Source organism: Nocardioides korecus, assembly GCF_054778395.1.
Genome location: NZ_BAAGZO010000010.1, coordinates 57193 through 114863, shown reverse-complemented (window position 1 = coordinate 114863; position 57671 = coordinate 57193). Strand labels below are relative to the sequence as shown.

The 57671-nt window shown below is 72.6% G+C and carries 51 protein-coding genes and 3 riboswitches (2 of these 54 only partly in view); of the genes, 31 read left to right on the top strand and 20 right to left on the bottom strand.

Translation table 11 applies throughout. The annotated features are described in order from the left end of the window. The 4 genes from ACYVDA_RS18465 to ACYVDA_RS18450 all read left to right on the top strand — a co-directional run. Positions 1 to 400: the 3' portion of a hypothetical protein gene (locus tag ACYVDA_RS18465; RefSeq protein WP_460819980.1), read on the top strand. The gene continues 272 nt to the left of window position 1, outside the view; 400 of the gene's 672 nt are visible here — the last part of the coding sequence; its start codon lies beyond the left edge, outside the window; its stop codon occupies positions 398 to 400. After that, positions 355 to 960, top strand: a complete 606-nt coding sequence (locus tag ACYVDA_RS18460) for an RNA polymerase sigma factor (RefSeq protein ID WP_460819952.1) — start codon at positions 355 to 357, stop codon at positions 958 to 960. The genes ACYVDA_RS18465 and ACYVDA_RS18460 overlap by 46 nt, the downstream gene beginning before the upstream one ends. Before the next feature lie 181 nt (positions 961 to 1141). Beyond that, positions 1142 to 1504: a ClpX C4-type zinc finger protein gene (locus ACYVDA_RS18455; protein WP_460819951.1), complete on the top strand. Its 363-nt coding sequence runs from the start codon at positions 1142 to 1144 to the stop codon at positions 1502 to 1504. A 123-nt stretch (positions 1505 to 1627) separates the two neighbouring features. Further along, positions 1628 to 1876: a hypothetical protein gene (locus ACYVDA_RS18450; protein WP_460819950.1), complete on the top strand. Its 249-nt coding sequence runs from the start codon at positions 1628 to 1630 to the stop codon at positions 1874 to 1876. Between the two features lie 88 nt (positions 1877 to 1964). Here the strand turns inward: ACYVDA_RS18450 and ACYVDA_RS18445 are convergent, their stop codons facing one another. Together ACYVDA_RS18445 and ACYVDA_RS18440 are read right to left on the bottom strand one after the other, a co-directional pair. Then, on the bottom strand, positions 1965 to 2876 hold the full coding sequence (locus tag ACYVDA_RS18445; RefSeq protein WP_460819949.1) for a diacylglycerol/lipid kinase family protein: 912 nt from the start codon (positions 2874 to 2876) through the stop codon (positions 1965 to 1967). After that, the gene (locus ACYVDA_RS18440) at positions 2873 to 4435 is read right to left on the bottom strand and encodes an FAD-binding oxidoreductase (protein WP_460819947.1); all 1563 of its coding nucleotides are present in this window, start codon (positions 4433 to 4435) and stop codon (positions 2873 to 2875) included. The genes ACYVDA_RS18445 and ACYVDA_RS18440 overlap by 4 nt, the downstream gene beginning before the upstream one ends. A gap of 17 nt (positions 4436 to 4452) precedes the next feature. On the opposite strand from ACYVDA_RS18440, the gene ACYVDA_RS18435 reads away from it, so the two are divergent. From ACYVDA_RS18435 to ACYVDA_RS18425, 3 genes are all read left to right on the top strand, one after another. Next, a complete protein-coding gene (locus ACYVDA_RS18435; protein ID WP_460819946.1) occupies positions 4453 to 5034 on the top strand; it encodes a TetR/AcrR family transcriptional regulator in 582 nt (193 codons plus the stop codon). Then, positions 5031 to 6542, top strand: coding sequence for a glycerol-3-phosphate dehydrogenase/oxidase (locus ACYVDA_RS18430; RefSeq protein ID WP_460819945.1), 1512 nt, complete (start codon positions 5031 to 5033; stop codon positions 6540 to 6542). Before ACYVDA_RS18435 ends, ACYVDA_RS18430 begins: the two co-directional genes overlap by 4 nt. A 152-nt stretch (positions 6543 to 6694) precedes the next feature. After that, entirely contained in the window at positions 6695 to 7399 is a 705-nt protein-coding gene (locus ACYVDA_RS18425) for a hypothetical protein (RefSeq protein WP_460819944.1), read from the top strand. Positions 7400 to 7657: 258 nt separating this feature from the next. Here ACYVDA_RS18425 and ACYVDA_RS18420 read toward each other — a convergent pair whose 3' ends face one another. After that, a complete protein-coding gene (locus tag ACYVDA_RS18420) occupies positions 7658 to 8275 on the bottom strand; it encodes a TetR/AcrR family transcriptional regulator (protein WP_460819943.1) in 618 nt (205 codons plus the stop codon). A 166-nt stretch (positions 8276 to 8441) separates the two neighbouring features. Between ACYVDA_RS18420 and ACYVDA_RS18415 the strand changes: the two genes are divergently transcribed. From ACYVDA_RS18415 to ACYVDA_RS18405, 3 genes are all read left to right on the top strand, one after another. Continuing rightward, positions 8442 to 9044, top strand: a complete 603-nt coding sequence (locus ACYVDA_RS18415; RefSeq protein WP_460819942.1) for an SDR family oxidoreductase — start codon at positions 8442 to 8444, stop codon at positions 9042 to 9044. 356 nt (positions 9045 to 9400) lie between these two features. Next, a complete protein-coding gene (locus tag ACYVDA_RS18410; protein WP_460819940.1) occupies positions 9401 to 10354 on the top strand; it encodes an NAD(P)H-binding protein in 954 nt (317 codons plus the stop codon). A 240-nt stretch (positions 10355 to 10594) separates the two neighbouring features. Further along, the gene (locus tag ACYVDA_RS18405; RefSeq protein ID WP_460819938.1) at positions 10595 to 11269 is read left to right on the top strand and encodes a TetR/AcrR family transcriptional regulator; all 675 of its coding nucleotides are present in this window, start codon (positions 10595 to 10597) and stop codon (positions 11267 to 11269) included. Between the two features lie 333 nt (positions 11270 to 11602). Here ACYVDA_RS18405 and bluB read toward each other — a convergent pair whose 3' ends face one another. Beyond that, positions 11603 to 13315, bottom strand: a complete 1713-nt coding sequence (gene bluB, locus ACYVDA_RS18400) for a 5,6-dimethylbenzimidazole synthase (RefSeq protein WP_460819937.1) — start codon at positions 13313 to 13315, stop codon at positions 11603 to 11605. A gap of 102 nt (positions 13316 to 13417) precedes the next feature. Beyond that, a riboswitch (cobalamin riboswitch) is annotated at positions 13418 to 13575 on the top strand. 75 nt (positions 13576 to 13650) lie between these two features. Here bluB and ACYVDA_RS18395 point away from each other — a divergent pair. From ACYVDA_RS18395 to ACYVDA_RS18385, 3 genes are read left to right on the top strand one after another with little or no spacing between them, the layout of a single operon-like run. Continuing rightward, positions 13651 to 14484 carry a nitrite reductase gene (locus ACYVDA_RS18395; RefSeq protein WP_460819936.1) on the top strand — a complete coding sequence of 278 codons (834 nt, stop codon included), beginning with the start codon at positions 13651 to 13653 and terminating at the stop codon, positions 14482 to 14484. Further along, entirely contained in the window at positions 14481 to 15146 is a 666-nt protein-coding gene (locus ACYVDA_RS18390; protein ID WP_460819935.1) for a precorrin-8X methylmutase, read from the top strand. The genes ACYVDA_RS18395 and ACYVDA_RS18390 overlap by 4 nt, the downstream gene beginning before the upstream one ends. Next, positions 15143 to 16723, top strand: coding sequence for a precorrin-2 C(20)-methyltransferase (locus ACYVDA_RS18385; protein ID WP_460819933.1), 1581 nt, complete (start codon positions 15143 to 15145; stop codon positions 16721 to 16723). The genes ACYVDA_RS18390 and ACYVDA_RS18385 overlap by 4 nt, the downstream gene beginning before the upstream one ends. Here the strand turns inward: ACYVDA_RS18385 and cobM are convergent. Beyond that, positions 16720 to 17472: a precorrin-4 C(11)-methyltransferase gene (gene cobM, locus ACYVDA_RS18380; protein ID WP_460819931.1), complete on the bottom strand. Its 753-nt coding sequence runs from the start codon at positions 17470 to 17472 to the stop codon at positions 16720 to 16722. The two genes, ACYVDA_RS18385 and cobM, sit on opposite strands and share 4 nt — an antisense overlap. Continuing rightward, a complete protein-coding gene (gene cbiE / locus ACYVDA_RS18375) occupies positions 17469 to 18710 on the bottom strand; it encodes a precorrin-6y C5,15-methyltransferase (decarboxylating) subunit CbiE (RefSeq protein WP_460819930.1) in 1242 nt (413 codons plus the stop codon). The genes cobM and cbiE overlap by 4 nt, the downstream gene beginning before the upstream one ends. A 47-nt stretch (positions 18711 to 18757) precedes the next feature. Further along, a riboswitch (cobalamin riboswitch) is annotated at positions 18758 to 18908 on the top strand. A gap of 23 nt (positions 18909 to 18931) precedes the next feature. On the opposite strand from cbiE, the gene ACYVDA_RS18370 reads away from it, so the two are divergent. From ACYVDA_RS18370 to ACYVDA_RS18340, 7 genes are all read left to right on the top strand, one after another. Then, a complete protein-coding gene (locus ACYVDA_RS18370) occupies positions 18932 to 21100 on the top strand; it encodes a VWA domain-containing protein (protein WP_460819929.1) in 2169 nt (722 codons plus the stop codon). Beyond that, on the top strand, positions 21100 to 21714 hold the full coding sequence (cobO, locus tag ACYVDA_RS18365) for a cob(I)yrinic acid a,c-diamide adenosyltransferase (RefSeq protein ID WP_460819928.1): 615 nt from the start codon (positions 21100 to 21102) through the stop codon (positions 21712 to 21714). The genes ACYVDA_RS18370 and cobO overlap by 1 nt, the downstream gene beginning before the upstream one ends. Beyond that, on the top strand, positions 21711 to 24176 hold the full coding sequence (locus ACYVDA_RS18360) for a cobyrinate a,c-diamide synthase (protein WP_460819927.1): 2466 nt from the start codon (positions 21711 to 21713) through the stop codon (positions 24174 to 24176). Before cobO ends, ACYVDA_RS18360 begins: the two co-directional genes overlap by 4 nt. Positions 24177 to 24321: 145 nt before the next feature. Beyond that, positions 24322 to 24537 (top strand): CbtB domain-containing protein, encoded by a 216-nt coding sequence (locus ACYVDA_RS18355; protein ID WP_460819926.1) that lies wholly within the window; start codon positions 24322 to 24324, stop codon positions 24535 to 24537. A 153-nt stretch (positions 24538 to 24690) separates the two neighbouring features. Continuing rightward, on the top strand, positions 24691 to 25473 hold the full coding sequence (locus ACYVDA_RS18350) for a CbtA family protein (RefSeq protein ID WP_460819925.1): 783 nt from the start codon (positions 24691 to 24693) through the stop codon (positions 25471 to 25473). A 36-nt stretch (positions 25474 to 25509) separates the two neighbouring features. Further along, the gene (locus tag ACYVDA_RS18345) at positions 25510 to 26292 is read left to right on the top strand and encodes an adenosylcobinamide-GDP ribazoletransferase (protein WP_460819924.1); all 783 of its coding nucleotides are present in this window, start codon (positions 25510 to 25512) and stop codon (positions 26290 to 26292) included. Continuing rightward, complete coding sequence (locus tag ACYVDA_RS18340; RefSeq protein ID WP_460819923.1) at positions 26289 to 27329, top strand: cobalamin biosynthesis protein; 1041 nt, start codon at positions 26289 to 26291, stop codon at positions 27327 to 27329. Before ACYVDA_RS18345 ends, ACYVDA_RS18340 begins: the two co-directional genes overlap by 4 nt. Here the strand turns inward: ACYVDA_RS18340 and ACYVDA_RS18335 are convergent. From ACYVDA_RS18335 to ACYVDA_RS18295, 9 genes are all read right to left on the bottom strand, one after another. Continuing rightward, positions 27259 to 27786, bottom strand: a complete 528-nt coding sequence (locus ACYVDA_RS18335; protein WP_460819922.1) for a bifunctional adenosylcobinamide kinase/adenosylcobinamide-phosphate guanylyltransferase — start codon at positions 27784 to 27786, stop codon at positions 27259 to 27261. The two genes, ACYVDA_RS18340 and ACYVDA_RS18335, sit on opposite strands and share 71 nt — an antisense overlap. Further along, positions 27783 to 28541 (bottom strand): cobalt-precorrin-6A reductase, encoded by a 759-nt coding sequence (locus tag ACYVDA_RS18330; RefSeq protein WP_460819921.1) that lies wholly within the window; start codon positions 28539 to 28541, stop codon positions 27783 to 27785. The genes ACYVDA_RS18335 and ACYVDA_RS18330 overlap by 4 nt, the downstream gene beginning before the upstream one ends. Further along, positions 28538 to 30040 (bottom strand): cobyric acid synthase, encoded by a 1503-nt coding sequence (locus tag ACYVDA_RS18325; protein WP_460819920.1) that lies wholly within the window; start codon positions 30038 to 30040, stop codon positions 28538 to 28540. Before ACYVDA_RS18325 ends, ACYVDA_RS18330 begins: the two co-directional genes overlap by 4 nt. Further along, the gene (locus ACYVDA_RS18320; RefSeq protein WP_460819919.1) at positions 30040 to 30381 is read right to left on the bottom strand and encodes a hypothetical protein; all 342 of its coding nucleotides are present in this window, start codon (positions 30379 to 30381) and stop codon (positions 30040 to 30042) included. Before ACYVDA_RS18320 ends, ACYVDA_RS18325 begins: the two co-directional genes overlap by 1 nt. Beyond that, a complete protein-coding gene (gene cobF / locus ACYVDA_RS18315; protein WP_460819918.1) occupies positions 30378 to 31178 on the bottom strand; it encodes a precorrin-6A synthase (deacetylating) in 801 nt (266 codons plus the stop codon). Before cobF ends, ACYVDA_RS18320 begins: the two co-directional genes overlap by 4 nt. Next, on the bottom strand, positions 31175 to 34774 hold the full coding sequence (gene cobN, locus ACYVDA_RS18310) for a cobaltochelatase subunit CobN (RefSeq protein WP_460819917.1): 3600 nt from the start codon (positions 34772 to 34774) through the stop codon (positions 31175 to 31177). The genes cobF and cobN overlap by 4 nt, the downstream gene beginning before the upstream one ends. Positions 34775 to 34924: 150 nt before the next feature. After that, on the bottom strand, positions 34925 to 35749 hold the full coding sequence (gene cobA, locus ACYVDA_RS18305; protein ID WP_460819979.1) for a uroporphyrinogen-III C-methyltransferase: 825 nt from the start codon (positions 35747 to 35749) through the stop codon (positions 34925 to 34927). 316 nt (positions 35750 to 36065) lie between these two features. Then, a riboswitch (cobalamin riboswitch) is annotated at positions 36066 to 36201 on the bottom strand. A gap of 25 nt (positions 36202 to 36226) precedes the next feature. Continuing rightward, the gene (locus ACYVDA_RS18300; RefSeq protein WP_460819916.1) at positions 36227 to 36820 is read right to left on the bottom strand and encodes a histidine phosphatase family protein; all 594 of its coding nucleotides are present in this window, start codon (positions 36818 to 36820) and stop codon (positions 36227 to 36229) included. Between the two features lie 98 nt (positions 36821 to 36918). Continuing rightward, positions 36919 to 37209, bottom strand: a complete 291-nt coding sequence (locus tag ACYVDA_RS18295) for a response regulator transcription factor (protein WP_460819915.1) — start codon at positions 37207 to 37209, stop codon at positions 36919 to 36921. Positions 37210 to 37886: 677 nt separating this feature from the next. Between ACYVDA_RS18295 and ACYVDA_RS18290 the strand changes: the two genes are divergently transcribed. Continuing rightward, complete coding sequence (locus ACYVDA_RS18290; protein ID WP_460819914.1) at positions 37887 to 38798, top strand: AraC-like ligand-binding domain-containing protein; 912 nt, start codon at positions 37887 to 37889, stop codon at positions 38796 to 38798. A gap of 954 nt (positions 38799 to 39752) precedes the next feature. Here ACYVDA_RS18290 and ACYVDA_RS18285 read toward each other — a convergent pair. Together ACYVDA_RS18285 and ACYVDA_RS18280 are read right to left on the bottom strand one after the other, a co-directional pair. Further along, complete coding sequence (locus ACYVDA_RS18285) at positions 39753 to 39899, bottom strand: hypothetical protein (RefSeq protein WP_460819913.1); 147 nt, start codon at positions 39897 to 39899, stop codon at positions 39753 to 39755. Between the two features lie 412 nt (positions 39900 to 40311). Continuing rightward, positions 40312 to 41742: a PAS domain-containing sensor histidine kinase gene (locus tag ACYVDA_RS18280; protein ID WP_460819912.1), complete on the bottom strand. Its 1431-nt coding sequence runs from the start codon at positions 41740 to 41742 to the stop codon at positions 40312 to 40314. A gap of 493 nt (positions 41743 to 42235) precedes the next feature. Between ACYVDA_RS18280 and ACYVDA_RS18275 the strand changes: the two genes are divergently transcribed. Next, complete coding sequence (locus ACYVDA_RS18275; RefSeq protein ID WP_460819911.1) at positions 42236 to 43741, top strand: sensor histidine kinase; 1506 nt, start codon at positions 42236 to 42238, stop codon at positions 43739 to 43741. A 569-nt stretch (positions 43742 to 44310) separates the two neighbouring features. Here ACYVDA_RS18275 and ACYVDA_RS18270 read toward each other — a convergent pair. Further along, positions 44311 to 44730 carry an Hsp20/alpha crystallin family protein gene (locus ACYVDA_RS18270; protein WP_460819910.1) on the bottom strand — a complete coding sequence of 140 codons (420 nt, stop codon included), beginning with the start codon at positions 44728 to 44730 and terminating at the stop codon, positions 44311 to 44313. Between the two features lie 158 nt (positions 44731 to 44888). On the opposite strand from ACYVDA_RS18270, the gene ACYVDA_RS18265 reads away from it, so the two are divergent. Together ACYVDA_RS18265 and ACYVDA_RS18260 are read left to right on the top strand one after the other, a co-directional pair. After that, the gene (locus tag ACYVDA_RS18265; protein ID WP_460819909.1) at positions 44889 to 45308 is read left to right on the top strand and encodes a DnaJ domain-containing protein; all 420 of its coding nucleotides are present in this window, start codon (positions 44889 to 44891) and stop codon (positions 45306 to 45308) included. Beyond that, positions 45301 to 45636 carry a MerR family transcriptional regulator gene (locus ACYVDA_RS18260; RefSeq protein WP_460819908.1) on the top strand — a complete coding sequence of 112 codons (336 nt, stop codon included), beginning with the start codon at positions 45301 to 45303 and terminating at the stop codon, positions 45634 to 45636. Before ACYVDA_RS18265 ends, ACYVDA_RS18260 begins: the two co-directional genes overlap by 8 nt. 174 nt (positions 45637 to 45810) lie before the next feature. Here the strand turns inward: ACYVDA_RS18260 and ACYVDA_RS18255 are convergent, their stop codons facing one another. Then, a complete protein-coding gene (locus ACYVDA_RS18255; protein WP_460819907.1) occupies positions 45811 to 46314 on the bottom strand; it encodes a hypothetical protein in 504 nt (167 codons plus the stop codon). 533 nt (positions 46315 to 46847) lie between these two features. On the opposite strand from ACYVDA_RS18255, the gene ACYVDA_RS18250 reads away from it, so the two are divergent. The 5 genes from ACYVDA_RS18250 to ACYVDA_RS18230 all read left to right on the top strand — a co-directional run bounded on the left by ACYVDA_RS18250 (position 46848) and on the right by ACYVDA_RS18230 (position 54456). Further along, positions 46848 to 47579 (top strand): sigma-70 family RNA polymerase sigma factor, encoded by a 732-nt coding sequence (locus ACYVDA_RS18250; protein WP_460819906.1) that lies wholly within the window; start codon positions 46848 to 46850, stop codon positions 47577 to 47579. Then, a complete protein-coding gene (locus ACYVDA_RS18245; RefSeq protein ID WP_460819905.1) occupies positions 47576 to 47890 on the top strand; it encodes a hypothetical protein in 315 nt (104 codons plus the stop codon). Before ACYVDA_RS18250 ends, ACYVDA_RS18245 begins: the two co-directional genes overlap by 4 nt. Before the next feature lie 724 nt (positions 47891 to 48614). Further along, positions 48615 to 49532: a sigma-70 family RNA polymerase sigma factor gene (locus ACYVDA_RS18240; RefSeq protein WP_460819904.1), complete on the top strand. Its 918-nt coding sequence runs from the start codon at positions 48615 to 48617 to the stop codon at positions 49530 to 49532. 857 nt (positions 49533 to 50389) lie between these two features. Beyond that, complete coding sequence (locus ACYVDA_RS18235) at positions 50390 to 53206, top strand: hypothetical protein (RefSeq protein ID WP_460819902.1); 2817 nt, start codon at positions 50390 to 50392, stop codon at positions 53204 to 53206. Between the two features lie 32 nt (positions 53207 to 53238). After that, positions 53239 to 54456 (top strand): hypothetical protein, encoded by a 1218-nt coding sequence (locus ACYVDA_RS18230; RefSeq protein WP_460819901.1) that lies wholly within the window; start codon positions 53239 to 53241, stop codon positions 54454 to 54456. 748 nt (positions 54457 to 55204) lie between these two features. Here ACYVDA_RS18230 and ACYVDA_RS18225 read toward each other — a convergent pair. Further along, positions 55205 to 55510: a hypothetical protein gene (locus ACYVDA_RS18225; RefSeq protein ID WP_460819900.1), complete on the bottom strand. Its 306-nt coding sequence runs from the start codon at positions 55508 to 55510 to the stop codon at positions 55205 to 55207. 313 nt (positions 55511 to 55823) lie between these two features. On the opposite strand from ACYVDA_RS18225, the gene ACYVDA_RS18220 reads away from it, so the two are divergent. Together ACYVDA_RS18220 and icmF are read left to right on the top strand one after the other, a co-directional pair. Then, complete coding sequence (locus tag ACYVDA_RS18220; protein WP_460819899.1) at positions 55824 to 56342, top strand: MarR family winged helix-turn-helix transcriptional regulator; 519 nt, start codon at positions 55824 to 55826, stop codon at positions 56340 to 56342. A gap of 59 nt (positions 56343 to 56401) precedes the next feature. Then, on the top strand, positions 56402 to 57671 hold the start of the coding sequence (gene icmF, locus ACYVDA_RS18215) for a fused isobutyryl-CoA mutase/GTPase IcmF (RefSeq protein WP_460819898.1). It continues 1958 nt past the right edge of the window; the window shows 1270 of its 3228 coding nt (coding positions 1–1270); the start codon lies at positions 56402 to 56404; its stop codon lies off the right edge, out of view.

Sequence of the window (57671 nt, the reverse complement as noted above, 5' to 3'; positions counted from 1 at the left end):
CATCAGGTTCCCCACCCGCCAGTCCCATGCTCGTGCTCTGGCGTGGGAGACCGACGACCTGTCCTCGGACCCTGAGCCCGCGGTGGTGTCGACCGGGGCACTTCGCCTGTGGACCGCGGGGCACGCGCTGTGCGCGTGGAGCAACACCTGGGCCGTGGCCCTGCGCAGCGACGACGACCAGGGCGCATCGCGTGCGGCCGCCGTCATCCTCGGCGCCCGGACGTGGTCCTCGATCCGCGACACCGACCCGGAGCTCTCCGACCAGTCGGAGTTCGCGTGGCTGCCCCGCCTCGAACGAGCCGTGCGCGCCAGCGACCCGGCGGCCGCGAGAGCCGCCCTGATCGGCAATGGCTCGTGCCTGCCGGGCCTCGCCCCAGAGCTCGGCCTGGGGCCCTCGTGACGGAGCCCGCGACCCGCTCGGACGTCGAACTGCTGTACCGGCAGCACGCAGGCGAGCTGCGCGGGTACCTGCAACGCAGAGGCGGCCCAGCCGGCGCCGACCTGCTTGGCGACGTGTTCGTCGTCGCTCTCCAGCGTCTCGACGACCTCCCCGAACCCACCCTGCGACGAGCCTGGCTGTTCGGCACCGCCCGGCGGCTGCTCCTGGCCTCGCAGCGCACGAGCAGGCGACGCGGCGACGCGGAGACCGAACGGGCCAGAGCCGAGATGTCCCACGCACCGACGACCCCGGACGAGCGGACAGATGGGCACGCTGCCGTCCGTCAGGCCTTGGAGTCGCTGCGTGAACCCGACAGGGAGCTCATCCGACTCACCGAGTGGGAACAGCTCACCATCCACGAGGCCGCCCTCGTGCTCGGGATGCGACCCGGCACAGCACGGGTCCGGCTCCACCGTGCACGCCGCACCCTCGCTGCACACCCCGCCCTGCAGTCGCTGGTGGCGCACCCCGCAGACGCCCCCCGGTCGATCACTGCCGACGTGCCGGGCGTCGACGTCTGACCCCGGGCAGGTAGGACCGCGGATGGGCCCGCAACGTGGTCGGGTCGTGCCACGAACAGGTCGCACTGCCCCCGCCAGGTCTTGCTCGCTCTGCCCGTGCCTGCGTGCGCCGTCCTCATGGGGGCCTCCTGTGTGTCGCGACCGACTTGACGCGTCAGGCTCCACCTGACATCGTCAGGTCATGCCTGACATCGAGAAGACGTCGTGCTCCTTCTGCCTCAAGCCGGTGAACGAGGTGTCCAAGCTGATCGAGGGCCCCGGCACCCACATCTGTGACGAGTGCGTTGCCGTGTGCGTCGAGATCCTCAGCAACGCACCCGAGAGCAGCGACGGGCCAGACCTGCCTTCGTGGACCACGCTGGACGACGACCAGTTGCTGGCGCGCCTACCCCGCATGGGGGTTGCTGCCAGGCAGGTCGAGGGCGCCCTCCACCAGTGGGTCGCCGAGGGGCGGCGCCGCGGTCTGTCCTGGGAACGAATCGGGACCGCACTCGACATGACACGTCAATCGGCCTGGGAGCGGTTCTCCCACAGTCGAGGTTGAGGACCGGAGGTCAACGTCGTCCTCGATGAGCACGCGCTCGTCCCGCACCCGCACGCAGCACCCGTCCAGGACATCTGCCCCGCCGACCCGTACGAGCACAACCTCCTGGGGACGCTCGACCCCGTGGCCTACGCCTTGGTGATGGACGCCATCACCCGCCGGGGACCGGCCGATCCGGCCCGGGTCGACCGGAGCGTGTGCGCACGTCAGTACATGCCGTACGTCGACCCCGCCGCGCTGGACCACGTGCCCGCCATCTACGGCGCCGGCAACATCCCCAGCGTGCTCACGCCTCTCGTCAACACCGCGGGTGCTCCGACGTACCTCCGCGAGCCACGGGTGCGTTGCTACGCCTTCGCCGCCGGGTGCTGAACCGGCACCGGCGGGGTTGACGGGGGCGTCACCGCAGGGTGGTCGTCGAGCTTGTCGGCCGGGAAGGCGGCGACCCGGTCCCCGTCGGTCATCGGGTGCCGGCTGCCAGCACCTGCAGGCCCGCGGGCACCACCTCGATCCGCGCCGGGTGCGCGGAGGAGGTCGGCAGACGCCCCAGGGGCTCGCCGTCGCCGCCGACCGGCGGTCCGGGGACGGCGCTCAGCTCGACCGTGGTGCCCTGGAGCACCGTCACCTGCTCCAGACCGGTGTGGGTGCCGCGGTAGACCCGCGGGAGGGCGCGGAGCATCTCGCGGCGCGACGCCGCCCCCACGACGACCACGTCCAGCAGCCCGTCGCAGACCGAGGCCCCGGGCGCGACGTGCATCCCCTTGCCGTAGTAGCCGGAGTTGGCGACCACCACCGTCGCCGCGTCGAAGGCGTGGTGTCGACCGTCGACCACCACCTCGAACGACGCCGGCACGTACCTCGAGAGCGCCGACACCGCGGCGTACGGGTACTGCACCCGAGACGGCAGCCACCGGACCCCGTCCACGATCTCGGCAGCGTGCGCGTCGACGCCGGCGTACACCGAGCCGACCACGAGGCGGGGGGCCGCGCCCGGGGTCGTGAACGAGATCAGGTCGACCGGTGTCGGCGCTCCGTGCAGCAGGAGATCGGCGAGCTCGACCGGGTCGGCAGGCAGGCCCAAGGTGCGGGCGAAGTCGTTGCCCCGGCCGGCCGGCAGCAGGCCGAGCACCCCGCCGAGTCCGGCGACCTCGCCGGTGACCGAGGAGAGCATCCCGTCACCGCCGACCGACACCACGACGTCTGCGCGACCCGCGGCCGTGCGCGCCAGGCCGGCGGTGTGCTCGAGTCCGGTGGAGTAGGCGACCTCGACCTCGGCGCCCGAGTCGCGCAACAGCCGCGCGACCGGCACCGCGACCTCGGGTCCAGCGCCTCCGCCCGAGGCCGGGTTGACCAGGAACTGGAAGGACCTCACGGGACCAGGACGCCCGGGTTGAGGATGCCGGCCGGGTCCAGGGCCGCCTTGACCGCGCGGAGCACGGTCACGCCGACCGGCCCGACCTGGCGCGCGAACCAGTCTCGGTGGTCGGTGCCCACGGCGTGGTGGTGGGTGATCGTCGCACCCGCGCCGAGGATCGCCTCGTTCGCCGCCGCCTTGGCCTGCAGCCACTGGGTGACCGGGTCGTCACCCTGGGGAGCGGCGACGGTGAAGTACAGCGAGCACCCGGTCTCGTAGACGTGCGAGACGTGGCACAGCACCAGCGCGGACTCACCCAGGCTCTCGGTGAGCGCCGCGCTCACGTCGGTGTGCAGCCGTTGCACGTTGCTCCAGAACGTGGCCGTCTCGAGCGTCTCGACGAGCACCCCGGCGTCCAGCATGGAGTCACGCAGGTACGGCGCCGCGAAGCGCCCCTCGAACCAGTGCCGGCCACGATCCTCCCCGAGCGGCGTCCCCCCGAGGGCGGTGAGCGCCCCCGAGACCTGGTCCCGGCGGACCTGCACCGCGTCGCCCTCGAACCCGACGATCATGAGCACCCCGGAGGTGGTCTCGCCACCGACGTCGGACTGGCTGGCCAGGTTCACGGCCGTCTCGTTCTCGTCGGAGAGCCGGAGGATCGTGGGCAACAGCTGACGCTGGGCCAGGTCGCGCATGGCGTCGCGTCCCGCCGCGAAGCTCTCGAACTGCCACGCCTCGTGGACCTGCTCGGCCGGCGCCCGGCGCACGCGCACCGTCACCTCGGTGATCACGCCGAAGGCCCCCTCGGAGCCCAGGAGCAGCTGACGGAGGTCGGGGCCCGCGGCATCGGCGGGGGCCGCACCCGTGACGATCTCGCCGACCGGGGTCGCGGCGCGCAACCCGACCACCATCTGGTCGAACCGTCCGAACCCGGCGCTGTTCTGCCCGCTGCTCCGGGTCGCGGCGAAGCCGCCGATGCTGGCGAACTCGAAGGACTGCGGGAAGTGACCCAAGGTGAACCCGTGCTCGACCAGGGCCGCCTCCGCCTCCGGTCCCCGCATCCCCGGCTGCAGGGTGGCGGTCATCGACGTGGCGTCCACCGCGAGCAGTCCGTTCATCCGGGCCAGGTCCAGGCTGACCACCCCGGCGTACCCCTCCCGGGCCGCGACCAGCCCACCGGTGACCGCCGTGCCGCCACCGAAGGGGACCACGGCGACGCCGTGCTCCTGGGCCCACGCCAGGACCGCCACGACCTCGTCGTGGGACCCGGGGCGCACCACGGCGTCCGGGGCGTCCCGCAGGTCACCGGACCGTGCTCGCAAGAGGTCGGGCGTGGACTTGCCCCGCGTGCGCAGCCGTCGCGTGGCGTCGTCGGTGCGCACGTGCTCCTCCCCCACCGTCCGCCGCAGGGAGACCAGCACCTCCTCGGGCAGGGCCGAGTCCGGCAGGACCACGTCCTCGACGGCCGGGCGTGGGGTCGGCGTGAAGGCCGCGTCCACCAGGGCCTGGGTCGAGTCGGGCAGGGGCCCGGCGGCACGAGGGTCGCCCCATCGCTGCGGATGCATCTCGCGAGTCATGCGGTACAGTGTGACATATGCCGTCAGATCGTAACAACGACCGTCTGCTCGACGCAGCACGCGAGGTCATCCTCACCGTCGGGCTCAGGCGCGCCACCCTGACCGATGTCGCCCGCAGCGCCGGGGTGTCTCGGATGACGGTCTACCGCGCCTTCCCCGACATGCAGACCATCCTGGCCGAGCTGATGACGCGCGAGTGGATCGCCCAGATCCACCCGGCGGCCGACCGGGCGGAGGAGGGCGCCGAGGGCGAAGCGGACCTGCTGGCCCGGCGCTTCGCCGCGGCCGTGGCCGCGCTGCGTGCGAACCCGCTCTTCCGGCGCATCGTGGACGTCGACCCCGAGCGGCTCCTCCCCTACCTCATCGACCGGCGCGGCCGCACGCAGGACTTCGTCCTGGGCCTGCTCGCCGAGCGCATCGCCACCGCCCAGGCCACCGGGGAGATCCGCGCCGGAGACCCGGTGCTCCTGGCCCGCTCGATGCTGCTCGCCGCCCACGGATTCGCACTGTCCGCCCACACCATGACCACCGACGGCCTCGACCAGTCCGCGCTGGACGCCGAGCTCGTCCACCTGCTCCGGAGGTACCTCGCCCCATGACCCGCATCTCCCCCGGCCTGACCGGCGTGACCCCCACCGTCGACGTGCTCGTGATCGGCCTCGGCGTCACCGGTGCCGGTGTCGCCCTCGACGCCGCCACCCGTGGTCTCAGCGTCCTGGCCGTCGACGCGCACGACCTCGCCTTCGGCACCTCGCGGTGGTCCAGCAAGCTGGTGCACGGAGGCCTGCGCTACCTCGCCCACGGACAGGTCGGCGTGGCCCGGGAGAGCGCCGTCGAGCGGGGCGTGCTCATGGAGACCACCGCGCCACACCTCACCCGGGCACTGCCCATGATGCTGCCGTTGACGGCCGGCGTCACCCGGGCCCATGCGGCTCTCGCTGCCGCCGGGCTGCACGCCGGCGACGTCCTGCGCATCACCGCGGGCACCAGCGTCGACACGCTGCCCCGCACCCGGCGACTCGACCGCGACGAGGCCCTGTCCCGCGCGCCGGGACTGCGACGGGCCGGCCTGCGCGGCGCGCTCCTGAGCTGGGACGGCCAGCTCGAGGACGACGCCCGTCTGGTCACCTGCCTGACCCGCACCGCCGCGCACCACGGCGCCCAGGTGCGCACGCGGTCCCGCGTCGTGTCGGCGCACGGGAACGGCGCCACCATCCGCGACGAGCTCACCGGTGCCACCCACGAGATCCGTGCCCGCGCCGTGGTCAACGCCGCCGGGGTGTGGGCGGGCACCATCAGCCCGGACGTCGAGCTCAAGCCCTCGCGCGGCACCCACCTGGTGATCCGGTCCTCGGCGATCCCCGGGCTGAGCACGGCACTGACGATCCCCGTTCCCGGCAGCACGAGCCGTTTCGTGCTCGCGCTCCCGCAACCGGACGGCACCACCTTCGTCGGCCTCACCGACGAGGAGACCGACGGGGAGATCCCCGACGTGCCACGAGGGACCGAGGGCGAGATCGGGTTCCTGCTCGACGTGCTCAACACGACCCTCGAGACCGGCGTACGCCGCGTGGACGTCGTCGGCTCCTACGCCGGGCTCCGTCCCCTGCTCCAGGCGGGCGGTGAGACCGCCGACCTGTCCCGCCAGCACGCCGTGCTCACCTCACCCGACGGCCTCGTCACGGTGGTCGGCGGCAAGCTCACCACCTACCGGCGGATGGCCCAGGACGCCGTCGACGCCATCGGCCTCACCGACGAGCCGTGCCGGACCCGGACGCTGCCCCTTCTCGGCGCCGCTCCCCGTGAGCAGCTCGCCCGGCTCGAGGCACCCGCACGACTGGTGCGCCGGTTCGGCACCGAGGCAGCCATGGTCCTGGACCGCGCGACCGAGGTGACCGGCCTGCCCCAGAGCGAGCTGCTCGCCCCCGGTCCGCAGGGGGTGACCTTGGCCGAGCTCGTGTTCGGGATCACCGACGAGGGGGCGATCAGCGTCGAGGACCTGCTCGACCGGCGTACACGCGTCGGGCTCGTGCCGGCAGACCGCTCCGCAGCCGAACCGATGGCTCGGCGCGCGCTCGACCTGGCCTCGAGCCCGACAGCACCCTGACTCGCGTCCGTGTGCGGTGCGGACCAGGACCCGACGACCGCCCTAAGCCGACCTGTGGGCCAGGTCTCACCCCGACTCGCAATCCCCCGGGACCCGCCGTGGCGAAGCACTCCTGTCCACACAGAGACACCCTCAACGTTTAGGAGCTCGACATGAGCAACATCTTCCCCACCCGCGGTCGCAAGGCCTTCGCCTCGGTCGCCATCGTCGTCGCCGGCCTCTCCATGGCCGCCTGCGGCTCCACCGACTCCACGAGCACCAAGGCCTCCTCCAGCTCCTCCACCGCGACCCAGCAGAAGGCCCCCAAGCCGGTCGCCTCCATCGACTCCCTCACCGGCAAGAACACCCAGGTCGCCCTGGACGCCGGCTTCGTCGCCGCGCTCAAGCAGCTCAAGCTCACTCCCGGCACGACCGGCACCGCCAAGCTCGTCGGTGGCGGCGGCACGCTGCAGTTCCCGATCTCCGGCGGCAACGTCACCGTCTTCAAGCCCGGCACGGTCTCGCCGTACGTCATCGGCCAGGTCCAGCACGAGGGCTCCGGCCTGTCGCTGACCGCCGGCGGCACCAAGGTCGAGATCAACAACCTCAACGTCGACCCCGGCGTCTCGCGGGTCTACGGCGACGTGCTGGTCAACGGCAAGGTCGCCGCCTCCAGCGCCTACGTCTTCTCCCTGGACGGCCGCACCCTCAAGCCCCTGACCACCGGTAACGGCACCGCCACCCTGCAGGGCACCAAGGTCGAGATCTCCCCGGTCGCGGCCGGCCTGCTGAACCAGACCTTCAAGACCTCGGCCGTGAAGCCCGGTCTGCTGGTCGGCATCGCCAAGATCACCGTGAGCACCACGCCCGGCAAGTGACCTCCCTCCGGGGACCTCACCCCTGGCGCTGACCCAGTCACACCACAGGACCTCCCAGACCGCTGCGGTCTGGGAGGTCCTGCCGTCACCTCACGATCCACAGCGTCCCGGCGCCTGCAGCTGGGCGCAGCGTCCGCCTCTGCCACCGTCACCGCACTGATCTTGAGGTGTGGCTGGTTCGGCCCCCGGATCGTCGGGTCCCCCGTCGTGGCGAGACGACGCTGACGGCTCACGCGAGACCCGCTGGAGCCGGCCCACTCACCCCGCGCTGTTGCCGGTGGCGTCTCCACCTACGTCGTCCCCGCTGCCGTCGCCACCGACCCCGCCGAGCGCCGCCACGAGCCAGGGCTGGATCACTGACTCCACGTGCTCGGGAGCAAGGTCGACCAACGCGTCCAACCGCAGGAAGTGCCGGCCGACCAGGAGACCGAGGATGAGCGACACCGCGAGGGCAGCACCCACCTGTTCCCCGCCCTCGTCGTCGCCCGCCCCGTCACACGCCCGCACGAGGTTGCGCACCCGGTCGTCCAGGAAGGCCTTCATGATCGCCGTCGCGTCAGGGTCGGTGAGCATGGAGCGCACCAGCGCCCGGGTCTGGGGCGTCGGCTCCTCCAGCCTGGCCCGGAGCACCCGGTCGAAGTGCTCGCCGAGATCGCCGTCCGGCACCTCGGTGCCGAGATCGATCGCGGCGAGGAACAGCTCACGCTTCGAACCGAAGTACTGCATGACCAACGATGCGTCGACGCCCGCGCGTGCAGCCACCTGCCGCACGGTGACGTCCTGCACCCCACGGTCACCGAACTCGGTACGAGCCGCCTCGAGGATCCGCTGCGCCGTGGCCTCACGACGGAGCGCACGGGACGAAGGAGTGACCACGCAGTCACTCTACGCTTGTTGAGCAAAGTAGTACTTTTGGATCAACAAGCGTTGAGCGAAAGGAAACCGTCATGGTCTCTGCCCCCCAGAACGTCGTGGTCATCGGCGCCTCCCGGGGCCTCGGCCTCGCGATCGCGCACGAGTACGTCCGCCGCGGGGGGCGAACGTGGTCGCCACGGCCCGGTCGGCTCGGCCCGACCCCCACGAGACAGACCACGATCACCTGCGCGTCGAGCAGGTGGACATCGACGTCGATGCTTCCGTGGACCTGCTGCGGGCCCGGCTCACGCCCGACCTCGAGGGCCGTGTCGACCTGTTGTTCGTCGTCGCGGGCGTCACCAACGGACCCGACGAGACTCCAGCGGACGTCGACCGCGACACCTTCACGCGGCTGATGCACACCAACGCCCTGAGCCCGATGCGCACGGTCGAGGCGCTGGAAGGTCTCGTCTCGCCCGACGGGACCATCGCCGTGATGTCATCGGGCCAGGGCAGCGTGACGAACAACGAGCGGGGCGGCTTCGAGATCTACCGGGCCAGCAAGTCGGCCCTCAACCAGCTCATGCGCAGCTACGCCGCCCGCCACCGTGACGACGGTCGAACCCTGCTGCTCACGGCGCCCGGCTGGGTCCGCACGGGACTCGGCGGCCCGCACGCCCCCCTCACGGCCGAGGAGACCGTGCCGCGACTCGTCGACGTCATCGAGGATCGACGCGGACGAGGCGGCCTGCAGTTCGTCGACTACCAGGGCCGGACCGTGGCCTGGTGATCGGCGAGGGCAGGACCACGCTCCGTCCGCACCGGCCGACGCCTGCTGGAGGGCAACCCGGTGGTCGCCCACGTCGACCCACGCGTCGTGGCACGCCGGGCCGGCCCTCCACGCACGTGGTTTGACGCAGAGGACCTCGGCCGCACAGCGGCACCCCTCCAGTTCCCGATGGCGCCAGCAGCATCCGTTCCCCACGGGCAGACGTCAGGGTTCCGGCGGACTCGGCGGGGCTCAGCGTCCCGGCGCGGGTGGCGACCACGGCGCCGGGACTCCACAGCCCATCCGACTCGCCCGTTCGCTCCGAGGGCCCAGCCCCCGGCCGAAGGCCGCCGCGGGCCACCGCCTACGTTCGTCGGATGCGAGTACTCGTCACCGGTGCCACCGGCTACATCGGATCCCGGCTCGTCCCTGAGCTCGTGGGCCGGGGGCACGAGGTGCACGCCGCCGTACGCCGGGAAGGCGGTACCGCCGACTTCGCCTGGTCCGGCGAGGTCACCGAGCGACTCTTCGACCTCGACGAGCCCGACCTGATCCGCTCCTCGGTCGAGGGCATCGACGCCGTCCTCTACCTCGTGCACTCCATGGACTCCACCGACTTCGTCCGCAAGGACCGCGCCGCGGCGGAGGCCGTGGCCGCGGCGTGCGAAGCCGCGGGAGTCGGTCGGATCGCCTACCTCTCGGGCCTGGTCCCCCACGCCGACCTGTCCGACCACCTGCGCTCACGGCTGGAGGTCGAGCAGGTGTTCCTCGGGTCCCCGGTGCCCGCCACGGTGCTGCGCGCCGCCATGGTGATCGGCTCAGGATCCACCTCGTTCGAGATCCTGCGCCGGCTCACCCGACGGGCCCCCGTGGCACCGATCCCCAGGTGGATGCGCAGCCGCCTCCAGCCAGTCGCCGTCGAAGACGTCGTGACGCTCCTGAGCGGCGCGTTGGACGGCACAGCGCGGGACCGCCACTACGACGTCGGTGGCGCCACGGTGGTGACCTACCCCGAGCTGCTCACGATGATCGCCGAGGTCATGGGGGTACGGCGCCCCCAGGTCGTGCTGCCCTGGGCTCCCCGGCGCCTCGTGGGCCCGCTCGTCGCCGCCCTGACCGGCATGGACCGACCCACCGTCACCGCGCTGGTCGAGAGCCTGTGCCACGACATGGTCTGCGAGGAGGACGACGCCTCCCGCGACCTGGCCCCACCCGGCTTCGCCTACCTCCCGCTGGTCGAGGCGTTCCGGCGCTCCCTGGACGACCAGGGTCAGGACGGCACGCGATCCGGTGACGACCGCCAAGCAGGGGCACCGACCGACCAGGCCTGAGCCCGCCTCGGCCAGCCGTGCACACCGCGCCCGGGTGCGAGTGTCGAGCTCATTCGCTCACCCGCTCAGCGGGTCCTCCGGTCGTCCGATGGCGAAGACTGCCCACCGAACAGGTGGGCCGCCCGAGCCCCACGATGGTCAGCAGCGCGCGTCTGAACCCCGATCCATCGACGCTCCCCTCGAGTGATCCCCGCCCGCGTCCGCCAACATATCGTGCACCGGCGCGGGATACTGGCCCGCATGGACCGCAACACGGGCTCGACCGGCACCGGTCGCACCTACGACAGCAGCGGTCGCCGCCGAGCAGCCGAGCAGCGGCGTCAGCACGTCGCGACGGTCGCCGCCGAGCTGTTCGCCACCCACGGCTGGATCGGCACCACGATCGCCGGCGTCGCCGCGGGCGCAGGGGTCTCACCCGAGCTGGTGCAACGGACCTTCGGCGGCAAGGCCGGACTCCTGATGACCGCGTTCCGCCAAGCGAGCTTCGACCGGGACGTCAACACCCGCGAGCTGCTCGCCGACCTGCACCTCGACGACGAGCCAGACCGCCAAGTGCGCCTGGAGGCCATCATCGAGCTGTCCTGCCGCGCTTTGGCACCGACAGCGCCGCTGGTGCCCGTGCTCCTCCACGCCGCCGCCCAGGACGACACCGTCAGGGCGCTCTACCAGCAAGCCCGACACCACCACCGGCAGGCCGCCCACGACATCGTCGAACTGCTGGCACCCGGCCCCGTCCCAGCCGATGCGGTCGACGAGGTCACCGTCATGATCCTGCCGCAGACCTACCTGGTCTTCACCCAGGACCTCGGCTGGACCACCGACCGCTATGCAGCCTGGCTGCATCGCGGGTTGCAGCGAGCGGTCGCGCCTGTTCCGCCGGGGGCCCGAGCCGAGTCGCGGTCGCGCACCTCGTGACCGGCTGGAGCCAGGCGGGACCCCTTGGACTCACCCGCCGCTCCATCGCGGGCGCCCCATCCCTCTCCTGGCTCATTGACAGGCCACGCCCCACCCCCATCACGCTCACGCGGGTAGGGCAAGAGCGGCCCTGGGGCCGGTCGTCCGGTCAGTCGCAGACGAGGGCACCTAGCTGGACTAGTTGGCCATCCGAGGCTTGGGCCAATTCGTTGCCTGTCGCGCCGGAGCCGGGGTAGCCCTGCCGGGCTCTGGCTGCCCTGCCCTGCGCCCGCGCAGCACCGCGTGCGCAGCGCCTGAGGGCGCGTGGCGAAGGAGGTGACCCGCGGGAGGGACTCAGGCGCCTCTCGCCGGTGCTGTCCGGCCGATCCCCCGACGCAGGTTCACCCCGGTGACCAGCAGCCCGCAGGCGAGAGTTGCCCCGACACCCTCCCCGGCGCGCAGCCGCAGGTCCAGCAACGGCTCCAACCCCAGGTGCTCGAGCACCCGCGCGTGGCCGCGCTCGCGACTGCGCTGCCCGGCGACCAGGTAGGCGGCCGCCGCGGGCTCCACCGCGACGGCGACGAGGGCGGCCACGCTCGTGCAGAGGCCGTCGAGGACGCTCACCGTGCCTTCGGAGGCGGCACCCAGGACGGCCCCGGCGAGCACGCACAGCTCGGGCCCCCCGACGGCCGCCAACGCGTCGACCGGCGACAGCGGTGCCGGGCCCCGCTCGGCCCGCACGCGGGCGAGCGCGGCATCGACGACGCCGGCCTTGCGCGCCACCATGGCGGTGTCGGCACCGGCTCCGAGCCCCACCACCTCGCTCGCGGGAAGGTCGAGCAGGAGCGCGGCCAGAGCGGCGGCGACGGTCGTGTTGCCGATGCCGACCTCCCCCAGCGCGAGCAGCGCGTGACGGGAGCCGATCCTCGCGCCCGTGCTCCGACCGAGCTCGACCAGCTCCGTGGCCCGGTCCGGGGAGAGCGCGTCGGAGAGCACCAGGTCGCCGGTCGCCGAGCCGGCGTCCACGACCTCGATCCCGAGACCCGTCGCGGCCGCCGCTGCAGCCCCCGCCGACTCCCCGGCCCGGGTGGCTGCCAGGACGTCGTCGGTGACCGAGTCCGCAAAGGCCGAGACGTCGTGGCGGGTGACCAGGTGGCGTCCCCCCGCGAGGAGCAGCTGCCCGCTCAGCCCCACCCGTCCACGTCCCCGTCCCACGGCCTCGACCCGGTCGATGCACCGGTCCAGCAGCCCCAGGGACCCCGGGGTGGTCAGCAGCTCGTCCGCGGCGTCGCGGGCTGCGACCACGGCATCGTTGCGGGGAGACCGCAGGTGCGACGTCGGTGCGACGCTGGAGTCGTCCCACCGCTCGTGCAGGATCACGTCCTCGACCGGCTGACGGCGCGACCACCCGGCCCGCTCCAAGCCGGGCTCGGGCGGACGCTCGTCGGGCCACCCCAGGCAGAGCCACCCGAGCGTGACGACCCCCTCCGGCACCCCGACCAGGGCCTCGAGCTCGGCGGGGTCGAAGAGGGTGACCCAGCCGACGCCCAGGCCCTCGGCCCGGGCGGCGAGCCAGAGGTTCTGGATCGCGCAGGCGCACGACCACAGGTCGGCGTCGGGGAAGGTGGCCCGCCCCAGGACCCCGCCGGCGGGGGTCCTGCGGTCGCACGCGACCACGACCCCCACGGGAGCCTCGCGGATCCCCTCCAGCTGCAGGTCCAGGAGCCGACGTGCCGAGTCGCCCTCCAGCTCGCGGGCCTGGCGCAGGCGCTGCTCGTCGGCCATCCGGGCTGCCCGGTCGCGGGTCGTCGGCTCGGAGACCACGATGAAGCGCCAGGGCTGGCTGTGGCCCACGGACGGGGCCTGGTGGGCCGCGCCGAGCACTCGGCGGACCAGCTCGGGGTCCAGCGCGTCCGGGCGGTAGCGGCGGATGTCGCGCCGGGCGCCGACGACGTCGTAGAGAGCGCGTCGCGACTCCGACGGGAAGGCCCACGCCTCGACCTCCGCAGCGCGCTCGGCCGCCGAGGTGGGGTCTCCGACCAGGGGTACGGGCCGGTTCCAGGTCATGGGGCGCGAGTCTAGAGGCGGCCCGAGCGGCGCGGTCGGAGGTCCGGCCCGCCGGTGTCGCTCCCGTCCTGGTCTTGGTAGCGTGCCGATCGCCAGTCAACCTCTCGTGGTCCGCCACGGGGGCGCAGGGAACCCGGTGAGAACCCGGGACTGACGCGCAGCGGTGAAGGTGACGGGCGGGGCCCTGTCTCACGACAGCCACTGGACCTCACGGTCCGGGAAGGCGTCCCGCACCGGGTGATCCTGAGTCCGAAGACCTGCTGGCCCTTGCGGCGACCGTCGCGAGGTCACCCGCGGGTCCCGCGTCCGGGCCCCTGACCTCCTAGGACCCCCCGGTGCCGCTCTCCCCCCCGCGGATCCGCCGTGACCGCTGCCCGAGCGTGCTGCGTCCTTGGGCCGCCGACGACGGGGCGCTGGTCCGGGTGCGCCTGCCGGGCGGCCGCCTCCCGGCCCGCTCCCTCGCGGCCCTGGCCCAGGTCGCCCGGGTCCACGGCGACGGCGAGGTGCACCTGACCGGCCGCGCCAACCTGCAGCTCAGGGCGCTCCCGTGGGACGGGGACCACCTGCGCGACGACGTCGTCGAGGCCGTGGCCGCCACGGGCCTCCTCCCCTCGCGCACCCACGAGCTGGCCCGCAACATCATGTGCTCACCCCTGACCGGGGTCAGCGGCGGCCGGAGCGACCTGCGCGACACCACCCGCCAGCTCGACGCACGGCTGCAGGCCTCCCCGGCGCTGGCCGACCTGCCGGGGCGGTTCCTGTTCCTGCTCGACGACGGTCGCGGCGACCTGGTCGACCGCGAGGCCGACGTCGCGGCCGTGGCGCTCGACCCGGGCACGGTCCAGCTCAGGGTGGGTGACGCGTGGGGCCCGGTGGTGGCCGCGCGCGACGTCTCCGCCCGGATGGTCGAGCTGGCCGAGCGCTTCCTGCAGCACCGGGGCGACGACGAGACGGCTGCGTGGCACGTGGTCGAGCTCGAGACCCGGCTCGAACCACCGGGCCCGGCCGACCCCCGTCTCCCCGCAGCCTCCGGCCACCCGGCGTACGACGGAGTGGACCACGCCGAGGTCCCCGGTGGCGTGCTGACCGCCGAGCTCGTCGAGGAGCTGGTCGCCCCTGGGCGCGACCTCGTGGTCACGCCCTGGCACGGGATCGTGGTCACCCCGTGACGCACCCCACCCGACCGCCCGTCCGCTACGACTACGAGGACCGGGGAGCGGCCATCTACGTCGACTCCTTCGCCACCATCCGCCGCGAGACCCGGCTCGACGCCGTGCCCCGCGACGCCGAGTCCGTGGCGGTGCGGATGGTGCACGGGACCGGGCAGGTGGACCTCGTCGACGACCTGGTCGTCCACCCCCACCTGGTCCGAGCCGCGCGCGGGGCCCTCGAGGCGGGCGCGCCGATCCTGACCGACGCCCACATGGTCGCCTCCGGGATCACCCGCGCCCGGCTCCCGGCCGACAACGACGTCGTCTGCCTGCTGCGCGACGACCGCGTCCCCGACCTGGCCCGCACCTGGGGCACCACCCGCTCCGCGGCCGCCGTCTCGCTGTGGGAGCCCCTCCTGGAGGGCGCGGTGGTGGCGATCGGCAACGCTCCGACCGCGCTGTTCCACCTGCTGGAGATGCTGCTCGACGGGGCTCCGCGACCGGCGGCCGTGGTGGGCTGCCCCGTCGGGTTCATCGGGGCCGCCGAGTCCAAGCAGGCGCTGGAGTCCCTGGCGCAGGACCACGGCCTCGACGTCCCGTTCCTCACGGTCCGCGGACGGCGCGGCGGGTCCGCCATGACCGTCTCCGCGATCAACGCGCTGGCCCAGGAGCAGGAGTGACCACGCCCGCCTCCGGCCGCTTCTACGGCGTCGGCCTCGGCCCCGGGGACCCCGAGCTGGTGACCCTCAAGGCCGCCCGCCTGATCGCCTCGGCCGACGTCGTGGCCTACCACGCCGGCGTCGGCAAGCAGTCGAACGCCCGCCGCATCGCGGCCGACCTGATCCCTCCGACCGCGATCGAGGAGGAGCTGCGCTACCCGGTCACGACGGGGCCCACCGCCCACCCGGGCGGCTACGCGGGAGCCATGGCCGAGTTCTACGAGGAGTCGGCCGCGCGCCTCGCCGTGCACCTCGAGCAGGGACGCACCGTGGTCCTCCTGGCCGAGGGCGACCCGCTGTTCTACGGCTCGTACATGTACATGCACGACCGGCTCTCCGACCGCTTCCCCACCGAGGTCGTGCCCGGCGTCCCGGCCTTCGCCGCCGCGACCGCCGCGGTGGCCTCGCCGCTGGTGCGCCAGACCGACGTGCTCACCATCCTCCCCGGCACCCTGCCCGCGCCGGAGCTGGCCCGTCGGCTCGCCGACACCGACGGCGCCATCATCATGAAGCTCGGGCGCACCTTCCCGGCGGTCCGCGCGGCGCTGCACGAGGCGGGGCGGCTGGACCACGCGCTCTACGTCGAGCGGGCCTCGATGCCCACCGAGCGGTGGCTCCCGGTGCGCGACGTCGACCCCGCCACCGTGCCCTACTTCTCGCTCATCGTGGTCACCGGCGACAGTCGCCACGACCAGCCGACCGGGCGACGTGCCCCGGTCACCACCCCCGCCACGACCGCCGCCACCGGGCGCGCCGCCGACCCCGTCGCGACCGGCGAGGTGCTGGTCGTGGGGCTGGGGCCCGGCCCGGACGCCTGGGTCACCCCCGAGGTCACGCAGGCGCTGGCGGACGTCGACCACGTCGTCGGCTACGCCCCCTACGTCGACCGCGTGCCCCAGCGGGTCGGCCTGACCCGGCACGCCTCGGGCAACACCGTCGAGCTGGACCGGTCGCGACTGGCCCTGGACCTGGCCCTGCGCGGGGAGCGTGTCGCCGTCGTCTCCGGCGGTGACGCCGGGGTCTTCGGCATGGCCACCGCGGTCCTCGAGGCGGCCGAGGACCCGGCGTACGCCGAGGTGGCGGTGCGGGTCCTCCCGGGCGTCAGCGCCGTCCAGGCCGTCGCCGCCCGGGCCGGCGCCCCGATCGGCGCGGACTTCGCGGTGATGAGCCTCTCGGACCGGCTCAAGCCGTGGGCGCTGATCGAGCAGCGCCTGCGTGCGGTCGCGCAGGCGGACCTGGTGCTCAGCATCTACAACCCGGCCTCGCGCACGCGCACCGAGCAGGTCGGCGAGGCGCGGCGGGTGCTGCTGGAGCACCGCTCGCCCGACACCGTGGTGGTGGTGGGTCGCGACGTCGGTCGCGCCGAGGAGTCGCTGTCGGTCACGACCCTGGGCGACCTCGACCCCGCGACCATCGACATGAAGTGCCTGCTGATCATCGGGTCCTCCGGCACCCGGGTCGCGGCGTCGGGTGCCGTGTGGACCCCGCGGTCCACCCCGGGCGGGACGAGGAGCGGCGTGGCGGAGGGCCGGCCCTAGCGCTTCGCGGTCCGGTCGCGGGCGGCGTCGTACAGGAACGACTCCCCGCCCCCGCGCGGGTCCAGCGCGCGCCCGACCAGGATCACGGCCGCCTGCCGCAGGCCGGCCGCCTCGACCCGGTCGGCGATGTCGGCCACGGTGCCCCGCAGCACGAGCTCCTCGGGCTGGCTCGCCCGGTGCACCACCACGACGGGGCAGTCGGCGCCGTACTCCCCCACCAGATCGGCCATCGCCTCCCGCGTCCGGGTGATCGCCAGGTGCAGCGCCAGGGTGGCGCGCGTGGCGGCGAAGCGGCGCAGGTCCTCGGTCGCGGGCATCGCGGTGGACCGGGCCTGGGCCCGGGTCAGGACCACCGACTGGGTGACGAGCGGGACGGTGAGCTCGCGGCCCACGGCCGCGGCAGCGGCGGCGTACGCCGGGACACCGGGCGTGACGTCCCAGGGCACCCCGGCCGCGTCGAGACGCCGGGTCTGCTCGGCCACCGCGGAGTAGAGCGAGGGGTCGCCCGAGACCAGCCGCACCACGTCGAGACCGTCCTGGTGGGCCTCCACGAGGACCCCGACGATCTGGTCCAGGTCCAGGTGCTGGGTGTCCACGAGGCGGGCGTCGTCGCGGCAGTGCCCCAGCACGCCGTCCTCGAGGTAGGTGCCCGGGAACAGCACGACCTCGGCCGCCTGCAGCATGCCGACGGCCCTCAGGGTGACCAGGTCCGCGGCTCCCGGCCCGGCCCCGACGAAGTGCACGGTCATCTCTTCTCCCAGCTCCACTGCGTGACGGCTCGGGCGGGCGTCCACCCGGTGAACGTGCCCACGGGCTCGGCGTGCTCGACCAGGATCCGGGTCAGGTCGCCGCCGTCGCGGGCGTGGGCGTCGACGAGCAGCCGCTCGGTCTCCAGGGTCACCGCGTGGACCACGAGCCGCCCGCCGGGCCGCAGCGCCGCCCGGCACGCCTCGAGCACGCCGGGCCTGCTCGCCCCCCCGCCCACGAACACGGCGTCGGGGGGTGCGAGGTCCTCCAGCGCCGCCGGAGCCCGCCCCTGGACCACCCGGAGGTGGGGCACCCCGAGCGCCGCGGCGTTGCGGCCGATCCGCTCGGCCCGCTCGGCGTGCGACTCCACGGCGACCGCCCGGCAGGCCGGGTGGGCCCGCAGCCACTCGATGCCGACCGAGCCCGCCCCGGCGCCCACGTCCCACAGCAGCTGACCGGGGGCGGGGGCCAGCCGAGCCAGGGCCGAGGCGCGGACGTCGCGCTTGGTGAGCTGCCCGTCGTGCTCGTACGCCGCGTCCGGCAGGCCCGGCGCCCAGGAGACGACCGCCGGGGCCGGCGCAGCCACGTCGTCGCGGACCACCTCGACGGCCACGACGTTGAGGCGAGGAGCGGGTCCGGACCGTCCCGCGACCCAGTCCTGCGCCGACCCGTGGACGCGGGACTCCGCACCCCCGAGGTCGCCCAGGACGGTCACGGCCGAGTCGGCACACCCGCTGCCCACGAGCAGGCCGGCCACGGTGGCCGGGGTCGTCTCGTCGGAGGAGAGCACCAGCACGCGTCGACCCGGGGCCAGGAACCGCACGAGCGCGTGCGGGTCGCGCCCGACCAGGCTGACCACGTCGTGCTCCTCGGCCGGCCAGCCCATCCGGGCCCGGGCCAGGGCCACCGAGGAGACCCCTGGCTCGACCCGGACCGCGTCGGCCCCCAGCAGCCCGATCAGCGTCGATCCGATGCCCGACACCAGCGGGTCGCCGGAGGCCAGCGCGACGACCGGGCGGTCGGCGTACCTCTCCAGGAGGGGCGGGAGTCCGCTGCGCAACGGCGACGGCCACGGCTCGCGCGCCTGGCCCTCCACCGCGGGGACGAGGTCGAGGTGGCGCCGTCCGCCGAGCAGGACCGGGGCCGAGGAGACCACCTCGCGCAGGCGGTCGGGCAGACCCGCCCAGCCCTCGGCGCCGAGGCCCACGACGGTGACGCGGGGACGGGCGGTCGGGGACATGTGCGCAGACGCTATCGTGTCGCCCGACAGGCACGAGGTGCCCCGACGGCCAGCACGCGACACGTGGCCCGACGGGAGAATCTGGGAAGCCCGGTGAGAATCCGGCACAGGCCCGCTGCGGTGATCCGGACGGCGTCGATCAGGGGATCGGCACCGATCAGGACGAGTCCGAGGACCGGCCCCGCGCCACTTGTTCGCTGGCTGACGAGCGGGAGCCTCCCATGCCACTGCACTTCCCCTTCAGCGCCGTCGTCGGTTCCGACGACATGGCGCTGGCCCTCGTGCTGACCACCATCTCCCCCGACGTCGGCGGCGTGCTGGTGCGTGGGGAGAAGGGCACCGCCAAGTCGACCATCGTGCGCGCCCTCGCGGCGGTGCTGCCCCCGATCGAGGTGGTCGCCGGCGACCGCTTCTCCACCGACCCCCGGGACCGCTCGGCGCTCTCCCCCGACGGGCCCTACCCGGTCGACGTGCCGACGCAGACCAGGCCGGTGCGGCTGGTGGAGCTCCCCGTCGGCGCGACCGAGGACCGGGTGCTGGGCTCGCTGCACCTGGAGCGGGCGCTCTCGGAGGGCAAGGCCGAGTACGAGCCCGGGCTCCTGGCGCGCGCCCACCGCGGCATCCTCTACGTCGACGAGGTCAACCTGCTCCACGACCACCTCGTCGACCTGCTCCTGGACGCGGCCGCGATGGGCCGGTCCACCGTCGAGCGCGACGGCGTCTCGATGGAGCACGCCGCCCGCTTCGTCCTGGTCGGGACCATGAACCCCGAGGAGGGCGAGCTGCGGCCCCAGCTCCTCGACCGGTTCGGCCTCACCGTCTCCGTGGCGGCCCCCCGTGACCCGGCGTCCCGGGTCGAGGTGGTGCGGCGCCGGATGGCCTTCGACGCCGACCCCGAGGCGTTCGTCACGGCGTACGCCGACGCCGAGTCCGCCCTGACCACGCGCATCCAGGCGGCCCAGGAGCTGGTGCCCGTCGTTGCGCTCGACGACGACGCCCTGCTGACCATCGCCACGGTCTGCGCGGCCTTCGAGGTCGACGGGATGCGGGCCGACATCGTGACCGCGCGCACCGCCGTGGCGCACGCCGCCTGGCACGGGCGCCGCTCGGTGACCACGGCCGACATCCGGGCCGCCGCCCGGCTGGCCCTGCCCCACCGCCGCCGACGCAACCCCTTCGACGCCCCGGGCCTCGACGAGGAGCTGCTCGACCGCTTGCTGGGTCCTGACGAGCCCGACCCGGAGCCCCCGCGGGACGACCCGGACGGCTCCGAGACGACCGACGCGACCGGGGCCGGCGAGGACGGCGCGGGTCTGGACGCCACCGACGAGACCGGCCCGGGCACACCCGACGACGGTCCTGCCGACCCCGGGCCCGACGGTGCGAGCGACGGGACCGACCCGGCCGCCTCGCAGGGGCCGACCGTCGAGCCCTCGGGCGAGGCTGCGCCCGAGACCGCCGACGAGCCGTCCCGGCCGCCCGGGACCGCACCGACCGGCGAGGGCGCCGGCACCGTCGTCGGGGCGCAGGACGCCTACCGCACCAGGCTGTTCACCGTGGCCGGCACCGGCGCCGGCGAGGGCGGACGCCGCAGCCGGGCCGTCACCGAGTCGGGCCGTCGGACGGGCTCCCGTCCCAGCACGGCCGGTGCCGGCGGGCCGGTCCACCTCACCGAGACCATCCGTGCCTCCGCCCCCCACCAGCACGCCCGCGGTCGCGTCGGCGGCCGCCTGCTGCTGCGGCCCGAGGACCTGCGCGTGGCCACCCGGGAGGGACAGGAGTCCAACCTGGTCCTGTTCTGCGTCGACGCGTCGGGCTCGATGGCCGCGCGCCGCCGGATGGAGCAGGTCAAGACCGCCATCCTGTCGCTGCTGCTCGACGCGTACCGCCGGCGTGACAAGGTCGGGCTGGTCACCTTCCGCGGGCACGAGGCCGACCTGGCCCTGCCGCCCACCCGGTCGGTCGACATCGCGGCCGCCCGGCTCGAGGGTCTCCCCGCCGGAGGCCGGACCCCGCTGGCCGAGGGCCTGCTCGAGGCCGGCCGCGTGGTGCGCCTCGAGCGGGTCCGCGAGCCGCGTCGCCGCGCGCTGCTGGTCGTGGTGACCGACGGGCGCGCCACCGCGGGTCCCGACGCGGTGGCCCGCTCCCGTCGGGCCGCCGCCCAGCTCGCCGAGGACGGCGTCGCCGCCGTCGTGGTCGACTGCGAGAGCGGCGCCCTGCGGCTCGGCCTGGCCGAGGGCCTCGCCGCGGCCCTGCGGGCCGAGCACGTCCCTGTCGCCGAGGTCAGTGCCGCCGGCCTGACCTCGCTGGTCGAGGACCGGGTCGGTCCCGACGCCGCCCCGCGGCACCCCGGCACCGTCCGTCACCCCACCGATCGAGGAGCAGCCTGATGCCCCAGGGCAAGCCCGTCACCGTCCCCGACGACGGTCTCAGCACCCGCGAGCGCCGCGAGCAGCCCCTGCTGATGGTGCACACCGGCGACGGCAAGGGGAAGTCGACCGCCGCGTTCGGCCTGGCCATCCGCGCCTGGAACCAGGGCTGGGACATCGGCGTGTTCCAGTTCGTGAAGTCGGCCAAGTGGCGCATCGGCGAGCAGAGCGTCCTGGAGCGGCTCGGCGAGCTGCACCGCGAGACCGGCGAGGGCGGCCCGGTGGAGTGGCACAAGATGGGCGCCGGTTGGTCGTGGTCCCGCAAGGCCGGCGACGAGACCGACCACGCCGCCGAAGCAGCCGAGGGCTGGGCCGAGGTCAAGCGCCGGCTCGCCGAGGAGACCCACGACCTGCTGGTCCTCGACGAGTTCACCTACCCGATGCAGTGGGGCTGGGTCGACGTCGAGGACGTCGTCGAGACCCTCGCGAACCGGCCGGGCCGACAGTTCGTGGTCGTCACCGGGCGGCGCGCGGACCCCCGCCTGGTCGAGGTGGCCGACCTGGTCACCGAGATGACCAAGGTCAAGCACCAGATGGACCGCGGGCAGAAGGGCCAGCGGGGCATCGAGTGGTGACCGCCGCCGGTCGCCTCCCCCGGATCGTCGTCGCGGCGCCGGCCACGGGGCAGGGCAAGACCACCGTCGCCATCGGGCTGATGGCCGCCCTGACCCGGGCCGGCCACGTGGTCAGCGGGCACAAGGTGGGGCCCGACTACATCGACCCCGGCTACCACGCCCTGGCCTGCGGACGTCCGGGGCGCAACCTGGACCCGCACCTGGTCGGCGAGCACCGGGTCGCGCCCCTGCTGCTGCACGGCGCCGCGGGGGCCGACGTCGCCGTCGTCGAGGGCGTGATGGGACTGCACGACGGGCGCATCGGCGGCGACGGCTTCTCCTCCACCGCCCACGTCGCCACCCTGACGCGCAGCCCCGTCGTCCTGGTCGTCGACATCTCGCGCTCCTCGCGCAGCATCGGCGCCGTCGTGCACGGTCTCGCGACCTACGACCCGCGCACCGAGGTGGTCGGGGTGATCCTGAACAAGGCCGGCTCGCCGCGCCACGCCCGCGAGGTGGCCGACTCCGTCCGGCTGCCGGTGCTGGGCACGGTCGGGCGCGACGACGCGTTCTCCGCCCCGTCGCGGCACCTGGGGCTGGTCCCCGCGGCCGAGCGCGACGAGGCCCGGCACGCCCTCGACCGCCTCGCGGACCACCTCGCCGACGTCGTCGACCTCGAGCGCGTGCTCGAGGTCGCTGCGACCGCCCCCGACCTCGAGGTCGCCCCCTGGGACCCGCGAGCCGAGGTCACCGCCTCCGGCACCGGGCGGCCCGTGGTGGCCGTGGCGGGCGGTCGGGCCTTCACCTTCCGCTACGCCGAGACCGAGGAGCTGCTGCGGGCCGCGGGGTGCGACGTGGTGCCCTTCGACCCCATGGTCGACCCCGAGCTCCCGCAGGGGACCCGGGGCGTCTACCTCGGGGGCGGCTTCCCCGAGGTGCACGCGGCGGCGCTGACCGCCAACGTCCCGCTCCGCGCCGCCCTGCGGGCAGCCGTCGAGGCCGGCGTCCCCACCGTCGCCGAGTGCGCCGGGCTGCTCTACCTGTGCGCGTCGGTCGACGGCCAGCCGATGGTCGGCGCGCTGCCGGCGGCCGCGGAGATGACGCCACGGCTCACGCTGCGCTACCCCACCGTGGTCGCCACCTCGGACTCCCTGCTGACCCGCGCCGGGGAGTCGGTGACCGGCCACGAGTTCCACCGCACCCACACCGAGCCCAGCGCCGGACCGGCCCCCGCCTGGACCGTGGACGGGCACGACGTCGGCTTCACCTCCGACACCCTGCACGCCTCCTACCTGCACACCCACTGGGCCGGGCACCCCCACCTGGCCCAGCGCTTCGCCGACGCCGTCCACGCCTGCACCGCCGAGGTCCGCCCGACCCCCTGGTCCCCCGTCGAGCCCGTCGAACCGGCGTACGCCGAGGCGACCAGCACCTCGGCATCCCCACCCGCAGCCCCCGCGGACCCGCTCCTGCACCACGGGGACGCCGAGGTGGCCGACGGGCTGCTCGACCTCGCGGTCAACGTCTTCCCGGGACCGCGACCGCGATGGCTCGACGACGCCCTGCGAGCGAGCCTGGAGCACCTCGAGCACTACCCCGACCCCACCGAGGCGCGGGCCGCCCTGGCCGAGCGCCACCAGCGACCGGCTGAGGAGGTGCTGGCCACCGCGGGTGCCGCCGAGGCGTTCACGCTGCTGGCCCGGGCGCGCCCCTGGAAGCTGCCTGTGGTGGTCCACCCCCAGTTCACCGAACCCCACGCCGCCCTGCGACAGGCCGGTCGGACCGTCCACGTCGCGCACACGTCGGCCGACGACGGGTTCTCGCTGCGCTCGGCGCACGTCCCCGAGGAGGCCGACCTGGTCGTCGTCGGCAACCCGACCAACCCCACCGGCGTCCTGCACCCGGGCGCGGACCTGCGCCGGCTGCTGCGCCCCAGTCGGCTCGTGGTGGTCGACGAGGCGTTCATGGACACCGTGCCGGGGGAGGTCGAGACCCTCACCGCGGAGCGGCACCCGGGGCTGGTGGTGGTGCGCAGCCTGACCAAGCACTGGTCCGTGCCCGGTGTGCGCGCCGGCTACCTGCTGGGCGACCCTGCGGTCGTGGCCGAGCTGCGCGGGCAGCAGGTGCCGTGGTCGGTCTCCACCACCGCCGCGGCCGCGATGGTCGCCACCGCCACCGACATCGCCCGGGTCGACGCCGAGCACCGCGCGAGCACCTTGGCAGGCTGGCGCACGACCTTGGAGGAGGGCCTGGACGCCGCCGCGGTCCCCCACGTCGCGTCGTCCACCTCGTTCGTGCTGGCCCAGGTCGGCGAGGGCGTGCACGCCGGTCTGCGCGCCGCCGGGATCGCCGTACGACGGGCCGACACCTTCCCCGGGCTGGGTCCGGACTGGGTGCGCATCGCCGTGCGTCCGGAGGCCGTGACGCTCCGCCTGCTCGACGCGCTGAGGGGCCTCTCGCGTCGAGGGGTCCCCATCCCCTAGGGTGACCGTGCGGGCACGAGGAAGCCGGTGGGAATCCGGCACAGTCGCGCTACTGTGACATCGCCTCAGACGGCGGTGGAGTCAGACCCGAAGGTCCGCACCACACCCCATCGAACAGGGACGCACTCATCCCTGAGGAGGCCACATGTCGCACCCCACCACCGCTCCGGTCACCGGAGTCGAGGTCCCCACCATCCCGCTCGGACAGCTCGCCCCCTGGGCCCTGTTCCTCGGCCTCCTGGCCGCGCTGGTGCTGTTCTTCGTCGGCGTCGAGCAGGGCGCCCTCTCCGTGTTCTCCGGCACGGCGATCCACGAGTTCGCCCACGACGGACGGCACCTGCTCAGCTTCCCCTGCCACTGACGGCTGCTCCTGGCACCCGCCCGGGTGCGACCCGGTGCGCGGGGCCCCTCAGGTCCTCGCGCACGGGGTCGACCGGTCGCGGGTCCGCACTGACCTCCCCGCGCCCCGGGCACGGAGTCGTGCCCGGGACCGCGTCACCCGATCGGATCGCAGATGACCGCCCGCACCTTCCTCGTCCACGGCCTGCTGGCCGGGCTCCTCGCCGGGTTCGCCGCCTTCGCGGTCGCCTTCGTCGTCGGGGAGCCCCAGCTCCAGGCCGCCGTCGACCTCGAGGAGTCCCACGCCGCCCTGGTCCACGTCCACGCGGGAGCGTCGGCCGCTCACGCCCCCGCCCACGGTGACGGGGAGGTCGTGTCGCGCAGCACCCAGCGCACCTGGGGGCTGCTGACCGGCTCGGTGGCCGTCGGCACCGCCCTGGGCGGCGTCGTGGGGCTCGTCGCCGCCGGCGTCCTCGGACGACTGGGTCGGCTCACGCCACGTCAGTCGACCGCCACGGTGGCCCTGACCGGCTTCGTCGCCTTCGCGCTCGTGCCGTTCCTGAAGTACCCCGCGAACCCGCCGGGCGTCGGCTCGGGCGACACGATCGGGAGCCGGACGGCGACGTACTTCGCCTTCGTCCTGATCTCGGTGGTGGCCGCGATCGCGGCCACCGTCCTGGGGAGCCGGCTCACGGCCCGGCGGGGCGCCTACACCGGCGTGCTGGTCGCCGCAGTGGCCTACCTCGTGGTCGTGGTGGTGGCCGGGACCTTGCTCCCCAGCGACGACGAGCTCGGCACCTTCCCCGCCGACCTGCTCTGGTACTTCCGCCGCGCCTCGCTGGCCACGCTGCTCACGATGTGGGGGGTCCTGGGCGTCGTGCTGGCCGGCCTGGTGGGGCGGGAGCACGCCAGGACCCGCGCCGCGCAGGAGCGGCGCGCGTTCGCGGCGTCCCTGTGAGGCGGACGCGCCCGGCGAGCCCGTCCGGGGGTCGCGGTGCCTGACGCGCTGCGGCTCGCGCTCGGCACGCTCACCGTCCTCCGGGTGCCGGCCCCGCGACAGGTCACCCCGACCACGGCGGGCCGCGCGGCGCTGCTGGCCCCGCTGGCGGTGCTGCCGCTGGGCGCGGCCGTCTCGCTGGTGCTCTGGGGCAGCCGGCAGCTCGGCCTCGCGCCGCTCGTCCCGGGGCTCCTCGCCGTCGGTGTGCTCGTGCTCGGCACACGTGCCTTCCACGTCGACGGGCTCTCCGACACCGCCGACGGTCTCACCGCCTCCTACGACCGGCAGCGCTCGCTCGACGTCATGCACACCGGGACCTCCGGGCCGGCCGGAGGCGCCGCCGTGCTGCTGGTCCTGGGGCTGCAGGCCGCCGCGCTGACCTGGCTCGACCTCACCCCGGACGGCCCCTGGCTGGCCGGGGTGATGGTGTGCGTGTCGCGGTGCTGCCTGGCCGCGGCGTGCGCGCGCGGCGTCCCGGGCGCGCGCGCCGACGGGCTCGGCGCGACCTTCACCGGCTCGGTCGCCGTGCCGGCCGCCGTCGCCACCGGGGTGCTCGCGCTCCTGGTCAGCGGTGCCGCCACCGACGCCACCGGCGGGTCCTTCACCGGCGGGGTCGTGGCCGCGCTGGTCGCCGGCCTGGTCGTGGCCCTGCTCGTGCGCCGGGCGGTCACCCGCCTCGGCGGGGTCACCGGTGACGTCCTCGGTGCGTGCGTCGAGGTGTGCCTGGCCGTGCTGCTGGTCGCGGTGAGCGGGTCGGTCCCCGTCCACGTCGCCGGATGAGGTCGCGGAGCCGTGCAGGTGCGTCTCGAACCTCCCTGCCGACGCGGGCGCTGGGCCTCGCGCTGGGCTTCGCGGCGGACCGGGTGCTCGGCGACCCGGCACGCTGGCACCCCGTCGCCGGGTTCGGCCGCACCGCTGCGGCGCTGGAGGCCCACTCCTGGGCACCACGGCGCGGCCGCGGGGCGGCGTACGCCGGGGTGCTGGTGGGCGGCGCGGTCCTGCTCGGCGCGGTCGTCGAGCGCGGGAGCCGGCCCGGGTCCGCGGCCCACGTCGTGGTCACCGCGGCCGCGACCTGGGCGGTGCTGGGCGGCACCTCCCTGGACCGGGAGGGCCGCGCCGTCGCCGACCTCCTGGACCGCGACCGGCTCCCGGACGCACGCCGGAGGCTGACCCACCTGGTCGGACGCGACACCCGCGAGCTGAGTGCGGACGAGGTCGCCCGGGCCGTCGTCGAGTCGGTGGCCGAGAACACCTCCGACGCCGTGGTGGCCCCGCTCGTGCTCGGCGCGGTGGCCGGGGTGCCCGGCCTGCTGGGCTACCGCGCCGCCAACACCCTCGACGCCATGGTCGGCCACCGCAACCCGCGCTACGCCGAGTTCGGCTGGGCCTCCGCTCGCCTCGACGACGTGCTCAACCTGCCCGGCGCCCGGGTCACCGCGCTCCTGGCTGCAGTCCTGGGACCCTCCCCGCGGGGAGCGCTGCGCGCCTGGCGACGCGACGCCGCGGGCCACCCGAGCCCCAACGCCGGCCCGGTCGAGGCGTCCTTCGCCGGCTCGCTGGGCCTGCGGCTGGGCGGCACCAACCGCTACGGCGACCGGACCGAGCACCGCCCCGTCATGGGGTCGGGACGACCCCCGGCCGTCGGCGACGTCGACCCCGCCCTGGCCCTGGCGCGTCGCGTCGACCTGGCGGCAGCCGCCCTGGCGGTGCTCGTCGCCCTGGCCCCACGCCGTCGGACGGGCGGTCCTACAGCACCAGCACCCGGCCGGCGACGACCAGGTGGACCTCGTCGCAGGCGGCTCCGACCCGCTGGTTGACCGTGCCGAGGAGGTCGCGGAACAGCCGGCCCGAGCGATGGGCCGGGACCACACCGAGGCCGACCTCATTGGTGACCAGGACGACCGGTCCGGCCGCCCGCGCGAGCGCCTCGACCGCCGGGTCGAGCCGCGCCGCGACCACGGCGTGCACCTCCGGGCTCGGACGGTCCCACGCGCCGGCCTCGTCCAGCACCGCGGTGAGCCAGGTGCCGAGACAGTCGACGAGGACCGGGCCCGACCCGGCGAGGGCAGCGGCGAGGTCGCGCGACTCCAGGGTCGTCCAGCCGGCCGGCCGCCGCGCCCGGTGGGCCGCCAGCCGGGCCACCCAGTCGGGGTCGGGGTCCTCGGCGGCGGTCGGGCCGGGCGCCACGTAGGTCACCCCCGGCTGCCGGGCCAGCAGCGCCTCGGCGTGGGAGGACTTGCCCGAGCGCACTCCCCCGGTCACCAGCACCTTCACGGGTGGCTCCTCGAGGCCAGCACCGGGTCGACCCAGGCCAGGACCGAGTCGACGTCCGCCACGGCCGCGACGCCGGCGGGCCCCTCGGGACGGCGTACGACGACCACGGGCACGCCGAGCGCACCGGCGGCCACGAGCTTGGAGCGGGTGTGGTCGCCGCCGGAGTCCTTGGTCACCAGGGCGTCGGCGCCGTGGTCGGTCAGCAGGCGGAGCTCCCCGTCGAGGTCGTAGGGGCCCCGGTCGTGGAGCAGGTGCCACGCCGCCGGGACCGCCACCTCGGGCGGCTCGACGACCCGCACGAGCGCAGCGTGAGCCGCCAGCGGACCCACGAACGCCGCCAGCGGCTGCCGTCCCACCGTGAGGAAGGGGCGCCGGGACAGGTCCCGGGTCGCGCGGGCGGCCTCCTCGTGGGTGTCCACCCAGCTCCAGCGCGCCGCCGCAGGATCCTCGGCCCACCCGGGCCGGGCCAGGCGCAGCAGCGGCACCGACTCGGCGGCGCAGGCCGCGGCCGCGTGGCCCGAGATCCGGGCCGCGAACGGGTGGGTCGCGTCGACGACGGCGGCGGGAGCCTCCGAGCGCAGGTGCGCGCGCAGGCCCTCGACCCCGCCGAACCCGCCGATCCGCACCTCGCCCTCCGGCAGCCGCGGCCGCGTGACCCGCCCCGCCAGCGAGGAGGTCACCGCGACTCCCCGGCCGACCAGGCGGGCGGCGAGCTCGCGCGCCTCGGCCGTGCCGCCGAGGACCAGGACGCTCACCGGTGGGATCCCGGCGGGAGCAGCGGCAGACCCTCGGGGGCGCCGTGGACGGCCAGGTCGTGCAGGGCGTCGACGTCGAGGTGCTCCTCGACCAGGTCGCCGAGCAGGTCCAGACGGCGCTCCCGGGCCGCGGGGAAGCTGACCTCCGAGGGCAGCCGGGTGTGGCCGACCGCGGCCGCGACCTCGGCCAGCAGGGCCCCGCGCAGCTGGTCGCCCTCCAGGCTGCCGTGCCACATCGTGCCGAAGACGGCACCGGACCGGGCGCCGCCCAGGAACTCCTCGCCGCCACCGCGGGTGACCCGCCCGTGGTGGATCTCGTAGCCGCTGGCGGGCACGCCCAGCGCCGACCCGGTCGGCAGCCGCAGCACCTTCTCGGCGCCGAACTCGGTCACCACGTCGAGCAGGCCGAGGCCCTCCACGACGGTGCCGGGGGCGACCTCGACCCCGTCGGGGTCGCGGACCTCGCGGCCCAGGGCCTGGAAGCCGCCGCAGATCCCCAGCACGGGTCGTCCGGCCCGGGCGTGGGCCTGGACCGCGCGGTCCAGGCCGCGGGACCGCATCCACGCCAGGTCCGCGACGGTGGCCCGGGTGCCCGGCAGCACGACGAGGTCGGCGTCGCCCAGGGCCCGGGGGTCGCTCACGAAGGTGACGTCGAGGTCGGGCTCGAGGCCGAGCGCGTCGACGTCGGTGAAGTTGCTGATCCGCGGCAGCCGCACCACCGCGACCCGGAGCTGCCGACCCGGGCCCGCGGTGCCGGCCGCCCGGCGACCCTCGAGGTCGAGGGCGTCCTCGGAGTCCAGCCACAGGCCCGGGTGCCAGGGCAGCGTGCCCAGCACCGGCCGGCCGGTGAGCTCCTCCAACGACCGCAGGCCGGGTTCGAGCAGGGACTGGTCACCGCGGAACTTGTTGACCACGAAGCCGGCCACGAGCCGCTGGTCGGCAGGCTCGAGCAGGGCGACGGTGCCGAGCATCGCCGCGAACACGCCCCCGCGGTCGATGTCGCCCACGACGACCACGGGAAGGTCGGCGTGCCGCGCCAACCCCATGTTGACGTAGTCGCTGGCGCGCAGGTTGATCTCCGCCGGGCTGCCGGCGCCCTCCGCGACCACCAGCTCGAACCGCGCGGCGAGGTCGTCGTACGCCGTGAACGCCGCCTGCGCCAGGTGGCGGCGGCCGTCGACGAAGTCGGCCGAGGAGACCGACCCGGCGGGGCGGCCCATCACGACGACGTGGCTGACCCGGTCGCCCCCGGGCTTGAGCAGCACCGGGTTCATCGCCGGCTCCGGCTCGACCTGCGCGGCGCGGGCCTGCACCCACTGGGCGCGTCCGATCTCGGCGTGGCCGTCGGGGCCTGCGCAGACCATCGAGTTGTTCGACATGTTCTGTGCCTTGTACGGCGCGACCGCCACCCCGCGCCGCGCGAACGCCCGGCACAGCCCGGTGGTGACGATGCTCTTGCCTGCGTCGGAGGTGGTGCCGGCGACCAGCAGGGCGCCCATCAGCGGGTGCCCCGCCGGTCCTGGGCGAACCGGTGCGGCTCCAGCTCGCGCGGGAGGTCACCGCCCTCGCGCACCCACGCCACCAGCGCGGTCGTGGTCCGCGTGGCCAGCACCCCGCCGAGCCAGATGTCGGTGGGCCGTCGGCCGCGGGTGAAGTCACGCACCAGCACCACGTTGCTGCGGTCGCACTGGTCGAGGCAGTCGACGACCCGCACGCGGACACCGTCGCCCTCGGCGGCCAGCAGGGCGTCGCGCTGGCCGTCGTGGTCGGTGCGGGGGTGCTTGTCCGTGCCGCAGCAGCAGTCGCGGCACAGCATCACGTCGCGGTCGGGGCGGGTCACGCGTCCCCCTCGTCGTACGCCGGCAGCCGTCGCAGCAGGAACACGTCCATCACCCAGCCGGCCGCCACCCTGGCCCGCTCGCGAGCCGCCTCGACCTGCGGCCACGCCTCGTCGACCTGCCCGGTGACCAGCTCCTCGCTGGCGGTGCCGAGGTTCGCGCCCCACCAGATCCACCAGTCCTCGAGACCGGCCAGGTCGATGGTGCGGTTCAGCATGACCACCAGGTTGTCCTGCCCGGCCGCCACGGCCTCCCGCAGCCGACGCCCGGTCGTGACGTGCAGCGGCTGACCCACCTCGTGGAGCACCACCCGGTGGCGCGCGGCGAGCAGCTGGATGCTGGAGATGCCCGGCACCACGTCGACCGCGGCCTCGACCCGACCACGGGCCAGGACCCGGTCGACGACCCGGATGGTGGAGTCGTAGAAGGCCGGGTCGCCCCAGACCAGGAAGCCGGCGTCGCCCGCGTGGGCCAGGAGTGCCTCCTCGAAGGCGATGGCACGGGCCTCGTGCCAGCGGTCGACCACCTGCTCGTAGGCCCGGGCCGAGGCCGTGCGGTCGACGCGGCGCTCCCGCTCGGGGTCCTCCACGCGCACGACCACGGGCGGACCGTCGAGGTGGCGGTCCAGGAGCCGCTCCCGCGCGTGCACCAGCGGGTCCGGCATGCCCCCGCGCGCGGACTTGTCCGAGACGACGAAGAAGTCGACCTCGCGCATCGCCCGCACGGCCTCGAGGGTCACCTGGTCGGGATCACCCGGCCCGACGCCGATCAGCCGGATCCGTCGTGTCCCGGCCGTCACCGGCCACGGTCCTCGAGGTCGCCCTCGAGGTCGAGGTAGACCTGCTGCATCTCGGCCAGGGTCACGGGGTCCGGCGACTCCCACAGCCCGCGCTCGACCGCCTCGTGCAGCTTCTCCACGATGCCGCGCAGCGCCCAGGGGTTCGAGCGGCGCATGAAGTCCTGGTTGGTCTCGTCCAGGACGTACTCACGGGCCAGCGTCTCGTACATCCAGTCGTGCACCACGCCGGTCGTGGCGTCGAAGCCGAAGAGGTAGTCGACCGTCGCGGCCAGCTCGAAGGCCCCCTTGTAGCCGTGCCGCTGCATCGCCCCGATCCACCGTGGGTTCACCACGCGGGCCCGGAAGACGCGGTTGGTCTCCTCCTGCAGGGACCGGGTGCGCACCGCGTCCGGCGTGGTCGAGTCGCCGACGTACGCCGCGGGCGCCGAGCCGGTGAGCGCGCGCACGGTCGCGACCATGCCGCCGTGGTACTGGTAGTAGTCGTCGCTGTCGGCGATGTCGTGCTCGCGGGTGTCGATGTTCTTGGCCGCGACCTTGATCCGCCGGTAGTTGGTGCGCATGTCCTCGGCCGCGGGTGCCCCGTCGAGGCCGCGGCCGTAGGCGAAACCGCCCCACGCGGTGTAGACCTCGGCGAGGTCGTCGTCGGAGCGCCAGTTGCCCGACTCCATCACCTGAAGGATGCCGGCCCCGTAGGACCCGGGCTTGGAGCCGAAGATCCGGCTGGTCGCGCGGCGGTGGTCGCCGTGGGCGGCCAGGTCGGCCTGGGCGTGGGCGCGCACGAAGTTCTGGTCGTCGGGCTCGTCGAGGGCGGCGACCAGCTGCACCGCGTCGTCCAGCATCGCCAGCACGTGCGGGAAGGCGTCCCGGAAGAAGCCGGAGATCCGCACGGTCACGTCGATGCGCGGCCGACCCAGCTCGGCCAGCGGGACGACCTCGAGGTCGTCGACCCGGCGCGAGGCCATGTCCCACGACGGGCGGACGCCGAGCAGCGCCAGCACCTCGGCCACGTCGTCCCCCGACGTGCGCATGGCGCTGGTGCCCCACACGGACAGGCCCACCGACTCCGGGTAGGTGCCGGTGTCGACGAGGTACCGCTCCACCAGCGAGTCGGCCATCGCCCGGCCGGTCTCCCAGGCCAGGCGCGAGGGCACGGCCCGGGGGTCGACGGTGTAGAAGTTGCGTCCGGTCGGCAGGACGTTGACCAGCCCGCGCAGGGGCGAGCCGGAGGGCCCGGCCGGGATGAAGCCCCCCTCGAGAGCGTGCAGGACGGCGTCGAGCTCGTCGGTCGTCCGCGCCAGGCGCGGCACCACCTGCTCGGCCGCGAAGGCCAGCACCTGCTGCACCACCGGGTCGTCGTGCAGCTCGACGGCTGCGCCGGCGTCCCAGCCGAGGTCCTCCATGCGCTGCACCAGGGTGCGGGCCTGCTCCTCGACCGCGTCGACGGCGGAGGTCGCCTCCGCCCCCTCCTTCAGGCCCAGGGCGGCTCGCAGCCCGGGCACCGCCGCGGTCTCACCGCCCCAGACCTGCGAGGCGCGCAGGATCGAGAGCACCAGGTTGACCCGGGCCTCTCCCCCGGGTGCCTGACCGAGCACGTGCAGCCCGTCCCTGATCTGGGCGTCCTTGATCTCGCAGAGCCAGCCGTCGACGTGGAGGATGAAGTCGTCGAAGGACTCGTCGTCCGGTCGCTCCTCCAGGCCGAGGTCGCGGTGCATCTCCGCGGCGTGCATCAGGGTCCAGATCTCGCCGCGGATCGCCGGCAGCTTGGCCGGGTCCATCGCCGCGATGTTGGCGTGCTCGTCGAGGAGCTGCTCGAGCTTGGCGATGTCGCCGTACGTCTCCGCGCGCGCCATCGGGGGGATCAGGTGGTCCACGATCGTCGCGTGCGCGCGACGCTTGGCCTGCGCACCCTCACCGGGGTCGTTGACCAGGAACGGGTAGATCAGGGGCAGGTCCGCGATCGCGGCGTCGGTCGCGCACTCGGCGGAGAGGGCCGCGTTCTTGCCCGGGAGCCACTCCATCGAGCCGTGCTTGCCCAGGTGCACCACCGCGTGGGCACCGAAGCCACCCTCGTCCTGGGCGGCCCGCAACCAGCGGTAGGCGGCCAGGTAGTGGTGCGAGGGGGCCATGTCGGGGTCGTGGTAGATCGCGACCGGGTTCTCCCCGAAGCCCCGCGGCGGCTGGATCAGCAGCACCACGTTGCCGGCCGTGATGGTGGCCAGGACGATCTCGCCGGCGTCGTTGACGAACAGCTGGCCCGGCGCCTCCCCCCAGGTGGCGCTGATGGAGTCCATCAGCGTCCGGGGCACGTCCGAGGTCCAGCGCAGGTAGTCCTCGGCCCGGATCCGCACGTGCGCGTCGGTGAGCTGGGCCTGGGTCAGCCACTCCTCGTCCTGGCCGCCCGCGTCGATCAGGGCGTGGATGAGGGCGTCGCCCGCCTCGGTGTCGTCCTCCAGGTCCAGGCCGGGGATCGACCCGTCGGGGCCCAGGTCGTAGCCCGCCTGCGCCATCCGGCGCAGCAGGCGGATGGTCGACACCGGGGTGTCCAGCCCGACCGCGTTGCCGACCCGGGAGTGCTTGGTCGGGTACGCCGAGAGCATCAGCGCGACCCGCCGCTGCGAAGGCGGGACGTGGCGCAGCAGGGCGTGGTTCACCGCGATGCCGGCCACGCGGGCGCTGCGCTCGGGGTCCGCCACGTAGCGCGGGAGCCCGTCCTCGTCGATCTCCTTGAAGCTGAACGGCGCGGTGATGATGCGCCCGTCGAACTCCGGGATGGCGATCTGGTTGGCGGAGTCCAGCGGCGTGACGCCCTCGTCCGAGGCCAGCCACTCCTCGCGGCTGCTGGTCAGGCACAGACCCTGGATCACGGGGATGTCGAGCGCTGCCATCCGCTGCACGTCCCAGGCCTCGTCGTCACCGCCGGCGCTGGCCCCGCTCGGGGTCGTCCCACCGGCGGCGAGGACCGTGACGACCAGCGCGTCGAGGGTGCCGAGCTCGGCGTACAGCTCGTCGGGCGCGGAGCGCAGGCTCGAGGAGAAGATCGGTACGCCGACCGCCCGGCCCGTCGCGTCGATGGCGTCGGCCAGGTCGTGGGCGAAGCGGTGGTTGCCGCTCGCCTCGTGGGCCCGGTAGAAAAGCACGCCCACCCGGGGCAGGTCGGGGTCGGCCGCGGGCCGGTCCAGCACACCCCAGGCCGGGATGGTCACCGGCGCGTCGAAGCCCTCGCCGGTCAGCAGCACCGTGTCGGAGAGGAACGCGTGCAGCTGGGCGAGGTTGGCCGGTCCGCCCTCGGCGAGGTAGCGGTGGGCCTCGGCCGCCACGCCGATCGGCACCGACGACATCTCCATCAGCTCGGCGCTCGGGGTCTGCTCCCCGCCCAGCACGACCATCGGCATGCCGGTCTCCCGGATCCGGGCGAACCCGGTGCAGAGGTCCTGGGGCGAGCCGAGGATGCGGCCGACGACGAGGTCGGCGCCCTCGATGACCTGCGCCATCGACTGGTGGCCCGGTCGGGACGGGTTGGCCCAGACGTAGTCGGCGCCGGACGCGCGCGCCGACAGCAGGTCGGTGTCGGAGGTGGACAGGAGGGCGATCAGCATGTTTCTCCCTGGGGGTTCTCGCCCCTCGTCGGCGGAGGTCCCGTGGCCAGTGTCTGGCTGAGCCGCCCGGTCGGGACCGGTCGGCATCACAGTGGCGGAACCGCCCCGGACTCGACCGGGTTCCTGCTCCACGAGACGTGTCCGGCCACCCTAGACGAGACCGGGCCTCCCGAGGTCGTTGCCGTGCCCACCGGCCGTTGGTCCGGGCAGCCGCAGCGCGGCGACCTCGCCGACGACGACCACGGCCGGGGCCAGGATCCCGTCCGACACGACCGCGGCGGCGATCTCCTCCAGTGGTGCGGTGACCACACGCTGCTGGGGTCGGGTCCCGTCGGCCACGACCGCCGCCGGCGTGGTGCCCGGCAGGCCGGCGGCGCACAGCGCCGACGCGATCGCCTCCAGGGTCCGCACCCCCATCAGGAACACGAGTGTGGTGCCGCTGCGGGCGAGCGCGTCGTAGTCGACGGTGGACTCCGGATGACCTGGCGGCACGTGGGCCGAGACCACCGTGAAGCCCTGGGTGAGGCCACGGTGGGTGAGGGGGATGCCGGCCGCTGCCGGAACGGCGATGCTGGAGGTCACCCCCGGGACGACCGTGGTCGGCACCCCCGCCGCGGCACACGCCTCCAGCTCCTCGAACCCGCGGCCGAAGACGAACGAGTCGCCCCCCTTGAGCCGCACCACGCGCCGACCCGCGAGCGCACGGTCGACCAGGATCCGGTTGATCTCCTCCTGGCTGGTCGAGCGGCCGAACGGGATCTTCGCGACGTCCACGACCTCGACGTCGGGTCGGGCCCAGGCCAGCGCCTCCCACGGCGCGAGCCGGTCGATGACCACCACGTCCGCCTCGGCGACGGCATCGCGACCCGCGACGGTCAGCAGCCCGAGCGCACCGGGTCCGCCGCCGACGAGCGTCACCGTTCCCCGGTCGGTGGCCGGTGCCGCGGTCGGACGCGGACGGGTCCGCGGACGCACGGTCAGGTCGGCCGCGACGAGCTCCTCGAGCAGGGGCTCCCGGCCCACCCAGGTGACCACGCCGCGGGCGGCGAGGTCCTCGACGTACGGGCAGACCGCGACGGCGTGCACCGTGACCCGGGCCCCTGCCCCCACCAGGCGGGCCACGTCGACAGCGGCGTGCTCGTCCCCTCCCAGCACCACCACGTGGGAACCACGGACGGGAAGCTGCACGTGACCGGTGAGGGACCCGGGCACGGGGTCGGGACGTTCGTCGTCCGGTGGCATGTAGGGCTCCCGCTCGATCTGCCGAACCAACTCAGGCGTCGACGGGTCGTCGACACCCGGGCACAGGAGCGGTTTCGGACTTCCTGCCGAGCAGGTCACCGCAGCGGGTCCTGTGCTGGAGTCCCACCAGCTTCCCTCGCCCCCAGGCTGAACGCCTGTGGGCACTCCCGTGCCAGGCCCACACCCTAAGGGTCGACGTCGTCGGTCCGGTCAGCCCCCGCCGCCCGCGGGCGTCAGCCAGGTGACGCCGTCCAGGACCCGGGCGACGGCTCCGTTGGGCACCTCCACCCACGGAGCCTCGTGCGGCAGCACCCCAGCCAGGCGGGCGACCACGGCCCGGATCGCGTCGCCGTGCGACACCAGGACCGAGACTCCACCGACCCGGTGGTGCTCGAGCGCAGCGCCCATGCGCTCGTAGACCTCCATCAGGCACTCCCCGCCGGCCACGGGCGCCCACGGGTCGGACCAGTCGACCGTGTCCGCGAACGCCCAGGTCTCCTCGTAGCTACGGCCCTCGAGATCACCGAGGTGCTGCTCGCGCAGCCGTGCGTCGAGGGTGACCCGGCCGCCCAGGTGCCGGGCGAGCACCTCCGCCGTCTCGACCGCACGGGTCAGGTCGCTGCTGACGACCCGGTGACCCCGGAGGCCCAGGCTGGCCAGGTCGTCGGCGACCACGACCGCAGCCCGCTCGGCTTGCTCCACCCCGCGCGCCGTCAGGCGCGGGTGGCGGGTCTGGCCCTGGGTGAGACGACGGACGTTCCACTCCGACTGGCCGTGCCGCACGAGGTAGGTCGGGTGCTCCACGGGAGCATCCTCACCCATCGCACGACACCGAGGACCCCAGGGACTCCCGCCGGGTGACGACCGACCGGGGTGGAGCCCGAGACAGGTGCCGCGCGTTCCTAGGAGCAGGCTCCAGCGGGGACGTACAGACCCATCCGTTGGGCTCGTACGGCCGCGAGCGTCCGCGAAGGGGCCTCCAGCTTGTGCAGCATGTGCTCCACGTGGGCTGCGACCGTCCGCGGTGCCATCACCAGCAGCCGGGCGATCTCGTGGTTCGTCGGCCCTGCGACCAGCTGGCCCAGGACCTCGAGCTCTCGCGGGGTCAGCCCGTGCAGATCCCCGGCTGGGGACAGCAGCGCCATGCCGATCCAGGTGCCGCGCGCCTCCTCGGTGCCGGCCAGGACCGTCACGCGGACGTGTCCGTCGGGCGCGTGCTGGCCACCTTGGGGGCCACAGGAACGACGTGTACGCATGGCCGCCACGAAGCGCCGCCCGGGCCGCGAGCAGCACGCCGGACCCCTCCTCCAGGAGGGGGTCGACACCGAGCCCGGGCAGCACGGTGACCTCGCCCTCGCCGCAGATCACCACCCCCGCCACCGCGCCCCTGACCACGCGGGCAGCCGCTGCCATCGACACCATCGGGTCGACCGCTCGGGCGATGAGGGGGGTCACCGCACCCAGCTCGTCGCGCGCCTGCCCAGTCGGTGGACCCTCGCTGGAGGACAGCAGGGCCAGGAAGCCCACGTGGCGTCGCCCCGGCACGAAGAGCCCGACTGCCAGCGCCTCGTGGTAGCCCGCCGGGACCAGGCACTCCGCCCAGGTCTCCAGCTCGTCCGCGGGATAGGGGAGGTCCGAGGGACTGATCGGGGGTTGGTCCTGGTCGGCTCCGGTCGCCTCGATGTCGCGGGCCATCAGGGGCCCGCTGAGGAAGTCCTCGACGTCGAGATCGAGCGACACGCCTGCCACCGACGAGTAGCTCGTCCCTCCGGGCGCGGCCAGGGAGAGCCAGGCAGAGTCGTAACCGAGGTGCCCGCACAGCTCGGTCAAGAGGGCGTCGGCGCGCTCGTGGAGGCTTTCAGGAGACGTGATGAACTGGGTGAGATGGACTACCCAGGACTGGTTCATGGCACTCCGTGTTCTGGACTCCGCGCCCGATCGGAACCGCGCGGGCCGTGCTGGTCGACCGGGCAGGTGCACCTTCCTGTCTGCCGTACCGCTACCCGCCGCGACCATCAGGACCCGGGGTCAGCACCGATCTCGCCGCTGCGGCATCGCGGCTCCGACCGGCGCGCCCAGCGTGGTGGAGCCGGTCCCCGCAGGGCAATCGGCAGAACTGCCGATCCGCACGAGTGGAGCTCGAGCGTTCGGCCCGTCAGAGGCGACGATCCGGGTCCGAGAAGCGGCCGAGGTCGAGCCCCACCCCTGCGTCCCCAGGGCTCGGTGCCTCGTGTGCGGGGGTGGAAATGCGCGATTGCCCTACAATTGCCGCGTATCGACACCCGTCCGGGAGAGGCTGAACCGCCCGTCACACGCAGGAACATCTCGGTGCCCCGTCAGGGACGCCGCAGGGAGACGGACCATCATGCAGGGCAAGGCCGCAGATCGCAGTGGCACCGGCGGCGGGATGACCGCGCACCCACCGACCCACGTGCAGCACGCCACCAACGACCGCGACGAGGCTGAGCGCGTGGTCACAGACCTCTACCTCCCCAACCAGCTCGAGCTCGCCCCCGACGACCAAGCGCTGGACATGACCGTGACGGGCTTGCGGGTGGGAGCGGTAACCGTGGGTCGGTTGACGTACGGACGTCAGGCGAGGCTGCGGACGGCCGACGCCCAGGACTTCCACGTCAACATCCCGCTCCGTGGCTCGGCGCTGTCCAGGAGCGGGACCGGCGAGCCGGTTGGGGTTTCGGCCAGTTCTCCCCGATTCGGCGACGGCCGCGCTGCTACGAGAACGCCTGCAAGTCTTCATCGCCCACCGCCAGGGCGACGCTAACCGACGGCTCGCTTGAAGTTCATCAGCAGGAGCCGAGGTCGTGCTCGTGCACTACCGCGCACATCCTTGGGGTCGGGTTGCCAACGGTCCCGCGGGGTTTCGGTCCGTGGTTTGCCGACGTGGTCGTTATCTAACCCGCTCGAGATTGCTGCGACCCGCGCATCCATTGCTGGTGGTTGCTTCGCAGCCAGCCGGTGTCCGCCGATGGCGGGTGCTCGTGTGCGAGTCACCAGGCGCGCACGACACCGGCCCAAGGTCGTACACGGCCCCGAGCGCGCTCCCCGGTAGGTTTTGACCCATGGACCCGAACAACGGCCGAATCCAGTCGCCTGACGCCGCGCGCATCGACTCCAGGGCCGATCTCCTCCCCGAGGAGCAGACTGCTGGCTCCGATGACCCACGCGCCCAGGCCGAGGCGATCCTGGCTGAGTCAGACGAGCGGACCGATGACCCCCAAGGCACTCAGCAAGAGTCAGCACAGATACCCGAGAACAGCCCCGCAGGGCGGGGTGAGCAGCCCTAACCTCATCGGGGCACCGGAGTGAATTCCCGTGGCCGCTCGGGCACGGCACCCCCGCCGTCCTTCTCCCCCGGCAGCCGTCACACGCGGGTGCGATGGTGCTGCACCGAGAACGTGTCAAGCTGACTCACTGGCGCACTCGCCTCTGGGCACAGGGACCGAAACCCACGCAACAGCAGACGGGCCGTACGCCGAGCAGGGCTCCGAGCTGCACGCCATGCGGAGGGTGCGTTCTCCCGGGCGCAGGGCGCAGATCATGGCCGGGACGGGTCGGCAGTGAACCACGGTGGCGGGACTCGTCCATGGGCACCGGCTAGGCACGGGCCGCAGGACCGTTTTGGGGCGCCATTCTCGGCTCGATCAAACTGCTGGCGTCCGGCTCAGGATGGGCCACGTCGACATCCCGGGCATCCGCGGCACCGCTCCCCACCGGCTCACGGCACGGTCGTCGTAGGGGCGCCCGGAGCCGTGGTCGGGAAGATCGGCGCAGTCGGGATCTTGCGGTTGATCTCGGTCACCTGGGCCAGGGTCTGCCGGCCCACGGCAAGCAGGGCGAGCTGGACCTGCTCGGAGCGCTTCAAGGTAGAGAGTGTGCTGACGGCCACGGCGAGGGCGCGTCGGCCCACGTCGAGAGTCTGACGGGCCACCTGAAGCGTCGTGCGCGCCAGCTCGACACCGGCTCGAACCCCGTCGACGACGGAATGACTTCCCCCGGTCGTGGGCGCTCGAGGCAGCTAGGCGTTGTGAGCGGAAACCTCCCGAGCGGTGCGGTGCGCGGCGTTCCGACCCCCACGCACGCTGTTCGACGCCGAGGGCCTCGGCCGCGTGGTGACGATCTGACAGTTCCGATGGCGCCAGCGCTGTCCGTGGTCAGCCACGAGCTGCGCACGCCACCGACCTCAGTCTCAACGGCCCAGGTTTGGCGTTGACACCTGCGCGAGCGGCGTACGCCAGTGGTGAGCGGAGCTGCACTTCGGGGCGGCGCGACCTGTTCTAGCCGTCGCCGGCGGCAGGCAACCGGATCTCGAAGACGGCACCCGCGCCGTCCTCGGGGTCGCGGTGCACCACCTCGCCACCGTTCGCGCGCGCCATCTCCCGGACGAGGTAGAGACCGAGTCCGGTCCCTGTGACCCCACCAACCGCGTCGGCCCGTGAGAACCGCTCGAACAACCGTGGGGCGAAGGCGGCCGGGACCCCCTCACCGTGATCCCGCACGCTGATCACCACGTCGTCACCGTCCTCGATCACCTGGAGGTCGTACGGCGCGGCGCCGTACTTGCCCGCGTTGACCAGGAGGTTGTCCATGATCCGCTCCAGGTGCACGGGGTCGACCAGGGCGTGTCGTCGTGTGACACCGGTCAGTGTGGCGTCGATGCCGGACTGGACGGCCAGGGCTTGCACGAGCTCGACCACGTCGACGGGGCGCGGACGGGTCACCAGCTGAGAGGACTCCACGGTGATGAAGCTCAAGACGTCGGCAAGCAGGGCGTCCACCCGCCGTCCTGCGCGCAGCGCCCGTCGCAGCAAGCCCAACGCTTCCGAGGCGTCGACGTCCCCCCACTCCTCGACCAGGTGCTCGAGATAGCCGTTCACGACAGCGATCGGCTGCCCGAGGTCGTGGCCCAGCACCGCGATCACGTCGGTCAGCAGCCGGTTGTGAGCGGCCAGCTCGTCGCTGAGGTGCTGCACCTCGGTCACGTCTTGCATGACGCCTCGCAGCATCAGGACCTCGCCCTCAGGTCCGAGCACACGGCTCGTCCGGCTGTGGACGTGCCGGACCACGCCATCCGGACGCACCAGACGGTAACTGCCCTCGTACTCCTGCCCCCGCACCGCGCTCTCCCGAAGCCCCGCGACGTGCGTGCGGTCCTCGGGGTGCACCAGGTCGAGGTAATCGTCCAGGCTGGGACCCGGCCCGTCGGCGGGGAACCCCAGCATGCGACGCAGCTCGGGTGAGAGGCGCAACGTCCGCGTGGCGGGCGCCACGGTGTAGCTCCCGATCCTGGCGAGCGCCTGCGTGGCGAGCAGGTCGCGTTCGGCCTCCACCTTCGCGCTGATGTCGGTGACCATCACGTAAAAGCCCTGCACACCGTCTGCGGTCACGTGCGGCACGTAGTGAGCCTGCGTGTGGCGCGTGTCCCCGCTCACGGTCACGACCGTCCGGTCGAAGACCTGCTGCTCACCGCGCAACGCCGCCTCGGCGTGCGGGCGATTGAGCGCGTACAAGCTCGCGCCGAGCACCTCTCGCAGGTGCATCCACTTCAGGTCGGCCGGTGCCAGCCCGAACCACTCCTCGTACGCCGCGTTCGCCATCACGTTGCGCTGGTCCCGGTCCCACAGGGCCACCAGTGCTGGCAACGTGTCGATCAGCGCCCGCCACCGATCGACCTCTTCCTGCAGCGACCGGGCACCAGCGCTCAGCACAGAGTCGTCACCGGGACACCACACCCGTCGTATCCGCCCACACCACTCACCGTTCCGCGTCCTGTGTCCTGATCTCGCCACCGGGTGTCGGCCGCGACGCCGGCCGGCTCACGAGCCCCGCGTCGACGTGCTCGAGCTCGCTGGAGCGTGAGTATGGAGCCCGGCGGAGCACCGCCTCTTCACCCCTGGGTGTGAGAGCCTCGGATTGGTGCCCTCCGGCCCGGTCCAGCCCACCCGTCCCTGGCTTCTCCTCGGCCCGGGCCACGGCTCGCGTACTGAGTCTGCTGATCGGCAACCCGTGCGTGGGACGAGTCACCTGTGGTGCCCGAAAGCGGCGCCAGATCGCAACGGGTAGCAGATACTAAACAGACTTAACGGACTCGCGTCCGCCCATCATGAGCGCGCACGAACTCGCGTCGCTGTCCCTTCGAGGGAAACGTCGCGATGGCGAGAGCACGATCCAGGCACGGATCCCGGCAAGACGAGGAGCGCGATGCAGTCGGTGACCGACACCTCCGACCTCTGGCGGCTCACGTGGGAACACTCGCCCATCGGAATGGCACTCGTCGACCTGGATGGCGCGGTCACCCAGGCGAACCACGCCCTGCACCAAACACTCGGGCACGACGTCGACAGCCTCGCTGCGCTCGGCTTCCAGGGCATCACCCACCCGGACGACCTCGAGGACGACCTCCGCCTGTTCGACCGGTGCGCACGAGGGGAGATCGACTCCTACCGACTGCTCAAGCGCTACTTCCACGCAGACGGACACACCGTGTGGGGTGACCTGTCGGTGGCCCTGGTCCGCTCACCCGACGGGACGCCGCTCCACCTGGTCTCCCAGGTCCTCGACGTGACCCAGCAGCGCGTCCACCAGGAGCACCTCGAGGCGGCCCGCGCGGCGCTGGAGCACGAGCACCAGACCCTCGAGGCCGTCTTCGACGCCGTCAACGTGGGACTGCTGCTGATCGGACCCGACGGTCGCTACGAGCGCATGAACCGCCGTCACCGGGCGACGATGCACCTGCCGTTCCCCGACGGCCACGCGGGGGCCGCTGGCCAGCTCGGGCAGGTCTACCACATCGACGGCACCACGCTGATGGCGCGAGAGGAGATGCCCTCCCACCGGGCAGCGGAAGGGGAGGAGTTCGACGACTACACCTACTGGGTGGGCCGCGACCACCACACCCGGGCCGCCTTCTCGACCTCGGCGCGCCAGGTCCGTGGACCCGGGGGCGAACGACTGGGAGCAGCCCTGGCCTACCAGGAGATCACCGAGCTGATGCACGCCCCGAGGATCCAAGACGAGTTCGTCTCCTCGGTGTCCCACGAGCTGCGCACGCCGCTGACCTCGGTGCTGGGCCACCTCGAGATGCTGTGCGAGCACCCCGACCTCCCTGCGGACGTCCTCGCGCAGCTCGAGGTCGTGCAGCGCAACTCACTGCGACTGCGCGCCCTGGTCTCCGACCTCCTCCACGTCGGTGAGGTGGGAGAGCGCGGGCTCCAGCTCCAGCCCGCCCCCACGAACCTGGCCGCAGTCGTGACCGAGGCCGTGCAGGCTGTGCAACCCGTCGCGCAGTCCTGCGGCACGACGATCACCGTCGAGGTGCCCGAGGAGTCGTGGGCGGTCCTCGACGAGCACCGGGTCCGCCAGGTCCTGGACAACCTGCTCTCCAACGCCGTCAAGTACGGCGGTGACGCAGGCTCGGTGCGGATGGTGCTACGGGACCTCCCCGACCAGGTCGAGCTCGAGGTGCGCGACGCCGGCCCGGGCATCGCCCCCGGCGAGGTCGATCTCGTGTTCGGCCGCTTCTTCCGTGGCGGCGATGCCCTCGAGCGGCAGATCCCCGGCACCGGCCTCGGGCTCAACATCGTGAGGTCCATCGTCGACGCCCACAGCGGAGGGATCACCGTGACGAGCGAGATCGGCCACGGCACCACCTTTCGAGTGACCCTCCCCCGCGAACCCGGCCCACCCGGTCCCGTCACGACCGACTGACGTGCTCGACGCCGCTCATCGGCACCCGCGGGCATTCCCTCTAGGACAGAGAGCGACGCCGTCGCGCATTCTGAATGACCCAGTCGTGGTGCGGGAGCGGTCCATCGCCGAGCCGGCGACCGCCGCCGACGTCGACCACATGGGCGGGCCCAGCACCGCGAGCACCCCCTCCTGGCCCCACTGGTGGGCTGCGCGTCACGCAGCCAGGAACGCGAGCACTTCGGGCACGAACTCCTGGTGGTGCTGGAACACGCGCCGTGGCCGGAGAGTTCGGGGGGTTGGGGCCGCGGGCGTTGGCGGGAGGGGCCGGCCTCCTGCCGGGCCCTCCCGCCGATCCGCTCCGAGCGGCTCAGCGTGTGCGCTGCTCGGGTCCCCGTTGTCCGCCTCCGCTGGCGACGAGCCGTGCCAAGGCTCTACGGAGGGTTGCGCTGGCGGTTGTGACGCTCTGCGCGGTCTTGCTGGCAAGTGCCCGCAGTGCATCGCGTTCGCCGGGTCGTGCTGGCATGACCACCTCCTGTCCTGATCCCACGGTGGCCGGACACCGGCTCGCCGAATTGCGGTCGCTCCGCTCAGGCGCTGATCTCCTTGGCGGAGTCCCCTGCGGTGATCTCGACCCTGCGCGGCTTGGCCTTCTCCGCCACGGGGATGCGCAGGGTCAGCACACCGGCGTCGTAGTTCGCGGTGAGCTGGTCGGCGTCGAGTGTCTCGCCCAGGAACAACTGGCGACTGAACACGCCGTAGCTGCGCTCGTCGACCATCCGTTCCGCGTCGCCAGCTGGGGGCTTGCGTTCGGCGTGGACGGTGAGCACGTTCTGCTCCACCGTCAGGTCGATGGAGTCGACCGAGGCACCGGGCAGGTCGAGGTGGACCACGAAGGAGCCGTCGTCTCGGTACGCCGTCATCGGCATCACGGCCGGACGGGCTCGAGTTCCGAGCATCGCCTCGGTGAGACGGTCGAAGTCACGGAATGGATCGGTGCGCATCAGCATGAGCTCTTCCTCCTCACATGTCGCTCTGAAGTTGGGATCTGAGGCCACTGTGGCTTCAGGTAATCTGCTGTTGCTATTTCAGATTTTCTCTCTCTGTGCAACGATGTCAAGAGGTCACACTCAAGTTTCTTCAGGCATCACGCGGACGGCAGGCTGGGATGGACAGCAGACGGATCCAGGCGTTCGGGGTCCTAGGGATCCCCGCGGACAGCGACCAGGATGCAGTGGCGCACGCCTACCGAAGGCTCGCCCGCGCCACCCATCCCGACGTCTCGGACGACCCCGACGCCGCTGACCGGTTCGCCACGGTCGCCGCGGCCTACCAATTGGTGTCCGAGCCTCCCGGAACAAGGTCGATTCCCGTACGCATCCACGCGCCAGCCCCCGCCGATGAAGGCTGGGCGCAGGCACCTGTCCGCGTCGAGGGCGGGTCAGGTGTCCCGGTGCGTCTCGGCTGGACGACGCCGGTGCCGACGATCCTGGGCGGGCGTCGCGGTGGGACCGCTCCGATCGTGGCTGGGCCGGCGTGGGTCCAACCCTCACGACGTCGCGTCGACACGGAGGTGGACGGTGGTTGATCTGGGCGCCGACCGCGCACTGTTCTCGATCTCGGTCGCGGCGGAGGTGACCGGCGTGAACCCCCAGATGCTGCGCGTCTACGAGCAGAAGGGCTTGCTCGAGCCGCACCGCACCGAGGGCGGGACCCGTCGCTACAGCGGCCAGGAGCTGGAACTGATCGGTGAGATCACGACGTTGCTCGCGGCCGGCCTCAACCTGGCCGGCGTCGAGCACGTGTTCAGGCTCCGCGCCGAGAACCTTCGCCTGCAGAGGGAGGTTGACCGGCTCCGCCGCCGGCACCTCGCGGCCGCGACCACCGAGGCAGACGGGCCATCCTCCGGCAGGTGACCGAATGGGTGAGATTGCCATCGTGCCGCACCGGCATCGACGTGGACGGACTGCTCGCACTGGCCGTGCCCCAGCACGCCGCGCAACTACTGCTCACAGGCCGTGCTTCAAGCTGCGACCCGCGGGCACCCCTGACCTGCCATGCGTGCAGCGTCCTGCGTGAACCACGATGCATCATTCGTCCGCCGCACTCGGCTGGGTAGCGCCGCCTGTCTCGCGCTCGGACGGTGGGACCGCCTCGTGGTGCGCGCGCCCGCGCGTCCGATGAGTCTCCTTCAGCTCCGCCTCCCACAAGTGGCGCCTGCCCTGCACCAGAGCCTCACGGGCCAGGCGTTCCAGGTCCCGCCACGCAGCCATGTAGTGGTCGTCGTACTCCTCGACCACCTGAAACGTCCAACGGCCCTCGATGACGTTGTGTCCCACCAGCTCGTGCTCCACCCGGTCAGCGAGCTCGGTGTGCCCCGCCGCGCGGAGCTGGTCCACCGCCTCGCGCAGCTGGGTGTCGCCGGTGCCGGTCAAACGGTGCCACTGGTACAGGTGGCCGCGGGCCACCTCGACCGTCTCGAGGGCACGGGTGAAGGTGTCGACGGCCTCCACCGTCGCGTCCTCCACCCCGTCGGGCCGGCGGTGCTCCTGCGTCGGACCGTCCGTCATGATGACCTCCTCCTCGACAAGCATGGGTTGCTCAGTAAACCCCGACACCTGCAACCCCTGCGCTACGCACGACAGGAGCCCCGTCTACAGACGGCGCGATAGCGCGCCGGTCGACGACGCTTGGACCCCCACCTCGGTATTCCAGGCCGTTGGTCAGGGCGCCCACGCCCGAACCGACATCTCGGGCGGCCGGGGAGTCCTCGTGCCCGGCGTCCAGGGCCAGGCACTGCCCCATTCCCCACACCGGGCCACCTGTCGGGTCGCGACCTGGGGTTTGGTCGTAGGGGGGGTCTCGTGGTTACCGTCGAACCGCATGTTGACCACCCCGGAACCGTGAAGCAGGCGGCGGATCCAGGCCCCGGCCCACTGCAGACACCGGTGCGGCCTAGCGCGGACGCTGTCCGCACCCGACACGAAAGGCGTGTCGCATGACGTCTCCACACCCGCTACCTCCCACCGACCGGGCGACCGGCACCCGCCCGATCAACGCGGCGCCACCGCGTACCCCACTCAGCGAGCGGCACCGAATCCACCGTGATCGCGACGCAGTCCACAGCGTGGTGGTTGCCCTCGCATCATGTGAAGATCCCACCGTCGAGGCTGAACTCCGCGACGAGCTGGTCCGGCTGCATCTCGAGTGGGCCACCTCCATCTCGGTTCGCTACCGCCACCGCGGTGTGGACCGCGAAGACCTGCGCCAAGTCGCACACCTCGGTCTCCTCAAGGCTGCCCAGCGGTTCGACCCGATGGCTGGTCATCCGTTCGTCTCGTTCTGCACCCCCACCATCCGTGGCGAGCTTCGCCGACACTTCCGTGACAGCGGGTGGATGGTGCGCCCGCCGCGCCGTGTTCAGGAGCTGCAACCACAGCTGACGCGGGCCACCGAGGCTCTGGTGGGCGACCTCCACCACGAACCCTCCGACCACGAGTTGGCCGACCATCTCCGGGTGCCCCTCGAAGACGTGCGCGAGGCTCAGAGCTCCACCGGGTGCTTCACACCGAGCTCCCTCGACGCTCCCACCGGTGGAGACGACGGCAACGCCACCCTCGTCGACATCCTCGTCGACCCCGACGACGACCAAGCGCGGGCTGAGGCCCGCGTCGTCCTCGCCCCGCACGTCCGCGACCTCACACCACGGGACCGTCGGATCGTGCAGCTGCGCTTCTTCCTGGGGCTGACCCAGCGCGAGATCGCCCAGGACATCGGCGTCACGCAGATGCAGGTGTCTCGACTGCTCGGGCGAATACTGTCGCAGCTGCGTACCAGCATCGGTCAGGTCAACGCATGATCCGCCCGTACGACCTCTTGAGCGCAGCGCTGGTACCGGCACGATCGCCCTCGGATGTGCTCCGCTCGGTGGAGTGCGTGGCGTCGCAGGCGGGACTCGACGCATGGCGTTCAGGCGCCGAGCAGTTGAGCGTGCGCATCCGGGAGGCATCGAGCCGCACCGGCCGTCACGGCGTGATCCAGGCGCGGCCCACCGAGCAAGGAACGGCGCTGTCCCTGGCACCGGCCTCGCCCGAGGTCACCGAGGTCTGGACCGAGGATCACCTTCGTCGCATCTGCGACGTGGTCAACTGCGCCGCGTCCTCCTCCTGACGACCCATCCGTTGCACGGGCCAGCAGAACGATGTTCACGCTCGCCGAGCGAAACGATGCTCTCGGGCATGGGGAGCCGACGCGGTGGGCGGCATGACGGGCAGAAGACGGTCGACTGCTGAGACCGGGCAACACCCAGCAACCTCGGACCAGCACCTTCACCCATCTCGTGGCGAGCGCGTGATCGTTCGCAGCCTCCCGGTCGACACCCGGGACCCAGTCCGAACTTGCTGACAGGGGTCTATCCACATCGACGTCCGGCTGCCGCGCCCGCTGGCCCCACCGAGGTCCCTGTCGGCCACTGTGTTCGCAAGGCCCGCCCGACGAGTGGTCTTCGTCGCGACTGTCCGCTTCGACTCGGTTCGACGCGGCGTGATGTCCACGACCGTCGGTCGAGCGGTGCCCACAGGACGTGCGGTCGTGCGGCCGGTGCCGAGCCAACCCTGGTAGGTCGTCCCGATCACGAAATGGTAGGTCGTGCTCCTCGACAGCATGAGCATCGCGGTGCCGGATGCGGCCACGAGCTCGAGCGCCACCCGGGGGGAAGGGGAGCCACAGCAGCCCGGTCCCACCCCAGGGGGTGGACCTCATCGCGAGGCGTTTCGCCCTGAACGTGAAGGGCTTACCGTGACCAAACGGTCCTCGAGACCGAGTTGGAACCTCGGCCACGCGCGTTGCGGACACCGGCAACGACCCAGATCGACACCGAATTGCGGTGAGTTTCATGAGCACCTCCACCACTCCCGTCACGACCACGAGCACGACCTCCTCGATCCCCAGCACTCGCACCCCTGCACCTCGAGGGGCCCCGGATGCGTTCTCCTCCACCCGGGCCGAGACGGTCCGGCGCGCTCGTGCGGAGCGCGCATCCGCCACGGCGGACCTCTTCCGGCGAGGGGTCGAGTGCGACGACGCAGCCGAGGCTGAGCTCCTGGTCGAGGAAGCCATCCTGCTCAACATCGACGTGGCCGAGGCTGTCGCCTCGCGCTACCACCGGCGTGGCATCGCCGCCGAGGAGCTCGACGCCGTCGCACGCTTGGGCCTGGTCAAGGCCGCCCGCCGCTTCGACCCCAGCCTGGGCCACGACTTCCTCTCCTTCGCCGTCCCCACCGTCCGCGGCGAAGTGCGTCGCTACTTTCGCGACCGCGGCTGGATGGTGCGACCGCCGCGCCGAATCCAGGAGCTCCAGCTCCAGATCGCCGGGATCGAGGGTCAGCTGGGCGGCACCGTCGGGCACCACCCCGACGCCGCCGAGGTCGCGGCAGCGCTCGGCTGCCCCCGCCAGGACGTCATCGAGGCGTACGCCGCCCGCGGTTGCTTCTCGGCGACCTCCCTGGACTCCACCCCGGCCGACTCTGACGCCGCAGCCCCGATGGTCGACCGCCTGGGGGACGACGACCCGGGCATGGCCGAGGTCGAGACGCGCGAGATGCTGCGCCCCGCGCTGGCTTCGCTGAACGAGCGCGACCGGCTGATCGTGCAGCTGCGGTTCTTCGACGGGCTCAATCAGTACGAGATCGCCGATCGTCTCCACGTCACCCAGGTGCAGGTCTCCCGCCTGCTCCAGCGCATCATGCGCGACCTGCGGGTGTCCCTGGAGGACGAGGTCGACGCCCCCAGTGCGGCTGGCCAGGAGCGGTGATGTCGGCGGTCCAGGAGCCCGCCCCCAGGCCCCAGAACAGGCCGGGGTTCTCCTCGGCGCTGGCGCGACGAAGCTCCCCGTCGCCAGTGACGACCTCGAAGGCGACCACGTGGTCGGAGGCGAATCCCGGCGAGCGCCCGATCGGACTCAGGCCATCGCCGGTGAGGTAGCCGACGACACCGACGCCGCCTGGCCGCGCGGCGTGGCGCCGTGCCGAGACCGGGTACGCCGAGCTGGGGGTTGACCCGCTGAAGGCGACGCCGTCCTCGTCCTCAAGGCGAAGATGCAGCTGCTCCAGGCCCTTGACGAGGACCAGCGCGCGTCGTCCTCTGCCAAGAAGGTCTCACCGGGGTCGCCGGCCCGGGAGTTACGCGGTGGTCGCCGGCCCGTGCGCAATAGCTCTTCTGGCTAGTGCGGCGCAGGAGCGGTGTGAATTGGCCACTGTCAGGCCTCGGCTGAGCGTGAAACAGGCGACAGCGGGGATGGTGCGGACCACTGAAGGTCGGGGGCCCGGAGTTGGATGGTCTAGCTGTCGGTCGTCGGACTATTCGGTCAATCCGGATGTTGCAGACGCTGGGACTCGAGGACTGCCACGCGTGGTCTTCGTAGGTGGTACTCCTAGCGCGGCGCCCAGCGAGGGTGGCTATCGAGGACGCGGAGCACTCATGGCACGAGTAGGACTGAAGGGCATCACGAAGCGTTGGCTGGGAGCCAGCCTGAGCGTCTTGATCGGTGGTACCGGTCTGGTGATCGCCGCGCCTCCCACCGCACAAGCCGCAACCGCCTCTTCGGCCACGGCGCCGGCCTCGTCTTCCTCCTCGGCTGCGGCATCGACAGCGACCGGGCTGGCCTCCCAAGTGTCGTCGCTGGTCGTCGCCCCGCCACCGAAGTCCATCGACTACTCCGCGACGCTGGCCACCACGGGCCAGGGGTTGTGGGGCACCGGCGATGCTCCGGCACCCGTCGACATCTACCACCCGTGGTTCGACCAGAAGTTCAGCGGCTCCGGTGGTTTCGACAAGGTCACCGAGGCGTCGTTCGATCCGTGCTTCGGGATCCTCGGGGGTTGCACCGTCAGCATCGGTACCTACGGGGCCGCCTTCACCGCCTCGGTGAGCGGCGAGATCGGCATGGGCGACACCTTCCACGGCTACCAGCCCGGCAAGGTCGACGTCTCCTACCCGATGAAGACGCGCTTCACCACACCTGCTGATGACTCCTTCGCCCCCGGTGACACCGTCGACGTGACCACCCGGGCCCCCTCGCCCCAGCCGGCCTCCTCGATCACCACGACCTCGCCCACCCTCTCGGGCGTCTCCATCGATGGGACGTTCGGCTTTCACGCCTCCGCCAGCGGCAAGATCTGTGTCGTCTCCTGCCTGGGTGGCACGATCTTCTCCCTCGACATTCCCGGCAGCGGCGCCACCGCCTCGGGGAGCATCCTGTCCCTGTCGGTCGATGACCTCCTGATGGTCCAGAACATGGGGCTTTCCAAGTGCTTCGGCATAGCCGAGGGCGTCCTGCTGGGGGCCACGACCTTCCCCAACGACAAGGACTACTGCAACAACAAGACCGGCCCCGGCAACGACACCGGGTACGTCAAGCTCCCCGACCCCCAGATCGGCCGCCAGGCCAGTGGGGCAGCCGGCGCCGCGACGACCATCGCCGGGACCACGTTGTCAGCTCATGACAAGGACCAGTTCCTCGTCGTCCCGATCAGCGCGATGAAGTGGATAGGCAACCTGACCGGGCTTCCTATCGGCTTCCCGAACCTGTCCGCCACCTTCAACGGCACCGGCGTCTCCTACACCACCATGGACCTGATCGTGACCGCCGTGCTCAGCCAGACCCGCGAGGTGTCCTTCACCCCCGTGGTCAACGTGACCATGGACTTCGGCCGCAAGATCGACTACAGCGTCGTCGACCCCGGCACCAACAACGTCACCCAGGTCAACAGCGACACCAAGGCCACCTTCCCCCTCGGCAGCACCCTGCGCCTGGTGGTGCCCGATGCGATGACCATCACCCCCACCCTGTCCATGTTCGACACCGCCTTCCACAACCACACCTTCGACTCCCTGGACGGCACCGCCCAGGTCAAGGCCCTCTCGCTCTACGCCAGCATCGGCGCCAGCGGGCCGTTCCCCGGCATCGACGTCAAGATCCCCCCGCTCTACGACTCCGGCGCCCTGCCCCTAGGCGGCACCACGCTGGACACCGCCACGAACAAGACCTGGCAGCTCGGCGGCTTCAACAAGGCCCAGCTGGCCCCGTTCAACCTGGTCCCCGACCCGCCGCCGACACCGACCCCCTCCACCGTGAACCCCGTCGAAGGCGCACCCTTCACCAACCAGGTCGTGGGCACCTTCCACGACCCCGACACCCACGACGCCGCCAACATCGCAGCGAACGATTACACCGCCTCGATCACCTGGGGTGACGGCCACACCAGCGACGGCACCATCACCGGCACGAACGACAACTTCACCGTCTCCGGCACCAACACCTACGAGGAGGAAGGCTCCTACCCCGTCGACGTCACCGTCACCGACGTCATGGTGCCCACCTCCCGCGCCACCGCCCACTCGCACGCCGTGGTCGCAGACGCCGCACTGACCGTCACCGACACCCCGAAGCTGACCAGCACCGAGGGCGCTCCGACCACCGCTGGCACCCGGGTCGCGACCTTCACCGACGCTGACCCCCACGGCGCTGTCGCCGACTTCAGCGCATCCATCGCTTGGGGTGATGGCTCCACCGACAACGCGACCGTGGTGGCGAACTCCAGCGGCGGCTTCGACGTCCTGGCACCGGCCCACACCTACGAGGAAGAGGGCTCCCCCACCGTCGTGGTCTCCATCGCCGACGCAGGCGGCGCACGCGCCACCACCCGACCGGTCATGACCACCTCAGACGCAGCACTCACCGCCGGGCCCGCGGTGACCAACGGCACCAGCTGGGGCACCAACAACCCCATCCTGCTCTGGCCCAACCCGGGCAACGCCGTCCTCGCCACCTTCACCGACGACGACCCCCACGGCACTCCTGCCGACTTCACGGCCGTCATCACCTGGGGCGACGGGTCCACCTCACCCGGCACCGTGGCCTCCACGACGGGCGCTCCGGCCGGCAAGACCCGGTTCAGCGTCACCGGATCCCACACCTACACCGACGCCCAGCTCGGCCAGCACCCCATCTCGGTCCTGATCACCGACGACGGCGGCGCATCCACCACCGCCCGCACCACCTTGTTGGCCTACGCCTTCCCCACCACCGGCGGCGTGTTCGCCCTCGGCGACCGGTCGACGCAGGTCGCGACGAGCTCCACCCTGCTGAACTTCTGGGGAAGCTCCTGGGCGAAGACCAACACGCTGACGGCCGGTGCGGCTCCGAACGCATTCAAGGGCTACATCGCCAACCCGCCCAGCCTCGCCGCACCGCCGTCGACCTGCCCGTCCTCGACCTCCTTCACCACCGGACCCGGCACCTCAGCGGTACCCCCTGGCACCGTGCCGTCCTACATGGCGGTCCTGGTCACCTCCCAGGTCAACAAGGACGGCTCGGTCATCAGCTCCAACCAGGGCCGCCGTTGGGTCGTGGTCCACACCTCGCCCGGCTACGGGCCCGCAGCAGGCCATGATGGCACCGCCACCATCGCGGCCGGTCTCTGCTGAGACCGTCGGCCCTCGGGAAAAGGACACCCACCATGCATCCACCGAGTCCCAAGCACGCCTTCGTCGGGCTCCTCACCCTCACCATCGCCCTGACCGGGACCGGCTGCGGCAGCCACAGCACCGCCAACCCCAACCAAGCCAGCAGCAACAGCTCCCCCGGGGCGACCTCGAGCAACTCAACAGCGGCTACCAACGTCACCCTCGCGAAGGCCGTGCTGACCCCCGGGGAGGCACCAGCAGGCACCTCCTACCTGAAGAAGGACTCCGGCCCCCAGTCACTGACCGACGTGTTCCACGACAGCAAGGACGCCCCCGCACTGCGCGCCAAGCTGAAGGCGAGTGGGTTCCGCGGCGCCTACCGGACCCTGTTCGTCGGCACCCCCGGGCTCAGCTCCCTCGGAGCCGCCCAACGGTCGGTCGCGAACTTCTCCCTCGTGTTCGGGACCCCCGCCGCAGCCGCCAAGGGCCGCACCCGACTCGACTCCGCGATCAAGGTCACCGGCTCCGCGACGCCGCTGCCCGACCCGCACCTGGGAACCTCCGACACCGCGTTCAAGGCCCCCTTGGCCCAGCTGCACGGCTCCACCTACTACTACAGCTGGCAACAGGGGCCGGTCGTACGCGTCCTCATCGACGCCGGCGGCACCCACGGCACCAGCGCCACCACCAGCCTCGCGCTCGCCCGCACCATCGCCGCACACCCCGCCACGAACCCGGCCACGGCCACGGCCAAGTCCTTGGTCCTCCAGCCCACCGAGGCACCCCACGGCACCCAGTACGTCGCCGCGAAATCCGGACCCCGGAATGCCTCCGACTTCGGGCAACCCTCGGTAGCTGCCGACCTGTCCAAGCTCGGCCTCACGTCGGCCTACTCGGCGCTGTTCCTCTCCCCCGGTCTGGCCCACCCGCAGCCCGGCCGCACCAGCGCCCCCACCAACGTCGTGTCCTCCCAAGCCCAGGCCTACGACAACGACACCGACGCCTCCCGCGCCTACCACGTCTTCATCGACCGCCAGCGCAAGACCCTCCAAGGTCACCCCGCGACCCTGCTCACCGACAACACCCTCGGCACCGAACGGTTCGGGTTCAAGTACGTCGACCACAAACCCACCGGCGACATCACCGGCATCAGCTACTACTGGCGCGAGCACAACCTCGTCCTCAGCATCTCAGTCGTCGGGTCCCCCACTTTCGCCACAGACGCCGCCACCCGCGCCCTGGCCAAGACCATCGACGCCCGCCTCAGATGAAGAACACCCCTCCCGGGACGTCACACGGGGCGAGCATGGACCGATGACCCGCCCCGGCGACCAGGGAACGACGCCACCCACCGGGCCGCGCGTCCCCATTCCCCGCCGCCCAGGGGGACATGCATGGAGACATGCACGTCACCACGCGGCAAGGCGGCGAGGAGTCGGCCTCGCTCCTGCGTCAACTGCTGGAGTTGAACGCCTACGAGTTGTCGACAGTCGACGGTCGCGACATCGGCGCCCACGGCCACTTCGGTCACCCCCACTCGACCTCTACCGGGTCCCGACGGACGGCGCGGCGTAGGTCATCCACACCGCCGCCGGCTCGCCGGGTTCGCCCTGCTGCGCCTGGGGCGACCACACCAGGTCTTGGCAGCGCACCCCGGTGCGCGAATCACCCACCAGGTCCCCGGGAACACCGCAGCCACGGACTTCTGGCGCCGGGCCGTTCCCACCCCCTGCACCGAAACCAGTGACAACCACGGGACGAGGCAGAGCTCCGTACTCTGACCGGCAGAACAGGCCGGGGTCTGCTGCACGAACTGGTGACAGTGCCAGGCAGTCCAGCACGAGAACCCCTTGACCCCCAGGTCGGCGGGCCGCGCGGCCCAGCGTGGAACGGTCGTCTGTGAGGCCCGCCCGGTCTCCAGTCCCCCGCTTGATCTCATCTGTCCCGCCCTGTCGTGGTCCCAAATTGGTCCCAGGCGTGGGTGGTGAGCACACTACGAGCCAGCTCCGAGGACAGACCTCAGCTTGGTGTCACCCATCGGTACGGCAGACCCATCATCAGATTCGCGACCTTCGTCGCCAGGCCGGTGGGCAGGGTGGCGATGAGAAGAACGGCGTACGCGGACAGGGCGTCGGAGAAGGTCGAGACTGCCGCGAGGGTTGTGACGACGGCGACGTAGACCCAGCCAACACGCGGCAGTCGCCAAAACGAGCCGACGGCAGGATCGACATGGTCTGTCAGAGGGGAAATGGTGCCGCGCGCCGCGATCGATGCAGTGCGGTTCGACCTCGCTGCGTCGCCGACCGGAGTCGAGACGGGCGCCACGTCAGGCCACCCGACCGGGTGGGCTCCCGCGTCGCATGTTTGCCGAAGCTTGTTGCGCCAGTGCGGCACCAGGCCCTGGTCCGGCAGACGAACCCTGACCTGACGGGACTTCCAGGGAACACGGGTGGGAAATGGAATCCAGGGTCCCGAACGTCTGATGAGGGGTTCGTACCTGACGTCGTTGGAACTGCGGAACTCGCCCTGGGTGATTGAGCCGTGCCCGACGTCGAACTGGCCAGGACCCCGTCCCCCAGGATGATCATGCAGTCGCTACGGAGACCGCGCCCCGGTCCCGCCCACGTACCCTCCCCCCATGAGTGAGGCTCGGGACCCCATACGTGAGGCTCACGACCAGTGGGTCCAGCACGGGTGGCGAGACGCCGCTGACGGGATGGCCATGGTCACCTCGGTGGTGCGTGCCCACCAGCTGCTGATGGAACGGGTCGATGCCCAGCTCCGGCCGCTGGACCTCACGTTCGCCCGGTTCGAGATCCTGCGTCTGCTGGCCTTCACCCGCGCCGGGTCGATGTCGATGACGCGGCTGGGCTCCCTGCTGCAGGTGCACCCCACCAGCGTCACCAGCGCCGTCGACCGGCTGGTGCGCCAGGGGTACGTCGAGCGCCTCCGACGCCAGGACGACCGACGCGTCGTCCTGGCCTCGCTGACCCCACAAGGACGTGAGGCCGTGGGCGCTGCCACCACGGCCCTCAACCGCGGGGTCTTCGAGCAACCCGGCGTGCCCGCCGAGAGCGTCCGCCGACTGACGGAGATGCTGGGCGACCTCCGGGCGGTCGCCGGTGACCACGTCTCTCCCCGACGACCCTCGACCTAGATAGTTGGATGTCCTACTATTGACCGTCCTGGGACATCCAACGACCCGTCGAGGTAGGCATGACCGCGCTCCACACCCCCCAGCATCACGTCCGTCTCGTCACCGCCTCCAGCCTCTTCGACGGTCACGACGCCTCAATCAACATCATGCGGCGCATTTTCCAGAGCCAGGGTTGCGAGGTCATCCACCTCGGCCACAACCGCTCCGTGCAGGAGGTCGTCGACGCAGCGCTCGAGGAGGACGTCCAGGGGGTCGCGGTGTCGTCCTACCAGGGCGGCCACGTGGAGTACTTCGAGTACCTCGTGGAGTCGCTGCACGCCGCAGGGGCCGAGCACGTGAAGGTCGTGGGCGGCGGCGGCGGCGTCATCGTTCCGGCCGAGATCACTCGGCTGAGGGAGTCCGGGGTGACCATCTTCTCCCCCGAGGACGGCCAGAAGATGGGTCTGGTCGGCATGATCAACTCCGTCGTCACCGCGTGCGACTTCGATCCGTGGGAGAAGCGTCAGGCCGACCTCCCCGCGGTGCTCTCCGGGGACCGCACAGCGATCGCGCGAGCGATCACCGGCGCCGAGGCAGGTCTGCTCGGGGATAACCTTCTCCAGGGTGTCCGCAGAGCTGCTGCCGGACACACGGTCCCCGTGCTTGGCATCACCGGCACCGGCGGCTCCGGCAAGTCCAGCCTGACCGACGAGCTCGTACGCCGCTTCCGTGTCGACCAGCAGGACAAGCTGCGCATCGGCGTGATCGCCGTCGACCCCACCCGCCGCAAGGGTGGCGGTGCGCTCCTGGGTGACCGCATCCGCGCCAACGCCCTGGACGGAGACCGGGTGTTCTTCCGCAGCCTTGCCACCCGCGGATCGCACGAGGTGCCCGAGCACCTCGCTGACGTGATCGACGTGATGAAGGCCGCCGGGTTCGACCTGGTGGTCGTGGAGACCCCCGGCATCGGGCAGGGTGACGCCGCGATCGTGCCGTTCGTGGACTCCTCGCTCTACGTGATGACCCCGGAGTTCGGTGCTGCCTCCCAGCTGGAGAAGATCGACATGCTCGACTTCGCCGACACCGTGGCGATCAACAAGTTCGAGCGCCGCGGAGCCAAAGACGCCCTACGCGACGTGGGCCGTCAGATGGTGCGCAACCGTGAGGCCTTCGGCCGGCAACCCGCCGACATGCCGGTCTTCGGCACCAGCGCCGCGACCTTCAACGACGACGGAGTCACCGCGCTCTACCAGCACCTGCGCGACCAGCTCGCCGACCAGGGCCTCCACGTGACCAGCGGGACTCTCCCCCACGTCGACGTGCGGCACTCCTCGGGCATCCGCCAGGTGG

Bases quoted from the DNA above. Each gene is read 5' to 3' on its own strand.
- ACYVDA_RS18455 (WP_460819951.1), top strand. From the start codon at position 1,142: ATGCCTGACATCGAGAAGACGTCGTGCTCCTTCTGCCTCAAGCCGGTG.
- ACYVDA_RS18440 (WP_460819947.1), bottom strand. From the start codon at position 4,435: ATGACTCGCGAGATGCATCCGCAGCGATGGGGCGACCCTCGTGCCGCC.
- ACYVDA_RS18435 (WP_460819946.1), top strand. From the start codon at position 4,453: ATGCCGTCAGATCGTAACAACGACCGTCTGCTCGACGCAGCACGCGAG.
- ACYVDA_RS18430 (WP_460819945.1), top strand. From the start codon at position 5,031: ATGACCCGCATCTCCCCCGGCCTGACCGGCGTGACCCCCACCGTCGAC.
- ACYVDA_RS18425 (WP_460819944.1), top strand. From the start codon at position 6,695: ATGAGCAACATCTTCCCCACCCGCGGTCGCAAGGCCTTCGCCTCGGTC.
- ACYVDA_RS18410 (WP_460819940.1), top strand. From the start codon at position 9,401: ATGCGAGTACTCGTCACCGGTGCCACCGGCTACATCGGATCCCGGCTC.
- ACYVDA_RS18405 (WP_460819938.1), top strand. From the start codon at position 10,595: ATGGACCGCAACACGGGCTCGACCGGCACCGGTCGCACCTACGACAGC.
- bluB (WP_460819937.1), bottom strand. From the start codon at position 13,315: ATGACCTGGAACCGGCCCGTACCCCTGGTCGGAGACCCCACCTCGGCG.
- cobM (WP_460819931.1), bottom strand. From the start codon at position 17,472: ATGACCGTGCACTTCGTCGGGGCCGGGCCGGGAGCCGCGGACCTGGTC.
- cbiE (WP_460819930.1), bottom strand. From the start codon at position 18,710: ATGTCCCCGACCGCCCGTCCCCGCGTCACCGTCGTGGGCCTCGGCGCC.
- ACYVDA_RS18370 (WP_460819929.1), top strand. From the start codon at position 18,932: ATGCCACTGCACTTCCCCTTCAGCGCCGTCGTCGGTTCCGACGACATG.
- cobO (WP_460819928.1), top strand. From the start codon at position 21,100: ATGCCCCAGGGCAAGCCCGTCACCGTCCCCGACGACGGTCTCAGCACC.
- ACYVDA_RS18355 (WP_460819926.1), top strand. From the start codon at position 24,322: ATGTCGCACCCCACCACCGCTCCGGTCACCGGAGTCGAGGTCCCCACC.
- ACYVDA_RS18350 (WP_460819925.1), top strand. From the start codon at position 24,691: ATGACCGCCCGCACCTTCCTCGTCCACGGCCTGCTGGCCGGGCTCCTC.
- ACYVDA_RS18340 (WP_460819923.1), top strand. From the start codon at position 26,289: ATGAGGTCGCGGAGCCGTGCAGGTGCGTCTCGAACCTCCCTGCCGACG.
- ACYVDA_RS18325 (WP_460819920.1), bottom strand. From the start codon at position 30,040: ATGGGCGCCCTGCTGGTCGCCGGCACCACCTCCGACGCAGGCAAGAGC.
- cobN (WP_460819917.1), bottom strand. From the start codon at position 34,774: ATGCTGATCGCCCTCCTGTCCACCTCCGACACCGACCTGCTGTCGGCG.
- ACYVDA_RS18290 (WP_460819914.1), top strand. From the start codon at position 37,887: ATGAACTGGGTGAGATGGACTACCCAGGACTGGTTCATGGCACTCCGT.
- ACYVDA_RS18275 (WP_460819911.1), top strand. From the start codon at position 42,236: ATGCAGTCGGTGACCGACACCTCCGACCTCTGGCGGCTCACGTGGGAA.
- ACYVDA_RS18270 (WP_460819910.1), bottom strand. From the start codon at position 44,730: ATGCTGATGCGCACCGATCCATTCCGTGACTTCGACCGTCTCACCGAG.
- ACYVDA_RS18265 (WP_460819909.1), top strand. From the start codon at position 44,889: ATGGACAGCAGACGGATCCAGGCGTTCGGGGTCCTAGGGATCCCCGCG.
- ACYVDA_RS18255 (WP_460819907.1), bottom strand. From the start codon at position 46,314: ATGCTTGTCGAGGAGGAGGTCATCATGACGGACGGTCCGACGCAGGAG.
- ACYVDA_RS18245 (WP_460819905.1), top strand. From the start codon at position 47,576: ATGATCCGCCCGTACGACCTCTTGAGCGCAGCGCTGGTACCGGCACGA.
- ACYVDA_RS18240 (WP_460819904.1), top strand. From the start codon at position 48,615: ATGAGCACCTCCACCACTCCCGTCACGACCACGAGCACGACCTCCTCG.
- ACYVDA_RS18230 (WP_460819901.1), top strand. From the start codon at position 53,239: ATGCATCCACCGAGTCCCAAGCACGCCTTCGTCGGGCTCCTCACCCTC.
- ACYVDA_RS18220 (WP_460819899.1), top strand. From the start codon at position 55,824: ATGAGTGAGGCTCGGGACCCCATACGTGAGGCTCACGACCAGTGGGTC.